Raw genomic sequence first — 55,859 nt, forward strand, 5'->3', positions numbered from 1 at the left:
AACGGCAGCCGCCTGATAGCCACACCCAGAACCCCTGGGCGACCCAACCTTACGAATGGCCCGATCAACCCGGCTCAGAAGGTAGAGCCGCCTGATGCCGGCCCTCCCGCCTTCCGAAAGAGCACCTGATGCCGGCCACCACCTCCGTCGCGCAGGACTTCGTCCCGTACGCGACCGCCGCGATCGACTTCCACCGCGCGCTCAACATCCCGACCGGCCCGCTGGTCGCCTCCCGCGCCGAACTCGACTCGCTCCACGAGCACCTGGTCGCCCTTCACGGCCTCCTCGACGCCCATGCCCAGCGCACCGCGCCGCTGCTGCCGAACGAGGGCGACCACCTCAAGGCCGCGCGCACCCGCCTGTGGCAGGCCGCCGACCACCTCCACGCCGCCTACCACGCCTCGCCCCGGCCCGGCAGCGGCGAGGTCCCCGGCCCCGACGCGTGCCGCGCCCGCCTGCCCGAGGGCGCGCCGGAGCTGAGCGTCTGCCGCCGCCACCAGGAGACCGCGCACCTGGTGCGCCGTCGCACCACTCCCGCCGACCTGCACGCCCCGTTCACCGGCCTCGTCCGCCGCTGACCCATCACCCCGGAATCCGTGATCATGCCCAGGAACCGCGCCACCGCCTCCCACCTGTTCGTCCCGAGCAAGAGCACCCGCGCCCAACAGCGCGCGGCCCGTGCCGAGTTCGCCCAGGCCCGTACCAAGGCCCGCCACGTGCAGCCCGCCGCCGAGCGTCCTCGGAACAGCGGCCCCGATGCGGATCTCCAGCCCGTCTACCCGGCTGCCGGCCGGCCGGGCCCCGCCTCCGCCCGCGGCGGCAAGCTTCGACTGCCCAAGCACCGCCTGACCACCGCCACCGCCTCGGGGGCCTACCCCTTCCTCGCGGAGGCCGGCCTCGGCGCCGAGGGCATCTTCATCGGCCGCGACCTCCACGCCGAGGGCAGTTTCTGCTACGACCCGTTCGCGCTCTACAACAGCGGCCGAATAGAGGGGTTCACGAACCCGAACGCGATCCTGTGCGGGGTCATCGGCATGGGCAAGAGCGCCCTCGCCAAGTCCATCGCCACCCGCGCCGTCGCCCACGGCTACAAGATCTACGTCCCCTCCGATCCGAAGGGTGAGTGGACCGGGCTGGCCCAGGCCCTCGGCGGGCAGACCATCGCCCTCGGACCCGGCCTCCCTGGGCGCCTCAACCCGCTGGACGCACCGCAGCGACCCGCCGAGGTGAGCGAGGAGGACTGGCGCACCGAGGTCCGCAAGCGCCGCCTCCTGCTGCTAGCCAGCCTCGCGGCGACCGTGCTCAAGCGCGACCTGCTGCCGATGGAGCACACCGGCCTCGACGTCGCACTCGACCTGGTCGTCGCCGACGCCGACGCTGCAGGCACGGTGCCGCTGCTCGGCGACATCGCCCACGTCCTCGGCCGTCCCGACCGCCTCGACGCCGCCCTCGGCGGCCAGGCCGGAAGCCTCGGCCACGCCACCGACGACCTCGCCCACGCCCTTCGCCGCCTGGTCCACGGCGACCTCAGCGGGATGTTCGACGCGCCGTCCACCGTCACGTTCGACCCGGACGCGCCGATACTCTCCATCGACCTGTCCCGCCTGGGCAGCAGCGGCGACGACACCGCCCTCGTCCTCGCGATGACCTGCGCGAGCGCGTGGATGGAGGCCGCCCTCGCCGACCCCTCCGGCGGCAGGCGGTGGGTCATCTACGACGAGGCATGGCGAATCATGCGGCACGTCGGCCTGCTGGAGCGCATGCAGCAGCAGTGGAAGCTCAGCCGCGGGCTGGGCATCGCCAACCTGCTGATCCTCCACCGGCTTTCCGACCTGCTCTCCGCCGGCGACGCCGGCTCGCGCGGGCGCGTCCTCGCCGAGGGCCTCCTGGCCGACTGCTCGACCCGGATCATCTACCGCCAGGAACCGGACCAGATCCCCGCCGCCATGGCCCTGCTCGGCCTGACCGGCGTCGAGGCGCAGGCCATCGCCGCCCTCACCCGCGGCCGGGGCCTGTGGAAGGTCGCCTCGCTCTCCTTCATCGTCCAGCACCTCCTCCACAGCCGCGAACGAGCTCTCTACGACACCGACTTCCGCATGGCCGCGTAAGCCGCTGGGTTCGAGAATCCTGAACCCGCGGGTCCACCACGGACGGCTCGCTCCTCGCACCGGACGGCGAGGAGCGGGTCGCGGCCGCCCTCATCCGCATCAGCCGCCTCCGGGGCCAGAGCGCCCCGATCCTGCGGCACCGACACTTCCGGATGCGTGATACCCGGCCCGGCGAGCATGCGCTCTACCAGCAGATTCCGGCCGGGCCAAACTCCCGGTTCTCCGCATCATCAGCTCCGCCGGAAGCCGTCCTCAGGGCCCCGGCCACCCCAGCCCGTACCAGCGAAGCGGAGCCCCACCGTGCCTGCTGCCGAACCCATCCCGCTGCCCGACGTCGCCATCGGACACCACCCGACCCACGGCGTCGTCGCCTCCCTGCCCACCCAGTCGGCCGCTGCCGAGTGGATGCTGGAACGCCTCGACTTCCAGCGTCTGCCCGGCAACCCGAAGCTCTTCACGCTCACCGACCAGCACCGCGAAGCTCCCGAGCGCGCCGCCTGGGCCGCCAAGCTGCTCACCGGCGCCGGCTACCAGGTCGACACCGACATGGCCCTGTCCGCGGGGAACACCGACCGGCAGCACCGGGTGCAAGCGCGGCAGGCGCACGCCACTCCGGACGTTGCCAAGCCACAGCGTGCCCCCGCGCCGGGCACCGGTCCGGACGTCGCCATCGCCGAGCACCCGAGCCTGGGCATCGTCGCCGCCGTCAACGACGACCTGCCCTTCAACCCGGGCATATTCCTGGAGACCGATGGCTGGCGCCATCACCGGGACCTGGACGTCTACCTGCCCCCGGCCGGCACCCGGGCCGAGACGCTCGACGCGGTGGCCCGCACCACGGTCGGGCTGCAGCGCGGCCACTTCCAGGTGGCCATGCTTCCCGGCCTCGCCGAGGAGGTCTCCGCCCGGCGCACCCCGGCCCAGCAGGCGTTCACCACGCACAAGTTCCGCGTCAACGAGGCCGCACTCAAGGCACCCGCCCCCGTGAGCCCGCCGCCGGCGGCGGTCGACCCGCGCATCGCGTTCGCCCGCGCCCGCTGACCACCCCCACCCCGAAGGAGCAGAGCGCATGGCCGTGAAGAAGGTCTGGCAGATCACCCACTCGTGCGGGCACGAGGCCGACCGCGACCTCGGCGACCGTCCGGCCGACCGCCGGGCCGGCTTCGCCGAGTGGCTGGCCAAGCAGGAGTGCACCGACTGCTGGCGCGCGGCGAAGGCCGGTGACGAGGCCGAGAAGTCGGCGTGGCTGGAGGCCAAGCGCGCCGCCGAGCAGGCCGAGTCGGACAACTGGTCCAGGCAGTACCGGATGCCGCCGCTGGAGGGCACCGAGAAGGGCATCGCCTGGGGCGTCCGGTGTCGCCACCAGGTCCTCGCCGCCGCGTACAACGCGCTCGTCCTCGACGCCGGCATGGCGGAACCCGAGTGGGAGCTGATCGAGGACCAGGCCCGCACGATCACCCGCGCCGGCTGGTGGATCGACCAGCGCGCCTGCGAACCCGGCGACCTGCCCGAGCTGCTGGAGGCGGCCGTGGACACCGACCGGCCGACCGAGAATCCCTTCGTCTGACCTGCCGGCGCCTTCCCCAGACGCGGCGCACCTCACCAACTCCCGCCCCCTTCACCACAATCCGAAAGCCCCCGCGATGTCCTCCTCCCCGCTGTCCTGCACCGTGCGGCGCACCGAGAGCACCACCGATCTGCTCGCCGTGCTGAACGGCGCCGATCCCGGTTTCGAGTCCTACCTGCTGGCGTCGTGGTCGCCCGGCCCGCCCGACCAGGAGGACATCGTCCTGCCGGACCTGGCGGCGCTGCTGGACGAGCCGCTGGCGCTGCGCAAGCCGCGCACCGGCCACACCCCGTCCCGACTCCTGACCTGGCACTGCTCGATCCGCAGCAACGGCCGGGCCGCGCTCACCGACGACCAGTGGTTCGAACTGACGTGGAAGGTGCTGGACGCCACCGGCATCGAACCGGACGACGACCCCGACGCCTGCCGGTGGGTGGCCCTGCGCAACACCGGCGACCAGCTCGACCTCGTCGCCACCGTCATCCGCCAGGACGGCCGCTGGGCCCGGCTGCACAACGACCAGCACTGGGCGCGTTTCGCCTGCGAGGACTTCGCCCGTGACCACGGGCTCACTGCTCGGCGCTGACGCTCACGGAAGCACGCGGCCGACCGCAGCTCCCAGCCTGGCCATCGGGGCCCGCCACCACCGTCCGAGAGGGGACGCCGTGATCGCCCACCTGCAGCGCGCCGCCACCACGACCGCGCTGATCCCCGCCCTCTACGGCCCGGACGACCCCCGCCACCGACTGCGTCCGAGGCTGATCGGCGCCGAGTACCGGGGCGCCGACAATCAGCTGCCCCTGGTCGGCGACCCTCAGGAGGTCCTGGGCGGCGACGTGCTGGACGCCCCCGCCCAGCGGATCGGCGCCCGCGCACCGGAGCGGCCGGTGTGGCTGTGCTCGGTGCGCTCCGACCCCCGGCACCCGGACCTGAGCGACACCCAGTGGGCCGACGTCGCCCGGCGCCTGGTCACCGCCGCCGGGCTTGCCCCCTCCGGCGACCCGAACGGCTGCCGGTGGGCCGCGATCCGCACCTTCGACCACTCGGTGCACATCGTCGCCACCGTCGTGCGGGAGGACGGCCGCATCCACAGCACCTACCGCGACGCCTTCCACGTGCAGGCCGAGTGCAACCGCATCGCCGCCGATCTCGGCCACCTACCCCGGAGCGTCCCCTCCGTCACCACCGCCAAGGACTACCGGATGCCCGCCCCGTACATCACCATCGGCACCGAACCGAGCGGCAGTGTCGTCGCCAAGGGCTCCAGCGACGACCTGTCGGCCACCCTGCTGCGCCACGCCGGGTTCAAGCAGATCCAGGACTGGCACGGGCGCCGGCACCGGCTGCCCACCACCACGACCCGTGCCGACCGAATCGCCGTCGCCACGCACGCCGCCGAGATGCTGCGTGCCGCCCGCTACAACGTCGACCTCGACCCCAGGCTCGACAGCGGCCTCCTGGCCACCCCCACCGATCCGCAGGGTCTCAAGGTCGCAGGTCGGCAGGTCCTGGAGCTGGCCGACCAGATCCGCGGCGCCTCCAGCGCCGCCGACGCCGCCATGGCACTGGGCCAACTCCTCGACCCCGACGACGGCGTCCTCACCCGGCTGCGGGAAGCACTGGAAGCGGCGGCCGAACAGGTCGCCGGCCTGGCCCCCGACAAGTACGAGCTGTCCGACCGCCTCTCCTCCGGCGCCGAACTGATCAGCACCGCCGAGGCCGAACTCGCTGACACCCTCAGCGACCTGCGGACCCTCGGCGCTGCGCCCGCACAGCCCGGACCGGGCCACCCGGTACAGCCCCCCGATCTCCTCCGCACCCGCGCCGCGCTCGCCCGCAGCGCTACCGCCCCGGCACCCAAGTCCACCGGCCCACTCGCTGTCCCCACCCGGGTGCCGTCCGTACCGGCCGCATCGGCGGGGCCCGCCGGCCGAGCCCGCTGAAACCGCCTGCCCCACAGACCGACCCGAAAGAAACACGATCATGCGCACCCTGGCCGACGCGTTCGGCACCGACGTCGAGATCGTCCGCCGCTCCGACGCGGTGGTCCGGGCCTACTGCCGCACCGACGCCCCGGAACAGATCCACGACGTCCTGCGCCAGTGCGGCTTCACCGCCTCCGACCCGCACGGGTCCTGCTGCTACCACCTGCCCCCCGGACATTCCCGGCGCTGACCAGCCCGCTGCGGCCTCCACGGCAGCCGCCATTCTGGACGACGCCGGGTACCGGGTCGGAATCGACCCTCACCTGGTCGTCGGGTACGTCGGCCAGAACTGCATCGTCCAGGCCGAGGAGCAGCGGCTCGCCGCCACCCGCCGCACCTTCCCCTCCGCCACCGCCAAGGCGGCCCCCGTCCAGGCCGGCGCACCCGCGGCGGCGCCGGTCCGGCCTGGTGCCCGCACAAGCTGAAACGTTCCGCCAGTCCCGTCTCCTGAGGTGAAGCACCGTGATCCGTACGAGAGCCGAGCGCGCCCCGCCCGCCGCCCGCTCGCACCCCTGGACGCCCTCTTGCCCACCCCGCGCACCGGCGCGCCGTCGACCACCTCCGGCTCGGACGCGCTCCTCTATCTCCTGTTTGCCGTCGTCGGCGCCGCCCTCGCCTTTGGCTCCCTCGCCTGGCTGACTGGCAACCTCACCAACTACCTCTTCGGGTCCGGCCCCTGGGTGCCGTTCCACGCCACCGAAGCCCTCCTTCACCCCGAGCAGCTGTGGCCCCACCTCGGCCCGACTGCCGTCCTGGTCGGCGCCCGCATCGTCCCCGGCGCCCTGACCCTCGCCCTGACCGGCACCGTCCTGGTGCTGTGGCTGCGCCACCGCTCCGGAACCAGGAGCGGCCTGGCGCGCAAGGCGGACATCGCTCCGCTCCTGGAGAAGGAGATCACCAAGAAGGCCCGCAGCCTGCGCCCGAGCCTGAACGGCCGGGAGTGTAAAAGAGGTCGAGCCGAACGACCGGGGCATCCTGATCGGCACGCTCTCCCCGGGCAGGGCCGAGGTCCGGGCCTCGTGGGAGGACGTGATGGTCGCCATCATGGCGCCGCGCTCCGGGAAGACCTCGGGCATCGCGATCCCCGCGATCCTCTCCGCCCCCGGCCCCGTGCTGTTGACCAGTAATAAGGCCGCTAACGACGCTTTCACGGCCTGTGTCGACGCCCGCGCGAAGGTCGGTACGGTCTGGACGCTCGACCCGCAGCAGATCGCGCACCATCCGCGCGAGATGTGGTGGGACATCCTCGCGGACGCCCGTGACCTCGCCGGCGCCAAGCGCCTGGCCGGGCACTTCGTGACCGCGAGCGTGGACGAGTCCAGCGGCTCCGACTTCTGGTCGACCGCGGCGAGCAACACCCTCGGGTCGTTGTTCCTGGCGGCTGCGAGTCATCGCCGCCCGATCACCGACGTGCTGGCCTGGCTCGCCTCGCCCTCCGACCGCACCCCCGTCGACCTGCTGACCGATGCCGGGCACCACGCGGTCGCCGCCCAGCTCCAGGGCACCGTCACCGGCGCCACCGAGACCAGGGACGGGATTTATGAAACGGCGCGGCAGTACGCCAGCTGCCTGCTGGACCCGGAGATCGCCGCCTGGGTCACCCCCACCAAGGGCCTACCGGAGTTCAAGCCGTTCGACTTCGCCTCCAGCCGGGACACCTTGTTCTTGCTCAGCAAGGACGGCGGCGGCTCCGCCAGCGCGATCATCGCGGCAGCGGCCGACGCGGTGATGCGCGCGGCCGTCATCGTCGCCGAACGCAGCGGCGGGCGGCTCGACCCGCCCGCACTGTGCGTCCTCGACGAGGCCGCCAACGTGTGCAAAATTTCGGACTTGCCGGACTTGTACTCCCATCTCGGCAGCCGGGGCGTCATCCCGATCACCATCCTGCAGAGCTACAGGCAGGGGCAGCGCTGCTGGGGCGAGGCCGGCATGGACGCCCTGTGGTCCGCCGCCACCGTCAAGATCATCGGCAGTGGCATCGACGACGCCGACTTCGCGGACAAGCTGTCGCGGCAGATCGGCGAGCACGACGTGCAGACCGTCTCCGTGTCCGACTCCGGCAGCGGCAGCGGCAGCGGCAAGTCGACTTCGGTGTCGATGCGCACCGAGCGCATCCTGCCCCCGGACGAGATCCGCGCGCTCCCCAAGGGCAAGATCCTGCTCTTCGCGACCGGCATGAAGGTGGCGATGCTCGATCTCAAGCCCTGGTACAAGGAGCGCTCCGCCAAGGAGATCGGCCCGGCCTCCGCCCGCGCGACCAAGGCCATCACCGAACGCGCCCTCGCCAAGGGCGGCGCCGGCCTCGACGACCTCACCCGCTCGGCCTGACCGGCCCCACCCGGCGGCGCCGACCAGGAGTCCGCCCTTCTTCGGTCGGCGCCGCTTCTCCTCCTCCGCTTCGCCCGGGTGTGCCACCTCCACCCGCCCACGCCAAGGACGCTTCCGTGACCACAACGACCGCTCCCGCCCTGCGAGTTCTCTCACTCGGTGCCGGAGTACAGAGCAGCGCGCTGCTGCTCCTGGCCGCCGAAGGCCATCTTCCCCGCCTCGATGCCGCCATCTTCGCTGACACCGGCTGGGAACCGCGCACGGTCTACGCGCACCTCGACCGGATCGAGCGGGAGGTCGCCGAGCCCGCCGGCATCCCGATCCTGCGGGTCTCCTCCGGCAACATCCGCGACGACGCCCTCGACCCGACGAAGCACTTCGCGTCGATGCCGCTGCACATCCTCAACCCCCAAGGCACCGAGGGGCTTTCACGTCGCCAGTGCACGGGCCAGTACAAGATCAAGCCGATCAAGGAGCAGGTCCGTGCCATGCTCGGCCACCCGTACCCGCAGCGGGTGCCGGCCGGGGTGTTCGTGGAGCAGTGGATCGGCATCTCCACGGACGAGTTCCACCGGGCGAAGGACGCGGACGTCGCCTACATGAAGAATCGTTTCCCTCTGATCGAGGAGGGGTTCTCCCGCGCGGACTGCCTGCGGCTGCTGCGCTCGCGCGGTTTCGAGTCCACACCGAAGTCGAGCTGCCTGGGGTGCCCGTTCCACGGCAACGCCCAGTGGCGGGCCCTGCGCGACGGCTCGCCCGAGGAGTGGCAGGACGTCGTCGCCTTCGACCGCGCCATCCGCAACGGCAACGCCAGGGCGACCGCCGAGGGCACCCCGCTGCTGGGACAGGCGTACCTGCACCGCAGCCGCCGGCCCCTGGACGAGGCGCCGATCGACCGGGTCACCGCGCACGAGTGGGCGGGCCGTCAGACGGACGTCTTCGACGCGCTCGCGGACGCCGAGCTGGAGGCCGGTGACGCGGACGGCTGCTCGCCCTGGGCCTGCCGCGCCGGCCAGCCAGTCAGCGTCGGCCACGACTCCTTCGGGCTGGCGGCATGAGCGTCTGGAACACCCCCGTCGCCGACCGCGTCGCCGCGCTGCGCGAGCAGGCCGAGCGCTCCGGCGAACCGTCCGCCGCGCTCTCCGACCTCGACCTGCTCAATGCCGCGTACGAGTCGGTGCTGCGCGAGCAGATCGACACCCGCGACCGCTACATGTCGTTGCTGACCTCCCTGCGCAAGCACGACGAGCAGGTCCGTACGGCGGCCGTCGCCTCCTTCAAGGGCCAGGCCGACCGCGTCGCGCAGGACGCGGTGCGCCAGCACATGCGACCCTTCCATGAACTCCTCTACCGCGTGGAGCAGTTGCCGGACCGCCCCGGCGTGCAGCAGCTGGAGGACCTGCGCTCGGTCGGGGTGCGGGTGGCCCACCAGCTGAGGGACGCGGGCCCGGCCGAGAACCTCGTCGACCCGGACGGTGCCCGCGCCACCCTGCGGTCCGTGCACAGCGTCGTCGGCGTGCTGGAGGGGCGGCCGGGCCTGGAGGGCGCCGAGGTACTGGGCCTGGTCAAGGACGTGCTCGCCGGTGAGCCGCCCAGTGCGGTGTTCGAGGTCGCCGACCGCGCCGGCCCCAGGCCCGAGGTGCCGGTATCCGCACCGTCGTTCGCCGGCCCCGGCTGGAGCGACCTGGGGCGCCTATGGGCCTTCCAGGACGCCGGTTCCGGCGCCCATGTGAAGGCGTACCCGATGGGCGGCGAGGACTGGTACCTGGACCTGTGGTCCGTGCAGGGCCAGTTGCTCGCCTTCGGCTCCGCGACCGCTGACGAGGTCGGCGCCCTCGCCCCGGCGCTCATGACCGCCGCCGGCGACTGGGTCCTGGGACCGTAGCGAGTACGCCTGGCGCCGCTTCGCTGACACCGCCCAGGCCGTGCGCGAGACGCCGGACCAGGCCCGGGTCCGGGCCGCCACCTCCTCCCCTTCCCGCACCGCAGGCCGGACCGCGTCGCTGCCGGTCCGGCCCGGTGCCGGCGCGGCGGCAGGCCCGGCCGCCGCCCGCCGAAGCCGATGACTCGCTCGACTCTCCGGAGGGTCTTCATGTCCGACACCAACTCGCCTGCTGCCCCTCGCCGTCCGGCTCCGCTGACTGGGGCGCCGGTCGTCCGCCGGGGCAGCCAGTGGTGGCTGATCACCGGCGAAGGCTCGATCCTGGCCACCGACCCGACGTTCACCGGCGAGCTGGACCGCTTCGCCGCAGCGAAGGCCGCCGCCGACCGCGCGGTGGCCCAGCTCCGCGTCGACCGTCGCCGCCGGAGCCGGTGATGGACCCGCTGCTCACCGGCGAGCAGGCCGTCCTCGGGGCGGTGCTGCTCGACCCCGGCCAGCTCGGCGGCCTCGACTGGCTGGAGCCTCGCGACTTCTACCGGCCCGGCCACCAGGCGCTGTTCGCCGCACTGCGCAAGCTCCGTGCCGAGGACCATCCGGCCCTCGGCACGCAGGGATCGGTGCCGGTGGCGTGGCTGACCGATGCCCTCGCCGAGGCCGGCCAGCAGGTGCGTGGGCTCACCGCCTCCTACCTGCACACCCTCGTCGCCGCCTGCCCGCGCCCCGCCCACGCCCCGCTGTACGGGCGGATGGTGCTGGAGGGGTCAATCCACCGCACCGTCGCCGAGCACGCCGCCCGCCTGCTCGCCGTCGCCCGGGAAGACGCCGGGCAGCACGAGGTCCACGGCACCGCCGCCCAGGCCGACGTGCTCGCGGGCGTCCTGGACGACCTCGCCAAGCGCTGGGGAACCCGCCCCCGGGCCACCGCCCCGAGGACCTCTCCACTTCCTGCCGCCGGACAGCCGCCCGCGGCGGCCCAGGCGGAGGACGAGCAGTTCCTGCTGTCCCTGCTCGTCCACCAGAACGGCGCGATCGGCGAGGTCTTCGACTGGCTGCGCCCCCAGGACTTCGCCCATCCCGGCCACGGCCAGCTCTACCGCTGCCTCGGTGCGCTCCACCACCGGGGCGAGCCGATCGACCCGGTCACCACGCTGTGGGAGGCCCAACGGCGCGGCCTGCTCTCCGAAGGCACGCTCACCGAGGAGCAGCTCACGCCGGTGCTGCGCGACGGGGCGGCGGGTTCGGCCGAGTGGCTGGGCGAGCAGCTCCTGCGCTCCTCCCTCACCCGCACCGCCGCCAGCGCCGCGCAGCAGATCGCCGCCCACGCCGACGACCAGCGCCTCGCCCCCGGGCAGCTGATCGGCCACGCGCTGCACGCCCTCGGCCCGCTGGACGAGGTACGGGCCCGCTGGCGCACCGCCACCTCACCTCCCGCACCGCCCCCGGCCGCCACCGACCAGGCCGCCCGCATCCAAGCCGCGCTCGCGCGAAGCCCCGGCCGCCCCCGTACCCGCGCGAGCCCGACACCGGATCGTGTGCCGACCGCCGCACCGGCCTCGCTCCATGTCCACGAGCGCACCAGCCCCACCCACCCCCACCGGAGCCTCCTGTGAACACCCCCATCAGCGAGGCGCTCGCCCTTCACACCCGGGCGTGCGCCCTGCAGCAGCAGGAAGCGCTGCTTCCCGCCACCGGACCGGCCGAGGTGCCAGATGCCGCGCAGGTCAGCCAGCAGATTGTCGCGCTCGGCACGCTCATCCGAGAGCTGGGCGGCGACTTCGCCGTCCGTGCCGCCAAGCAGCCCGTGCACCTCGATACGACCCGCGCCGCCATGGCGTACGCCGAAGCCGTCACCAGCCTCGGCGAAGCCTCCGCCGCCCTCGGAACGGTCGCCCGGCAGTTCGCCCTCCTCGGCCAGACGGCCGAACAGCACCAGCACCCCGTGGTTCAGAGGTCCCGCGAGGACTCGGTCCGAAGGATCGAGCGCGCCATCGAGACTGCCCGCGCCGAACTCCGCCACGGCGCTCAGATCCTGACTCAGACGGCCCAGCAGATCCCGCCACCGTCCTCCGGAGCTCGTCAGCAAGCCGCCACCAACCGATCGGTCAACGCCACCCCATCCGTTCCAGCAGATCGGAATGGCTCCGCGCCAGCCCCGCCCGCGCCTTCGGCCCACACCGCCCGGAACCGGCGGTGACGCCGAAGCACACGGCCGCCGTCCCCGGGCCGCTGATCGGGAGCCTGTGCTCTGGGTATGGGGGGCTCGACCTCGGGGTGCTGGCCGCGTTCGGCGGCTCCGTCGCCTGGCACGCCGAGGTCGACCCCGGCGCCTCCACGATCCTGGCCCGGCACTGGCCGAACGTGCCGAACCTGGGCGACGTCACCACGGTCAACTGGTCCGACGTTCCGCGGGTGTGCGTCCTCACGGCGGGCTTCCCCTGTCAAAGACGTCTCGGTCGCCGGCCGTCGCGCCGGACTCAACGCCGAAACCCGATCGGGCCTTTGGCTGCACGTGGCGCGTGCGGTCGAGGCCCTGCGCCCGCACCTCCTGGTGGTCGAGAATGTACGAGGACTGCTCACCTCCCCTGCCGTCGCCGCCCCCGCTGGCGACGTGGAACGCTGCCCGTGGTGTCTGGGAGACGACCCAGCTCAGTCTGATCTGCGGGCACTTGGCGCCGTACTCGGCACCCTGGCCCAGCTCCGGTACGACGCGCGATGGCTCGTGCTTCGCGCCTCCGACGTCGGCGCACCCCACCACCGGGCCAGGGTCTTCCTCACCGCCTGGCCCGCCGACTACGGCGCTGCTCAAGACCCCCACGTCCAACATCGCGACGAACGGCGGCTCGCAGCACCCCGAGAAGAGGAAGCGCGGGGGCCATGGTCCGAATTTGGCGGACGAGGTGGAGTGGCTCCTGCCGACCCCGAAAGCGTCGGACGGGATCAAGGGTTCACCGAACCAGCGGCACGGCGGCGGGGACCTGACCTTGCCATCGGCGGCGGCCCGGCTTCGGCCCTCCTCACCCCGGCCCCCGGCCTCGCGCGCACCTTGGCGCCCGGCCTCACCAGCCTCGGCGGCGGGCGCCCTGACCTTGTGGGCGGAGGAGGCAGCGGACGACTCGACCCCGAGCGATGGGGGCCGTACGCCGGCGCCGTCGCCCGATGGGAGACGCTCACCCGCCCGGCGCCGGCGGCCACCGACGAGGGCGGCAAGCTCCGCGCGGAGTTCGTCGAGTGGATGCAAGGGCTCGATCCGGGCTGGGTGACCGCCACCCCGGGACTCGGCCGTCCAGCCCAGCTCACCGCACTCGGCAATGGCGTCATTCCCCAACAGGCAGTCAAGGCAATGGAGTTGCTGGCACCGCCCATCCCCCGCTGCCCGCGCTGCCGTAACGGGTGAGGGGCTTCTACCTCCTTTCCCCGGCCGTACCAAATCCCGGAATCCGCAGACTCTTCTCCCCGCAGCCGCACCGACCCGAGGGGGCTGTCATGCCTGCGCATGCCCCGGTCCGGCGCGCCCGCGCGCCGCCGGCCGTACGACCGAAGGACCTTCTCCTTGAGCACCACCACCGCCTGCGACCGGGCCCAGGACAGCGGATTCCGCGCTGTCCTGGGCTCGCCGCACGTCGCCCGCCTGCTGGGCGGCACCCTGGTCGGCCGCCTGCCCACCGGCATGGCGCCGATCGCGATCCTGCTGCTGGTGCGCGCCGAGCACGGCCCGCTCGCCCTGGCCGGAGCCCTCGGCGCCCTGTACGGTCTCGCCTCCGCTCTCGGGCAGCCGCTGCTCGGGCGCCTGGTCGACCGCCACGGCCAGACCCAGGTCCTCGTCGCCGCCACGGCCACGGTGAGCACGGCGTTCCTGCTGCTGCCGTGCACCGGCCCGGTGCGCCACCCGGTGCTCGCCGCGCTCACCGTGCTGGTGGCGGGGCTGGCGACGCCGCCGCTGGAGGCAGGTCTTCGGGCGCTGTGGCCGGTGCTGCTGCCCGACGCCGAACGCCAGCGCACCGCGCTCTCGCTGGACAGCAGCACCCAGGGCCTGGTGTTCGTCGCGGGTCCGCTGCTGGCCACCGGCTTCGCGGCCGGTGCCGGAGCGACCACCGCGCTGGTGGCGACCGCGGCGCTCGGCCTGCTCGGCACCGGCCTGGTCGTCACCGCCCGCCCCTCCCGCGCCTGGACGCCGGCGGAGTTCACCGAGGCGGTGCACTGGACGGGGCCGCTGCGGGTGCCGGGTCTTCGGGTGCTGTTCGCCGCGCTGATCGGCACCGGTGTCGCGCTCGGCGCGGTCAACGTCCTGGCGCTGTCCGCCGCTGAGCGCCACCACGCCGGGTGGCTGGCCGGGGTGATGCCGGCCGCGCTGTCCATCGGCAGCATGCTCGGCGGCCTCGCCTACGGCCGCCACGCCTGGCCCGGCGCCCCCGCCAAGCACCTGGTCGCAGCCTCGACCGGCTTCGCGGCTGGCTGGCTGCCGCTGCTGCCCGACCCCGCGCCCGCCGTCGCCGTCTTGGGCGCCGTGCTGCCCGGCACCTTCCTCGCGCCGCTGCTGACCGCCGCGTTCCTCACCGTCGACCGGCTCGCCCCCGAGGGGGAAGCGACCGAGGCGTTCGCCTGGCTGATCGCCTGCATCGGCGTCGGCCAGGCCACCGGCACCGCCCTCGCCTCCCTCGCCGACACCGCCGGCCCGCTGCTCGTCGCCGCCGTCCCACTCGCCGGGGCCGGTGCCGCGCTGTGGCTGCTGCACCGCTTCAACGACCGCCTCTCCTCCTGACCCCCGCGCTCACCCCGAAGGACACTGCCGTGAACACCACCCTCTTCGCTGTCGCAACTCCCGCCACCCGCATGCACGTGGTCTGGGACTGGAACGGCACGGTCAAGGACGACCTCGACGACCATGTCGATGCCTTGAACGAGACCCTGCCCGCCCTCGGCGGCGCACCGGTCGACCGCGAGACGTACCGGGCCAAGCACACCGTGCCGATCCCCGACTTCTACGCCCGCCTGCTCGGCCGCACGATCACCGAGCAGGAGTGGGTCTCCAGCGACAGCGCCTTCCTGGAGCACCTGCGTACCCGGCCGGTGCGGGTGCGTGAGGGCGCCGTCGAGCTGATGACCGCCCTGCGCGAGGCCGGCCACACCCAGTCGCTGCTGTCCCTGTGCCCGCACGACACCCTCGTGCGCGAGGTCGAGCAGAGCGGTATCGGGCACTTCTTCACCCGCTTCGAGGGCCGCACCGGTCCCTCGGGCGGCACCAAGGCCGCCCCACTCGCCGCCCACCTCGAAGCCCTCGGCCTCGCCGGGCAGGCGCAGCGGGTGCTGCTGGTCGGCGACGCCGTCGACGACGCGGACGCCGCCCACGCCACCGGCGCGTACGCGGTGCTGCACACCGGCGGGCTGCACCACCCCGCCAAGCTCGCCGCCTCCGGCCACCCGCTCACCGCAACCCTCGCCGACGCCGTCGCCCTGGGCCTGCGCCTCGTGCAGGAGCACGGCACCCAACTGGCTTGCGCCTAGCACGAATCGGCGGCCCGACCAAACCGTCGATCCTGCGGATTCTGTCTCCCACGACCGCGCTTCACCGGAGCCCTGCCATGACCCGAAGAAGACCTTCCGGCCTCGTCTTCCCCGTCCGTCCGAATCCCCTGGATGTGCCATGTCCGAGTCCGTCCCGACGCCGGGCTCCCCCGAGCCCGCGCCGATCCGCATCGCCGACGAGGACCTCGACGACCTCGTCAGCGCCCTGACCCGCACGATGGCCGAGGTCCGCCAGCACGGCGTGATCCTCGACCGCCTCGGCTCCGAGGCCGACGACGAGACGGGGTCCGGCCCGGCCGGGCCGGACCCCGTGGCCGGGGACGAACCCGGCTCCGCCCCAGCGCTGTTCATCCTCGCCATGGGCGGCGCGGAGTACGCCGCCGAGCTGGCCGAGCTCTCGTTCTGGGTCACCCACATCCTGCTGCCCGTCTACGGCCGGGAGATCGGCTCCACCCGCCCCTGGTGCGCGAAGTGGCACGAGCACCCCGAGGCCGTCGCCCGCCTCCACGCGCTGTGGCTCGCCTGGCAGCAGCTGACCGCTGCCGAGGCCGGCCAGAGCGGCCCTTCGACCTGGCACCGCGACCACCTCGACCACGCCATCGCCCAGCTCCGCGCACCGGACGGCCCGTTCGCGGCGTGCGCCACCAGCCCGTCCCGGCCCGCCCACCGCATCCTGTCCACCCCCGACCAGCTGGGACTCGCCGCATGAGCGCCGGCCTCGACTTCGACCTCGGCGGCCTCTCGCCCGCCGACGAGCGCTCCGGCCTCCTGCGGGACATCGCCGGGGAGAGCGACCTCGACCTGCTGACGCGGCACGACGTCGGCGATCACAGCTACCTGATCGCCTTCGACAACGGGGCCGCGTGGGGCCCGGGACGGAGCCTGCCGGACCTCTTCACGTTCGACGTCCGGCGCGACCAGGCCGAGGGCACCTTCGCACTGGACGGCGCCGCGCACGCCAACGTGGCGTTCGCACAGAAGTGGCTCGCCGAACGGGGCTGCCCGCCCGCGGCGATGACCGTGGACGGCGACCTCATCGGCGCCGACGAGCTCACCTACCGGATCGAGGACCAGATCCACCGCGCCGGCGAGCGCTACGACCTGATCGACCTCACGGCCGCCCGTGAGAGTCCGGGCGAGGCGTGGACCATGGTCACGGACAGGAACGCCGCCGAACTGCCCGTCCGGCTCTTCATCGAGCACTCCGATGCCGAGCAGAACACCTACACCATCCGCGAAGGCGCCTTCCCCGACCGTGCCGGCGCCGAGGCGTGGCTGGCCGAGCGGAACACCCCGCTGCCCGAGCCTCCCGAGTACCGCAACGGAGCCGACGCGCTGCGCACCCGCGCCGCGCTCGCCCGCAGCGCCGCCCCGACCGCTCCCGGCGTCGCCGAGATCGTGGCCGCCGCACCCGCGGCAGCCGCCCTCGCGCAGCCCGATCGGGGGCGCTCGCTGTGAGCCGCGCCAAGTTCGCCTTCTCCGCCCACCCCGACGCGATCTCCGACCTGCGCCAGCTCCCTGACGCCGTCCGCGACCAGGCGCTGCTGCACCTGCAGGACCTCGTCCACGGCGAGCGGGTCGCCAAGCGCCTCGAAGGCCGGCTGGAGGGCTGCCACAAGGTCTACCTCGGCGTCGGCGACCAGTTCGCGAGCCACCGCCTGGTCGTGCAGTTCCGTGACGCCCCGCCCACCTCCCAGCACCGGCGCGAGGTCCACCTCGTCGCCGCCGGCCCCCGGCTCGACTACCAGGTGTACCGCTCCGCCCAGAACCGCCTGGGCCGTACCGGGCTCAACCTGCCGACCAGCCTCGGCCCGGCCGAGGAAGCCCGCGTGCGAGCCGCCCGCGCCCAGTCCGTCCGCCCGGCACAGGCCGGCAGCGCCAGCCCCGCCTACACCACCGCTTCCCCCGGCTTCGCCCCCAGCGCCGCCGCCCGAAGGGCCCGATGATGACCACCGCCACCCCCACGCACACCGACCTCGCCGTCTGGCTCGTCGAAGCCGCCGAGGCCGTCTCCGGCATCGCCACGGCTCAGCCCCCCGCCTCACCCTCGCGCTCCCACCTCCACCCCGTCCTCGGGCCGCTCACCGCCGGGCCGAAGGCGATCGACGCGCTCGCCGACCGGCTGGAGAACCTGCTGGAAGCACGTCTGCCGACCACCCCCGCCTCCCTGTTCACCCTCGCCTCCTACGTCTCCGCCCTGGGCTGGCTGACCGAGTCGCTCGCCGACCTCACCCAGGCCGCCGACGCCCTGATCGCCGAAGCCGACCACCCGGCCGACGACGACGGCGGCGCTTCCGACATCGACCTGTCGGCCTTCGCACCGCAGGACCGGGAGACCATCGCCGCTGTCGCCGCCGAGGCCGCCCTGCCGCCCGGCCTCTACCTCCAGCTCCTGGACCGGGCCCTGCTCGCCCGCGCGGAGTTCACGGAAGCGTGCACGGAGATCATCGGCGCGCTGACCGAGGACGCCCACCGCCTCCTGGACGAGTCGGTCAGCGCCGTACGCCTCGACGGCGACGGCCCCGACAGCCTGCCCACCCTGGTCCGCTCCCTCCTCACCCGGATGGAGGAGACCCGGTGAACCCGCACGACCCCCACACCCACCCGGGCGCCCACCTCGTCTACGAGCGGCTCGGTGCCGGCGATGCCCAGGACCTCCCCGGTCGGCACCCGTACCAGAGCCCGCTGGCCCACCTCGCCTCGGTGGTCGCCTCGTGCGCCCGGGACGTCGACCGGCTCCACCAGGACCTCACCGAGCGGGCGAAGACGGTGATCGAGCGCCTGCAGCCGATCGCCCGTGGCGACCACGCGAGCATGCGCGGCGTCAACGGCATCATCCAGTCCGCGGGGCTCCAGGTCGAGTTGCTCACCGCCCGCAGGGGAGCCGCCTACGGGCAGCTCGACAAGGTCCTCGGTGTCTACGAGCGCGGCACCGAGGCCGAGCGGCCGACCTCCGCGCCGCAGGTCCGTCGCGACTCCGCGCACACCACCGGCGCCACGGCCCCGGCCAACCGGCAAGCACGACCCGCCACCACCGTATGGGACGACGAACAGGGCCTCGCCCGGACGGCGTTGCGGCAGATGGAGCACGGGGACCTGTGGCTGCGCGAGAGCGCTCACGGCGACAAGCACGTCATCTGGGGCTCCGGTCTCGGCGCCCCGATCGAGGCCGAGACGGTAGAGCGGCTGATCGGCGCCGGCCTTGTCGCCGTCAACACCAACACCTCCGCCTCCCGGATGGGGCACATGCTCTCGCTCACCCCCGAAGGCATAGCGGCCGGCGCCGCCGCCCGCACGGAGCGGCTGCGCCAGGTCGCCGCCCTCTACCGCACCATCACCCCCGCTGCGGCCGGTCCCGCCCAGGCCGTGCCCTCGCCAGGAGCGGCCCAGCCCTCCGTCTCCACCCGTACCCGTTGAGCAAGGAACTCCCGGCCATGTCCGCCCAGACCACTCCCATGAGCACCGCCGACGCGCAGCGCGTCGAGGCCGTCCTGCACCGGATCGCGCCGAAGTGGACCACCCACGTCGTCCACACGGTCGCCAAGTACGGCCCGGAGATGCGGGTTGCCGACGTCGCCCAGCACCTCACCGCGCTGTCCCCGTCGTACGTCAGCAAGAGGCTGGCGTCGATGTCCGAGGCCGGCCTGGTGACCCGCGACGGCGCGTTCGACCGGGCGGCGCCCTACCGGCTCTCGTCCGCCGCCCGCACGCTCGGCCCGGTCTACCGCGCGCTCGCCCAGTGGTCGTCCGACCACATCGATCACACCCCGCAGGGCCGGTACGACCGGATCGAGGACGCCCTGCAGCGCCTGCAGCTGCCCGGTACCACCGAGACGGTCCGCCTGTTCGCGGAGCACGGGAGCATGCGCCTGCCCCAGCTGGCCGAACGCCTCGGCACCTCCGAGCAGTTCGCCGCAACCCGGCTGAACCGCATGCAGGCGGACGGGCTCGTCGCCCGCACCGGCGACCGGCACGGCGCCCCGTACGTCCTCACCGACGCCGCAGAGGCTCTCGGCCCGGTCCACACCGCCCTCCAGCAGTGGGACAACCGGCACACCACCGCCCTGGCCCCGGTGGTGCGGGCCGCCGAGCGCACCCTCAACTCCCCCGCGCAGTCCGCACGGACCGCGGCGGCGCTGCGGCGCAGCGCCGCCCCCTCCTCCCTGTTCAGCCACCCTCCGGTGCCGCCGCCGCGTGTCCCCTCCGCTGTCACGGCGGCCTCCCACCCCTCGCGCGGCCGGTGACCTTCGCGAGCTGCAGAACCGGAACGGCTTCCGTCCCCGAACCGCCGGGCCGGGCCGAAGGCGCTCTGACGGCTCCCGTACCGGTCGCCCGTACCGCCCGCTGACGCCCCACCAGCACACCGGAGAACACCGTGCCCGACGCCACCGCCCTCGACTGCGCGGACGCGATGATCGAGAAAGCCTGGGGGCGGCCGATCGCCGACCTGGAGAAGTCCGCATCCCGTTTGGTCGCCACGGACCCGATGCTGCGGTCGGCCATGCACCACCGGGCCCACCTCGTCGTCGTGTCCAACTCCATCGCCGTGCACCAGGAGCGGCTTCACACCCTCACCCGGCCCGGCCACGTCCCGGCCTTCTACGACCTAGACCGGATCACCGCCTCGGCGAGCGCCCTGCGTGTGGCCCACGCCGAGAGCAACACGGCCGGCCAGATGATCCGCCACGTGGTCGATGCCCGCGAGCACGCATTCAACGCCGAAGGCAGCCCGGACGCCGAACGGGTCCGGGCCGCCACCGCTCGCACCTCGCGGGCGCCTGCCCCCCTCGGGCCATCCGTCGACCGGCCCGCCCCGCCGGCCGCCACCCCGGCCCAGCTGGTGGCGAACCGGCGGTAGGCGGCGGTCAGTCCTCGGCCCTGTCGTGGTGGGCGCCGGGGTCGGTGCCCACCACGCGGGCCAGTTCCTCCAGGGTCAGCTCCACCCGCCGGCCGTCCGCCAGCCGCTCCTCGACCGCCACGGCCTGCTCGCGCTCGACCCGGCCCGCGGCGACGGCCCACTGGCCGTCGGCGATCATCGCGACGTCGCCCATCGTCCACGCCCGACCCGCACTGCGGATCTTGCGCTCCAGCACCGCCATGTCCCGGCCTCTGCTCGGCACCAATGCCTTCGTCCCCCTCCGACCCCGTACGACCCCGCGCCGCAACCTCGTTTCAGCACTCCGAGACTCCGATCCATTCCCTTCCGGTTCGCCCACGGCAGATCACCGGTCCCGAAAAGGACTACCAACTTCGGGACGCAACATGTCAAAGTACGGGTCCGCCGAAACCGCAGGCCAACGAAGGGACACCTCCGCGAACACCCACCACATCGCCCTGCACCCACTCGTCATCACCGCCGCCACCGAACACCGCGCCGTCCTCCGCGTCCTCGCCAGCCCAGCCATGCGGGTCGTCCGCGCGGACGAGATCCGCCCCGGTGACCTGGTCGTCTCCGCCTTCGTACCCACTGGTCCGGTGTGGTCGGGTAGCCGGGTCACGTTGCCGTGACCCGGCCCCCTCAGAACCGGACGTGCAGCGTTAACTGCATCCGGCTCAAGCAAGCCCCAAGGGCTTCGCAGGCCAGCAGGGTTATGTGGTCCGTTTGCCGTCGCCTGCGTGGTGCTGGCGGTGGCATTCGGAGTGCACGAGGCGGAGGTTGTTCCGCTCGTCCGTGCCGCCGTCTCGCCGGTAGGTGAAGTGGTGCTTGTGAAGCATCTTCTTCGAGGCCGCGAACCAGTTGATCCACTCGCGTGGGCTGTCCGGTTCGTACTCGGCCCCGGCGATCAGCGCCTGCTTGCAGAGGGGACACAGCCCCTGCTGCCGAGCCGCCAGAACAAGACTGGTCTTGTCCATTGGCGGCGGCGCCTTCCGTCGACGGCGATCCCGCCAGTACTCGATCAGGGCCGGGTCGTCCGGGGACGCTCCGCCCTTGACGAGCTGGTGGCGGACGATGCCGGTCCAGGCGAACTTGGGCAGGAAGGCGCCGCTGTCGCGGTCGCCGAAGACCCACCGGTCCCGCCTGGACGGGTGGAACTGGCCGAAGTACCGGGCCACGACCCAGTAACCCGGCTTGTTGCGGTGACGACGTCTGGCCCACTTGAAGGTCAGCCGCCACATGTAGTTGTCCAGCGACGAGAACGTTGTCGTGGACGCCACCGCCCGGTAGTAGGCCGCCCAACCGCGAACGATCGGGATCAGCCTGCGCAGTACGGCCTCGGCGTTGGTCCCGTGCAGGGCCTTCACCTCGGTCCGCAACCGCGCCCGGAGCCTCTTGCAGGCCGCCGTGCTCGGCTTGATGATCAGCTTGCCGCCCGTGCGGCGGACGGTGAACCCGAGGAAGTCGAACCCATCTTCGAGATGGACGACCCTGGTCTTCTCCTCGTTGAAGCGAAGGCCCCTCGGCTCCAGCCAGTCCTCCAGCCGGGCTCTGACCTGGTGCACCTCGGCTTCTTCGTGGCAGAGCACGATGAAGTCGTCGGCATACCTCACCAGCACCGGAGTGCCCGGTGCCGCGCCGGGCTCGCGCCCGGACCGCACCGCGTATCGGCACCCGGCGGCCTGTTCCAGTCCGTGCAGAGCAACGTTCATCAGCAGCGGGCTGATCACACCGCCTTGGGGAGTTCCCTCCTCGGTCGGTGCGAACCGGCCGCGGTCGATCACGCCCGCCTTCAACCACCCGCGGATCAGGTCCCTGGCGGGGAACTGCCCGATGGAGGTCATCAGGTGGTCGTGGTCGATGCGGTCGAACGCCGCCGCCAGGTCCGCGTCCAGGACCCACGGACGCTTCGGGGCCTTGCCCTTCACCGTCCAGAAGATCGCTCCGATCGCGTCCTGACAGCTGCGGCCGGGCCGGAAGCCGTACGACCTCGGCTCGAACCGCGCCTCCCACTCGGGCTCCAGCGCGTTCTTCACGCGGGCCTGGAGCACTCGGTCACGGATGACCGGGATGCCGAGCGGTCGCTGCTTGCCGTTGCTCTTCGGGATGAACACTCGCTTGACCGGCCTGGCTTTCCAGGGCTGGGAGGACCGATGGATCTCGGTCGCCAGCTTGCCTCTCGCCGCTGGGGTGAGGGCTCGCTCCCCGTCGATGCCGGCGGTCTTGCGACCACTGCTCTGCTGCGTCACCCGCTTCACGCTGACCAGCGTGTTGCTGCGGCTTCGCAGTATGAGCTTCTGCAAGTTGCGGACCTTCTTCAGGTCCCCGTCCTGCGTCGCCTTGAAGATCCGCTGCCTCAGTCGCCGTACGTTCTCCTCGCACTCGGCCCAGTCGATGCCGTGCCAGTCGAGGCTGTCGTCCTCCGGTCCGTTCACCGCAGACGCTGAGGACTCGGCCAAGGGCCTTCCTCTCATGTTGCGCCTCCAGTACCTAACTTGTCCTTCGGTTCTGACGTCCTTGCAGTGGTGACCTCAAAGGCTCACCCGATCCACGTGGGCGCCCTTTCGGGCCAGGCCACCAGGGCCCGTATCCGGCGAGTTATGCGGTGGGCGGGTGAAGGCCCCGCTCACTGGTTTCCTCTGGCCTTTCGGCCCACCGGCTTTCGCTTCTTGGATCATCCTTCTCCCGCCGGGGAGTTCGGCTCTCCTTGCGGTCGGCCTACCAGGCTTCTCGCCTGGACCCCGACGGGGTTTCCACGTTCCGCACCAGTAAGACGCGGCCGGGGTGGGCGCCCCCTCTACCTCGGGACCAGCGGTGCCCACCCACCGGGTCCAGTTGCCCGGAGGTCGCTTGGTGCCTCGCAGCACCGGGTCCTGTGACCGCCGTTTGCTTGCCATCGCGCGGCCTTATCGATCACGGGGCATCATCAGGGGTTCACTCTCGTTCGCCCGTCCGGCCTTCCCCTCGCCTGTGGCTCCTCGATGGCCGAGGTGCTCTTGGACTTGAACGCTCCGCTTCACACCCCGCCGTTGCCAGCGACGCATGGGAGCGCGGGGACGGGCCTTGGACACTGGCCCGAAGTTCAGCCGATCGATACCTCCTTCACGTGACTGTCCTTACTTACTTGGTGCGACCTCGTGTCGCACACCGGAATCGATAGTTGGCCTTGGGAAGAGGTAGATGGCCACAGAGCGGGTTCCGACTACAGGGGGTGACCGTGCGATTTGGCACGCGACTTGTCGCGAGCGACGGTCCACCTGCCTCTCTAGGCCGGATCGGCACGACAGCCGTCACCGAAGTGTGAACCGAGTGACGCGTGCACTCGATCGGGTGAGTCCGACCGAAGGCACGCATGAATCCGTGGCGATCAATAAAGGATCGAGACGCAGACCTCTGAGCCTGCACGACCGCGTCTCGTAGCGGCTGGGCAGGCAGCCCGGTCGCTACGGGTTGAATCTGCCGACGAAGGAGCCATGATGGCCGAACCGACAGTTACCGTGAGCGGCAACAAAGCCGAGATCACCATTCCCAAGGCGGACCAATTCGGTGACCTCAGCGAGATCGAGATCAGGGTGGAAGCCGGCAAGGGGCACACGGAACAGCGAGTGCGCGTTCAGGCCGACAAGCTGGATCTTCAACTCGCCGGCTTCCGCGGCAGCCTGGTGGAGTTCAAACAGGGGCGCGCCGGTACGCAGGTGGGCTACAGCCGACCCGAGAGCGGCAACCTGCAGCTCGGGTTCGACGACGTGCTTTTCACGGTCACCGGGGAAAGCCAGGTGGGGACCGAGCGCTGGTCCATCATCAGGCCATGCACACTGACCGTCACCTTCGATCACGCTATCGGGCATGCCGTGAAGCCGAACACGGTCGAGGGAGGAGACCCGCGGAAGCGCGACGACGGCGGGTATCTCGGTTACTCGATCCAGCTTGAGAGCAAGGACAACTACGACAACGAAGACGCCGGCGGGACCTCAGGGTCCACGTTCTACATCAGGTGGAAGGATCTGGGCCCGGGCTGGACTGTCGATGGCTATGTGCCCAATGAGAGCAGGCTGTAGGGCCTCACCGCTCGAACGGATTCGCGTCTGCCAGGCGCGCACGGCCTGCGGGTAGGCATGCGCGAAGCCGACAGCCCCGCACCCGGCCCGCAGGCGCTGCTGCAGCCGCCGGGGTGCTCCGGCCCGGCCGGAGCACCCCGGCGGCTGGCACCACCGTTCCGGTCACCCCTGGCCGCCGTCAACCGAGTGGTCGACCCAAAGTCACCCGCACGGTCAGGGGCTCCTTTGGATGGTTCCCGGACCTGGCCGCGCTCCTTCTGACAGCGGCGGTCGAGGGGGTTGCCTGACAGCGGCCAGGAGGATTTCCCCAGGGACGGCCAGATACCAATCCCCGCTGGCGGCCACCTGCGGCTGCTGGCCGCCGCAGCCGTTTGCTCTGCGTAGTCGAGCTCAGGCTGCCGATCTTGTACCTGCCGGCCCCCAACCCGACCATGGGACAACGTGGTCGTTGTGAAGCAGTTGGGGCCTGGGAGCTCCTGGCCGAGCAATCTGGCCAAGAGCTCCCAGACCGCAACGTCGCTGCCTGCAGCCTGGCGAGTCGCTGCTCAGACGGTGATGACCGTCTTCCCCTGGGCATGTCCTGTACGGCTGGCTGCGAGGGCCTCGGGGGCCTTCTCCAAGGGAACTTCGAGCTGGATGAGGACTGTCAGACGGCCCGCGTCCACATGGCCAGCGACCATCTCCAGGATCTGCGGGGATGGCCGGTTGACGAAGTGGAAGCCGCGCACGTCGTCCTTGGTGAGGACATCGTTGTCGGCCGAACCGATGACCGACACGGCGACACCGCCGTCGCGGACCGCCCGGGTCATGTCCGCGAAGGCCTTCGCGTCGCTAGCCAGGTCGATGAGTACGTCCACTCCCTCGGGGTGGGACGCGAGTACCTGTTCGGCGACCGAGCCCGCCGTGTGGTCCACAGTCTCGGCGGCGCCCAGATTCCTCATCAGCTCGGCCGCGGCCGGCCGGGCGGTGGCGATCACCTCCGCACCCGTGCCGGCCGCGAGCTGGGTAGCGAATGTCCCGACGCCCCCGGTCGCGCCGACGATCAGCACCCGCTGTCCTTCGCTGATCCGGGTCTCTTCGACCAGGTTAAAGGCGGTCATTCCGGCGGTGGGAACGGCGGCAGTGGTGGCGGAGGTGACCGAGCGCGGGGCCGGGGCGATGTCGCCCTCCCGGGCCACCGCGAACTCGTCACCGACACCCTCGGCCTGCTGCTGGCCGTGCTGGTCACCGCCGCGAGCGTGCACGATGGCACCGCCGGCCGACAGCTGCTGACCTGGGTGGCGGCCGACCACCCCACCATCCGCAAGGCCTGGGCCGACATGGGCTACAAGAACGCCGTCATCGAACACGGCGCCACCCTCGGCATCGACCTCGAGATCGTCCTTCGCGACCCCGCAACCAAAGGGTTCGCCGTCCAGCCCCACCGCTGGATCGTCGAACGCACCCTGGGCTGGCTGATGAACCACCGCCGCCTCGCCCGCGACTACGAAGCCCTCCCCGCCAGATCCGAAGCCATGATCCACGTCGCGATGATCAGCCTCATGACCCGCCGCCTCACCGGCGAAACCACCCCCACCTGGCGCGGAACTTGACCTCGACAACCAGGAACGAAACGCCCACTAAGAGGGCGTTTGCTCCTCACACGGGCTGAGGTGTGGGGATTTCGGTCCCCGATCGGCCGGTTCCCGGAGTGGCTGACGAGGCGTGTGTGAGGGTCGGGCGTGCTGGTGTGACCAGCACGCCCGACCTATCCGTGTTGCTCCTGTCTCATCCCAAGGCGCCCGGTTCCCGTCGTCGCACGCCGGCCTCCGGCCAGAGCTCTGGCCCAAGACCGCCCGCAGCGGTACGCCATAGACATGACGCCGCGGAAGCCGTACCCGAGCGACCTGTCCGACGCCCGGTGGGCACTGGTCGAGCCCGTCCTGACCGCCTGGCGGGCCGAACGCCGGGGCAGGGCACTGGACATCGGGCGCCCACCCGAGCACGACTTGCGGGACATCCTCGACGCGATCCTGTACGTCGACCGGACCGGGATTCCGTGGCGCTACCTCCCGCACGAGTACCCGCCCTGGGCCACCGTCTACGGCTACTTCGCCAAGTGGCAGCGCGACGGCGTGTTCGAGCAGCTCAGCGGCCTGCTGCGGCGACGAGTTCGCACCGCCGGCGGACGGACCGCCGAGCCGAGCGCGTGCGTGATCGACGCCCAGAGCGTGAAGACCGCGCCCACCGTGCCCGCCGCCACCCAGGGCACCGACGCCGCCAAGAAGATCGTCGGCAGGAAACGCAGCATCATCACCGACACCCTCGGCCTTCTGCTCGCCGTACTCGTCACGGCCGCCAGCGTGCAGGACTCCGTCGCCGGCACCCAACTGCTGAACCGGGCCGCCGCCGACCACCCCACGATCAGCAAGGCCTGGGTCGACGGCGGCTACCGCCAGTACCTCGTCGAGCACGCCGCCGCCCTCGGCATCGACATGGAAATCGTCCACCGCGACCCCACGACCAGGGGATTCGCCGTCCTGCCTCGACGTTGGTGCGTGGAGCGAACCTTCGGCTGGCTCATGCTCCACCGGCGCCTGGTCCGTGACTATGAAGCCCTGCCCGCCCGCTCCGAGGCGATGATCCACCTCGCGATGATCGACAACATGACCCGCCGTCTCACCGGCGAATCAACACCCACCTGGCGAGGCACCTGAACCGGACATCATGGAACTCGCGAGATCAAACGCCCTCTAAGGATGCTGACCAGAACGAGAAGGACCGCCACCGATGTCGGTGGCGGTCCTTCTCGCTGCACGCTCTAAGCCAGGTAGATGCCGGCGAAGGTACCGTCGAAGCCGAGGGCCACCCGCGCGGCGTCGGTGCCGGGGTGGTGGGTCCAGGTCGGGTTGGCGATCATCGCGTCGAAGTCCTTGCGGGTGATCTCCGGCTCCAGCCACTCGTTCCCGCAGCGGCACCGCACCCAGACGTTGCCGCGGTGGTTGAGCAGCAGCCAGTCGCGGCGGGCCCGGCAGGCGGAGCACGTCACCGGCATGCCGAGCAGCGCGAGTTCGGCCGGGTGCAGCAGACCGCGGACGGCCGCCGGACCGCTGGGGATCTGGGTCTCGTACTCCAGCTGCAGGAGCGGGTCGGAGCCGACCGGGACCGGGGTGGTGATCGAGGCCGGGGCGGTGTTGGTGTGCTCGGTGGTTCTGGTCACGGGCTCTCCGTTCGTGGTGCTCGGGTACTTCCGTAACACCTGGTGGAAGCAGGTGTCGAGGGGTTCCGGGAAGGCTGCGGGCTGTCGGCTCAGCGGCGCGGTGCCGGGCGGTGCGGGTCGGTCACGGGCTGGGGCGCGGTGCGCGCCTGTGCTGCTCCGGTCCGTGTCTGGGTGCCGGGGGACGTGCGGGTGCGAGGGTGCTCGGGGTTGGCGGGCAGGTCGGCGAGGCGGCGGATGCGCCAGACGAGGACGTCGGCGGTGTTGCGGGCGGTCTCCAGCTCCCGCCAGTCGGCGGCCTTCTCCAAGAGGGCCCTGGGGTCGTGGCCGGCCGCCTCGGCTTCCGCGAGGACGGCCGCCAGGGCGTCGTGCTCGCGGGACGGCCCCTTCGGGGTGGCCGTGTCGCCGAGCACGGTGCGGATGGTCGTGTCGTGGCGGCGGCGCTCGCCCTCCGGGAGGGCGCGGCCGATCTCGCGCATCGTTCGCATGGGGGTGGCTGCGGCCTGCCGGTAGGCGGAGCGCAGGTGGTCGGCGGCCTGGCGGGAGGCGGCGGCCTGCTGGGCGTGACCCCTCGCGGAGTGCCAGCGGGCGGCTGCAAGGGTGACCAGGACGAAGGTGGACAGGACCATGGCCGTGGCGCCGCCGTCCTCGCCCCGGCCGAGGGCGCTGCCGGCGTGGACGATTCCGCGGGCGGCCGAGCGCAGGGCCCGGATGTCGGCGTTCTCGGCGCGGACGTGGCTGCGGGTGGCGCGCTCGAAGGCGCGGGCGGCTTCCCGCAGTTCGGCGCGGGTGGCGGCCGGGGAGGTTTGCGCGAGGGCGTCGAGGATCTCTCCGGCACCGACGAGGTGGGCGGCGGCGGCATCGTCGTCGTCCTGGTCGAGAACGGCGGCGGCGTGCTCGGCGGCGCCGACGGCGTCCCGGCGGCTCCGCGCGGGAGTGGAGCGTCCGGTGCGGGCCGGGTGGCTGCCCGGTTTCGTGGTGCCGGCGGTGGATGCGCTGTCGAGGCGAAGGCGGATGCGGGGCAGGGAGAGATCGGGTGCGAGTTTGGACCCGGAGAACCAGATGGGCTCACCGGCGCGGTTGCGGTCGCCGGGCAAGGCGACGTTGTAGCCGGTGAGGTCACCGGACGGCAGATGGCGGAGCTTCACCCGCAGGCCGGCCTCGCGCAGGCGGGTGAAGAACTCCTCCTCGTTGTCGGCTCCGGCGACGGCCTGGCGGACGGCTTCGCGCAGGGTTTCGCGCGGGGTCTCGGTGCGGCCGGAGCGTTCGGCCTTGAAGCGCTCGGCGCTGGTGGGGTTCTTGGCGGCGGTGCCGTCGCCGGGGTTGAGCTGGCGCAGGCCGTACTCCTTCTCGATGAGGCGGGCTTCGGCCTGGGCCTTGCGGCGGTCGAAGGAGAGGTTGGCGAGTCGGCCGTCCTGGCGGACGAGGGTGGCGGCGATGTGGATGTGGTCGTCGGCGTGGCGGACGGCGACCCAGCGGCAGCCGGTGGTGTCGCCTTCGGGGGCGATGCCGGTGGCGTGGACGACGCGGCGGGCGATGTTCGCCCAGTCGTTGTCGTCGAGGTGGCGGTCGCCGGGGTCGGCGCGAACCGAGCAGTGCCAGATGGTGTCGGCGGGGGCACGGCCTGCGATGGCTTTGACGGGCTGGTCGAGTTGGGCGGCGAGCTGGGCGATGGTGTGGTGGGGGTTGCGGCCGGGGTCGGGGGCGAAGTCGTTCCAGCTCGCCACGAGGTGCTGGTCGGTGTGTTCGTCGCGGCGGCCCGGTCCGTAGAGGTAATGGATGAGGCCGTAGGTGCCGCCGGTGCCGGTGCGGATCTTGGGGATCACCGGCGGACCATCCAGGCGACGGCTTCGTCGACCGCTGCGATGGAGGCTTCGACGCGGTGCAGGAGCTGGCGGAGGTCGGTGGCCGGTTGGCCGCCGGCGTTGAGGAAGTGGGCCACCTGGTTGACGTTGTTGCCGATGGCGGCGAGCTGGCGGTTGGACTCCATGAGTTCCTGGATTCCGCGGCGGTAGTCGGCGATGGCGGCGCCCGGGTCGGTGCTGGTGGCGGCGGCCAGGGTGGCGGCGGCGCAGAAGCCGCCGGGGGCGAGGTCGGCGTGGTCGGCGGCCTTCCGGACGGCGGCCCACTCCGGTTCGCTGAAACGCAGGCTCACACAGGTGCGGCGCTGGGTGGCGTGGCGGGGGCGGCGGCGTCGGGAGGCGGCGCGCTCGGGAGCGGGAGCGGTCGGTGTGTCTGTCCCGGTCGGCTCCCCCGAGTCGACTCCCCGGTTGTCGGCAGGCCCCCCTGGGTCTGCCGACGATCGGGGTGCCCGTGCCCCCTTCGGGGCGCGGGCGGGGTAAGCATCGCTTACCCCACAACTTGCTCCGCCAGGGGCGGTGTTGGGGTCGCTCTCCCGTACCTGTGTGGTGCTGTCGTGGCCGGGTGCGGTCATCGGCTGGCCTCGGTGTCGCGCTGGCGGATGTCGAGGAGGAGTTCTTCGATGAAGTCGAGGGCGAGGACGGGGTGGTGAAGGGTCCAGGGGCGGGAGTGCCGGCCGCGCTGGATGCTGCGGGTACCGTCCGGGCCGGTTTCGACGCGGTGGAGGTGGCCGTGCTGGGTGAGGACGGCGAGCCAGGAGTCCGCCTCGGCCCAGGTGGCGGGGGTGGTGCGCATGGTGGGGTGCTCCCGTTCGGCGGTGGTGCGGGTGGGTGACCGGCCGGGGTGATCTGGTCGGTCACCCCGGCGCTCGGGTGTCGGTCAGTTCCGGTCGGCGGTGACCGGCTGACCGGGCTGCGGTCGGAGCTGGGCCATCAGTTCGGTCAGCGTGGCGCTGGACAGGGGGATCTTCTGACCTCGGATCGCCTCGGCGACCACCTTGCGGGTCAGCCTGCCGTTCTCCGGCGCGGCCTGCCGGGCGATGGCCAGCAGGTCGTCGGTGTCCAGGTCAGGACGGCGGTCAGTGTCCCGGTCAGTGACCGGCGGGTCGGTGACCGGGGTCCTGACCGGCGGGTCGGTGGCCTCGGCGGGGCTGACCGTCGCGGTGGTGACCGGCCTGTTGTTCGCCGGTCGGTCAGTGACCTGTCGGCCGTTGACCGGGTGACCGCTCAGGTCAGAGGGCTTGGTCAGACTGACCGCGCTGACCGGGGTCAGCAGCGGCTGATCGCCTGATGCGGTGACCGGGCGGCTGACCGGCAGCTCCGCACCGGGGCGACCTCCGCTGTCCTGACCGCCGGTCAGCGCTGCCAGCCGCTCGGTCAGTCCGGCCTCGACGCTGACCTGACCTCGGCCAAGGGTGACCTCGGTCAGGTCAGGAGTGACCTGACCTCGGTCGGCCTCGGCCCCTCGGTCAACGGGGCTAACCGGTCCGCGGGCGATGAGGATGTAGAGGTGGACGGCGCCAGCCAGGGCGAGCGGGGCGATCGTGGAGAGCACCGCGACCACCGAGTCGCCGAGCCGCAGGCCGGCGGTGGCGCTCTGCTCGTTGAGCCGCACGGCGTGCAGGGCGTTGGCCCACAGGCTCGCCCCGGTGGCCGTGCCGAAGAGCAGCCACACGTAGGCGCGGGCCCGCAGCGGAGCGTCCCGCATCACGAGCAGAGCGCGCACCCCGTAGGCGATGAAACCGTCGATCACGAACGGGAACACGAAGGTGAGCAGGCCCCGCACGTGGATGGCCACGGCCATCTGCTGCAGCGCGTCGTAGCTGAGCGCGCAGCCCGCGCCGCCGAGGGCGATGACGACGGCCCGGTCCCAGCCGGTGACGTGCGCGGAGTTCGGGGTGGTCGCGGTGGTGGTGCTCATGCGGCCGTCCCGAAGTCGTCGCGGTCCAGTTGGTCGGCGGCGCCCTGGTCGGCCGAGACCGTGCGGGTGGCCTGTTCGGCGATCTGGCGGTGACGGATCGCGCGGCGGGTCTCGCGGTAGAGCTTGAGGGCGTGCTCCGGGCTGATCTTGAGGAGCCAGGCGAGGCGCTCGACCGGCACGTCCTGCCGGTATCCGGCGAGGACGACGGCGCGGCGCTCCGCCTTGGTGACGTGGATGTCCCGTCCGGCCAGCACGGCGTTGACCCGGCTGTAGTCGAGGCGGTCGTTGAGCCTGGTGTGCAGGGGTTCGCGCTCCTCCTCGGTGAGGCCGCCCCGGATGCCGTGGGTGTCGCCCGTCTCCAGCGCGGCGTCCAGGCAGGCGCGGGCGACCGGGCACTGGGCGCACAGCGCCTTGGCGGTGGTGATCGCGGCCGTGTCCTCCGGACCGGGGAAGAACACCTCGGGGTCGACGGGGGTGTACTCGGTCGGGGTGCAGACGGCCTGGTCCTGCCAGGTCTGGTCGCCGAGTGCGCGGTGGCGGACAGGGCGGGTCGTGGTGGTCATGCGGGGTTGCTCCGATCGCTCTCCGCGCGCAGGGCGGCGTCAGCGGAGAGGTGCGCTGGGTCGGTGAAGGGTGGGCGGCTCGCCGTGGGCGGCCGGGCGCGGCGGCGGCTCAGGCGGCGCGCTGGAGGCGTCTGCGGTCGACCGGCTCGAAGGCGACCCGGGTGGTCATCTGGGCGAGCCGGGAGGTGACGCGGTCACCGAGGCAGGTGCGCAGGTCCTTGATCGGCAGGTTGCTGGTGATCAAGGTCGGAAGCAGGCTGTTGTAGCGGCGGTTGATCAGCCGGTAGGTCTGCTCTTCGACGAACTCGGAGCTCTTGGCGGCGCCGAGGTCGTCGAGGATCAGCAGCGGAACCCGGCTGTAGGCGGCAAGGACCCGCTCGGCATCCGTGTCCGAACTCGGTCGCAGTTCGGCGTAGAGGTCCGCGGCGGTGGTGGCGCGCCACCGCACACCGATGCCGGCCTCGACCAGGCGGCGCACGGCGCCGTACGCCTCGTGGGTCTTCCCGGCGCCGACGACTCCGGCCATCAGCAGGCTGGGGCCGGTGGCGACCTGGCGGCGGGCACCGAGGCTCGGGGCGGTGGCCTCGGCGGCCACCTGCCGAACCCAGGCCAGGACCTGCGGGTTCGTGGCGACCGCGTCGCGGTAGCGCGGCGGCAGCCCTGCAGACAGCGCCTCCTCCGCCGAGTACGGCTCCACCTCGTCCGGGAGGGAGTCGACCACGTGCGGCTCGATGCCCCGGGACGCAAGGATGCGGGCCATCCGGTCGAGCACCGAGGGCGCCTCGGCGAGGGTCTGCGGGTCACGGCGGGTGCGCATCACAGCTCCTCGGCGTAGGCGGCGACGGCGTCGACCGGGTTGGTCCACGCCTGGTGAGCGGGCTCAGTAGGCCGGAATCCCGGCCGCGCCAAATCGGTGCCTCGTGCGTTCATGGCGTCGTTGACCAGGCTCGGCAGCCGGGACGGGTGACCCTGGATCTCGGCGAACCGCTGCAGCCCGGAACGGACGTGCTCGGCGGCGATGCCCTCGCCCAGCAGGGTCTTGACGACCTTGCCGAGGTGGCCGAGCACGCTGCCCGGCGGACGCTGGCTGCACGCGGCGACGTACTCGCCGATCAGCTGGCCGGCCGAGACGGTGTCCGCGTCGGGCGCCTGTCGCCCCGTAGGGAAAGATCCAGGATCCAAGATCCTAGATCCAGGCGCCGAGGACTCCGGGAGGGTTCGACGAACCTTCGGGGAGGCTTCGACGATTGCCGTCTGACCTGCGGTTTTCCGGGGAGCCGGAACCGGCTTGCGCTCCGCCTCGATCACCGGGGCGACTGCTTCGGCGGCACCCGCAGCCGTCTGCCCGGCGGGCGCCGGGAGGTGCTCGTGCGGGTGCTGGACGGCTGCCGGAGTGTTCGCCGAGGTTTCGCCGAACACTCGGGGAGCACTCACCGCGGCCTCAGCTCCGGACCCCGGGGTGCCGGCGAGGGCGGCCTGCTGGATGCAGGGGCCCTTGCAGACGCCGCACCGCTCCGGCTCGCAGTGCGGGCACGCGGGAAGGCGGCTGAGTGACGGCTTGTCGATCTTCTGGTGCTTGCGCCACGTCGGGTAGTGGAAGTACCGGCGGCCGTCGCAGCCGGTGTAGCGGCAGATCGCGCCAGCGGAGGCGAGCTGCTGGAGGTGGTCCTCGACGTCAGCGCGGGTGATCTCCTCGCGCATTGGCCAGACGAGGCCGTAGACGATCGCCGCGTTGTCGCGGTGGCGACCGTGGTCGTCGGCGTGGTTCGCCATGCCGAGAAACGTGATCACGGCGGGGATGGCCACCTCGGCGAGCGTCTCGCTCACCCAGGTCTCGGGCTTGATCGCTCGTATTCGCGCCATGTCAGCAGCCCCGAACCGTGTCGTCCGCACGGACTCCGTCGGCGAGGTGCAGGCGGGGCCAGGCGGCGCCCGGGATCATGTCCCCGAGCCTGGTGCCAAGGCGAGGCATCACGCCGGCATCCGGGCGGCAGGCTGGGGTTCCGCTGCGTGCGGCAGGCATGCGATACTCCGTGCTTCGTAGGAGCACGCGCGGCGGTCCTCGTGCGAAGAAGTCCCGCCGCGCGCGTGGTAGTGAACCGACGCCCTTCGGGGTGTCGGACCCGGCGTCCGGAGTTGGTAGCTCCAGGACGCCGGTCTCATTTCAGGGCTCGGACGGCACCCTTGGTGTCGTCGCCCTCTCATCCATCTGCGCACTGTGCGGCGGGAGCAGCACCATAGGGCCACTCTGGCCCACAGGTCCACCCTGTTCTCAGACCACCGGGTGTCACAGTCAGGAAGAGAGACTCACCTCACTCATGGTGATCACCCGGTCGCCCATCAGGCGGGCCACACTCACTCCCCCGGCCGCCGATGGAGTCCTGATTCATCTGAATCCTCATTATGTGATTCCCTATCAAGCGATCTCTGGAAGTCGATACCGCCAAGGCGACATTAAGGATCGACCAGGATAGGGGTCAATAAATTACAGATATCTACGCGAGTAGATATGCTGCCTTTTCGGAGACTGAGAAACGATCTTCCGACACCACCTCGGCGACGCTCCGCAAGCGATCACCCAGGCACCACATGCCCTACGACCATGACTCCTCACGGTAAGCGAGCAGTCGATTTCGGCAACCCAGAGTCACGTGACGGATACCACTCGCTGTCGTCCGTCAACCTTCACCCCTATATGCACCATCGAGAATCGCATTCCTGCGGCAGGTATATTCGCTGTCCGAGGCAGCCGGAGAAGGCGCCTCGTCGAGAAGCGGACATACAACATTTAGGGTTGAACAAGATGCGCGCAATAGCCGTGCGGGAGTTCGGCGGCCCCGAGGTTCTGGAGCTGACCGAGATGCCCGAGCCGGGCGACCGCCCCGGCCACCTTCGACTCCGCACCCGGCTGGCCGGCGTCAACTACGCCGACGTCCACCTGCGCGAAGGCACGTACCCGGCCCCCATGCCCGCCCCGTTCATCCCGGGCAACGAAGTCCTGGGCAGCACCGAGGACGGGCGCCGCTACGTCGCGCTCAGCCGCGGCGGCGGCTACGCCGAGACCGCGGTCGTCCACCGCAAGCTCGCCTTCGAGGTGCCGGACGGCGTGGCCGACCACGACGCCGTCGCCCTTACGCTCCAGGGCAACACCGCGTGGCACCTGCTCTTCACCGACCTGCGGGTGACCGCCGAGGACACCCTCTTGGTCCCGGCCGCCGCCGGCGGTGTCGGCTGCCTCGCCGTACAGCTCGCCAAGCACGCGGGTGCGAAGGTCGTCGCCATGGCCTCCAGCGAAGCCAAGCGGCGCACCGCCGTCGAGCTGGGTGCGGACACCGTCGTCGACTCCTCGACCGCGGAGGGCCTCACTGAGCGGATCCTCGACGCGGCGGGCGGCCCCGTTTCCGCCGCCCTGGAGATGACCGGCGGCGACGTCTTCCACGCCACCCTCGCCGCGCTCACCCCGCGCGGCAGGATGTCCGTCTTCGGTGCCGTCACCGGGGTTGAGGGCCTCGTGCCCATCACCAGCCTGCTTGCCGGGTCCAAGGCCGTCAGTGGCTTCTGGCTCCCGAACCTCTACCCCTCGCGCACCCACCTCAAGGACTCGATGTCCGCGCTGTTCGCGGCCGTCGCCGACGGCTGGCTCAAGCCGCTCAACGGACCGGTCTACAAGCTCGGACAGGCCCGCCAGGCCCACCACGACCTCGCCACCCGCCTCACCGCGGGCAAGGTCGTCCTCGACATCGACCGCTGATCAGCCGGCCTCTGCCCGCTTCGCGTACCCGCTCCTGACGGGTTGTCGCGGGACGCAGCCCCTCGCGCCGCCGAGCGGCGCGACAACCCCCCGGAACCCTCAATGAAGATCACCACCTCGTCGGCGACCGACACCGTGCCCGGGCAACGCCAGGACGCCACGCCGAACAAACCACCCTCCTCCCTCGCAGCCCGCGCCTTCGCCGTCCAGCAGGCCTTCACCCGGCTCCCCGGCGACGTGCACGCGCTCCGAACCATCGCGACCGCCGCCGGCCTCGACGACGCCACCACCCACCGCATCCTCCAGACCGGCGTCGGCGACGGCGTCTTCGAGCAGGTCGGCCGCGGCCGCTACCGCCTCGGTACCGGCACCGCCCGCGCCGGCGTCCAGGCCATGGCGCACTCGCCGGGCGCCGCCTCGACCCACGGCATCCTCGAACGCCTGCACCAGGCAACCGGCGGCCTCGCCCTGCTCTACGTCCTCTCCCCGTTCGGTGGCGCGAAGCGGCTCTGCACCGACTACGTCATCGGCGACATGGACCCGGCCGAAGTCGGGATGTCTGCGGCGGACGTCGTCTCCGTGTCGCGCTCCCTGCGTACCGGGGCCTCCGGGCGCGTCATTCTCGCCTACCTGCCTCAGCCCATCCAGGACCTCGTCCTCGCCGAAGACGTTCCGCCCACCGCCGGCCCCGGGGTCATCCGCGACAACGACGCGCTCAGCGCGACCCTCGACGAGATCCGCCGGCTCGGCTTCGGCGTCGGCCGCCAGGAGTGCATGCCCGGCTGGGACTCCGTCGCCGCGCCGGTCCACTGGCACGACTCCATCATGGGCGCCGTCCTGCTGCTCAGACGCTCCGTCGGGATGCCCACCGACCTCCGTCCGCTGATCTACCACACCCGCAAGGCCGCCGAGAGCATCAGCGAGCTGACCACGACCCCGCTCGCCGCCGCCATGTGACCTTCAGCAGCCGGACGCGTCCCGGCGCTGCCACCTGTGAACGGCCCCGGGCCGCAGCGCTGAGGTGTCCGGGACACGTCCTGACCTCTCGCCGAACTCGGACCGGCGCCCGAACGTCGGCGTGTGCCGGCCACCTTGCGGCGGTGCATGGGCCCAGAGGGCCGAATCCTTCATCGTCGAGCGGTTTGCACCAGCGCGCGCGAACCGGTGCCCCGCGTCGCCTAGCCTTGAGCGATGAACCTGAGCCTCGCGTACCGGACCGCCGAATCGCTGCTCTCGGACATCCCCCTGCGCTGGGCGCACTCCTGCCGGGTCTTCGAACAGGCCGGAGTACTCGCGCCGGTACTCGGGGCCGACGAGGAGGTGGTGCGCATCGCCGCGATCCTTCACGACGTCGGGTACGCGCCCTCGGCAGTCGACACCGGCCAGCACATGATCGACGGCGCCCGGTATCTGCGCCGGATCGGCGTCGATGCCGAGGTCTGCTCGCTCGTCGCCTACCACTCCTCGTCGGAGTGGGAGGCAGCCGAGCTGGGCCTGTCGGCCGCGCTCGCGGACTTTCGCCGGCCGGCGCCAGACCTGCTGGACGCGATCACGTACTGCGACCTCACCAGCGGCCCCGACGGCGCCCTGGTCGACCCGGTGTCCAGGCTCGACGAAGTCCTTCGCCGGTACGGCACCGGTCACGTCGTCCACCGCGCCGTCTCCGCGTCCCGCCCGGCGTTGCTCGCCATGGTCGACCGGGTCGCGAAGCGGCTGGCCGAGTCCGGCGACGCCTGAGTCAACCGAGGTGCGGGGCTTCCTCGTTGCGAAAGCCGTGGTCCAGTCGAAGTCTGGTCGTCGGGGCGATGTCCAGCCCTTCGAGTTCCGCTCGTGGTACCCATCGGACGTCGAAGGACTCGGAGCTTGCGGCGAGCCGGCCGCCGACCGGCCTTGCCCGGAAGCACAAGGAGAACTCCTGGCGCACTTCCCCGTCGGAGAACTCGACCACGTGTCCGGGGTCGCTGTACGTGCCGACAAGGCCGGTGACTTCGACCTCGATGCCGGTCTCCTCCCGCACCTCGCGCACGACAGCCCCCGGAAGGTTCTCGCCGATCTCAAGGACCCCACCGGGCATTCCCCAACGGCCGTTGTCGGAGCGCCGCTCCAACAGGAGTTCGCCGCGCTCGTTCACCACGAACGCGGTGACCGCGGGCACGATCCGCTGGGCCTTCGGGGCCTTCGGATCATCGAAGTAGTCGGTACGGCTCACGATTCCTGCCTCAGTAGCGGAACGGCACCGGCCCAGACCTTCTCGAAGCTCTGCCGGTAGGTCGAGACCAGCTGGGCGCCGGCAACACGGCGCAGGTGGAGCACCGGGGTGAGCGGCGCGCTCACCCCGTAGATCTGGGTGTTCACCAGCATCTCGTCGTCGAACCAGTACAGGGAGTTGTGCAGAGTCGATCGGTGCGTCCGGAACTCGATGCCGGGCGCTCCGTAGAGCGGCCGGTAGAGCTTGATGACCTCGCGTACCTTGTACGCAACGCCCTCGCCAAGCTCCTCCTCCTCGCCCCGACGCGCGACCTCTGAGCTCTCCGGATCACCGAGCAGCAGACGGACCCGGACTCCCGCCTGGGCCCGTCCGGTGAGGATCCGGTGCCAGCGCGGGTTCTCGGCGAGGTGGACGCCGGCATGGACGAGCACGCCGATGTCGGTCGAGGCACGCTGGGCGAACTGTAGCCACAACTCCGGCGGTACGGAGGAACGGTGAGGATAGACGTGGACGATCTCGGCGTCGGCCTCGTCCAGGCGCTGTGTCTCGGACTTCGCGTCCGGCCACAGGTAGTCCTCGTCGGTCTGCAACTTGGCCGCCGCCGCCTGGCGGTGCCGCCGGTACGGTTCGCGGCTCTTGAGGATCCAGCGCTCCACCGTCTTGGCATCGACACCGCAGTGCTCTGCCAGTTCCTGCTCGGTGACCCCACGGACGACCAGCGCCGACCGAAGGCGTTCGTTCGCCATGGCACTCCCGGATGGGACGTCTTGGGACGTAATGAGATCTCAGGACGATACCGAGGACGTCCCAAGACGTCCAGCCAGGGTCTGATCATGTCCCGCCCCTCGCAGGCATTCTGAGCTCCCGTCGCCCGACCGCATCAAGTCGGCCGGGCCCGAATCCACCCGCTCATCTGCGGAGACCTGCCATGAACCCGCGCATCCTCAGCACCGTCGTCAACGACCTCGTCAGCACCGCCGACGTCCTGGCCGCCATCCACGTCAGCCCCGAGGGGCTTGTGCTCGGTGCCTCCCCCGGCGTCGACCGCGATGAAGCGGACCATTGGGCCGCCGTGATGGCGGCCCTCAACGCCGTGAGCAACCACGGCACCGAGATCATCGGCCGCCACGACGCCGAGTCCAGCCCCTGGGGGCACAGCGTGATCGAGGACCGCTCCGGCCGGACCCTGCTCCTGGTCGGCGCCGCCGACGGCTCGATGCTCGCCGTGGTGTGCGCGAGGACGGACCACCTGGGCGAGATCGCCTTCCGCCTCGTCCAACTGGCCGACGACGAACTCGCTCTGACGGAGGCGGCGTGAAGACGACCGCCACCGCCAAGAGCGCAGGGGCACCCCGACTTCCCCTGCCGCTGCCCGACCTCCTCTCGGCCGTCCACCTCCTCGACCCCCACACCCCCGGCGTGGCAGGCCTGGCCTCCTACCTGGCCCGGAGACACGCTCGGGTGACGGTCTCGCCGTCGCACCCCGTTTCCCACCCCGACCTGCTCCAGCGGCTCGAACGGTGCGGTGTCGGCCTCCGGGCGGTCAACTCCGGCACGGCTTCGCTGATCTGGGGCGGGGACAACACCGTCGTCCACGAGGCCGTGGACCACGCCGTCGGCCGAGGCCTTCCCATCCTGGGCTACGCGCGGGCCGTCGAACTGCTGGCCGCAACGGCTCCGACCACGGTCGCTGTCGCCGGCAGTCACTCCACCACCATGGCCGCCGCCGCGCTCACCTGCACGCTCGCCAGCCGCGACCCCGGGTGGATCCTCGCGGAGGCGCCCAAGGGGGACTCCGCCGGCTACGACGGCGGCGGAGAACTCCTGGTGGTGGACCTCTGCCCGGACAGCTCCAGCCACGACGTCTCGCCTCCCGGCTGGCGCTTCCGCTCCCTGGGTGAGGGACTCAACCCGACCGTCACGCTGGTCACCGCTGCGGACGCTGCACCGCCGTACTGGTGGAACCAGCAGGAGGCGCTGGACCACATGGAAGCACTCGCCCGGCGGAGCGAAACGGTGGTGGTGTGGGCCGCCCAGCCCGGATGCCAGGAGCTCGCGGACCGGCTGCGCCGACGCCGCCCGGGCCCGAAGGTGGTGACCGTCGGTCGCGGCGCCGACATGGACGTGCAGGTCCTCGGGAGGTTCTGGACCGGAGAGGACCATCGCGTCACCGTCCGGGCGGCCGGCGAGCAGCACACCTTCACCGTGCCGGTCGCCGGTACGCACTCCGCCATGGCGGTGGCGGCGGCCTGGGCCGCGGGCTGGGCGCTCGGCGTCCCCGGCCACGAACTCGTCGACGGGCTCGGCGCGTTCGCCGGCGTCGAGCGGTCGCTCACCCGGCTCGGCACGAGCGGCGGCATCGACGTTCTGGAATCCAGGGCCGTACACCCGAAGGAGATCGAGGCCGACCTCCAGGGCGCCCGGATGCTCACCGAGGGAGCGGTCGTCGCCGTGTACGAGCCCTCTGGTCACCTGCTCTCGAACGCCCTCGCCGGTCTGATCGCCGACGCCCTGACCGCCGCCGACCGGACGGTACTGCTGCCGGTCCACTCGACGTTCCCCGGTCACCACCACCGCGCCGACGGCGCCGAGAGCATCCTCAACACCGGTTCCACCGACACGGTGATTCGCCACGAGCCCGGTCTGGGCCAACCGCGTCCCGAGGCCCTGGTCGCCTCCCTCGTCCAGCGGGGAGACCTGGTCCTGACCATCGGCCCCCACGCCGCCCGACGGATCGGGCCCTCGCTGCTGGCCGCCCTCGACCGGCCGTAGCCTCCCCTCCTCCCACGCTTCTCCCGGAGATCCGCCATGCCCACCTCCCTTCCCGCCAAGCCCGACCTGTCCGAGGCCGATGTCCTCCTCCTGCAACAGCTGGCCTGCGGCGCCCTGCACGGGACGATCAGCCGGGCCACCGGAATCGAGCAGGCCAGGGTCGGCGCTGCCATCCTCACCCTGCTGACGAAGGTCGACGCGAAGTCGCGCTTCCACGCCACCGCTCTGGGCGCGGGGTGGGGCCTGGTGCAGGACGCGCACGTGATGAACCCCACCGGCAACCCACTGTCCGCTCAGCACGTCGCGGTTCTTGCCGGGCTGGTGGGCGGCGAGGACGCGGCCGTCACCGCGGAGCGCCTGGGCCTGACCGTGAACACGGCGAAGACCTACACCCAGACCGTCCTGAGGACGCTCGGGGTCCGGTCGAGGGAGCAGGCGACCGCGGCGGCCGTTCTCAGCGACCTGGTGCCGCTGCGAGCCCTCGGCGTCGGTTGGCCGGCCGTGCAGCTCAGCCGAGTTCGGCAGCAGGCGAAGGCGGTCTGATGCAGACGGAAACGGCCTCCATGGCGCCGGCCGCGGAGCTCGTCGCGGTGTTGGACAGGGTCGGTCTCGGGATGACGAACGCGGCGATCAGCGCGGCGATGAAACGGAGTGTCGACACCGTCAAGAACCACTTGCGCCAGGCGTACGACCGGTTGGAGACGGCGAACCGGATCCAGGTCTTCGCTCGGGCGTGGCAGTCCGGCCTGCTCACCCGCTCGGCCCCGGTGGGCGCTACGCCTGCCCTCACGGACGAGCAGACGCTGATCCTGCGGATCTGGGCGGCGGGCGGGCACCGGACCGATGTCGCCCGCGCGCTTGAGGTCCGGGAGAGCGCGGCAGAGCTCTACGAGGACGCCGTTCTGGGTGTCTTCGGCACGCGCAAGCCCGTTGTCGCCGTCCGCCGAGCACTGGAGCACCAGCTTGTCGATCCGGCCGGGGACACCCTGGCCGAGCTCATCACACCCATGGCGGCCGATTCGGGTCAGGGCCGCACCAGGCACCACCGGACGAAGGGAGTAGCCGGTGTATCGGGACCCCTGACAGCGCCCCCGGCAGAACCGGACCACCGCTCCGACCCGCTGGTGCGCGCCGTCGCGATGCTGCGGTCCGCCCGCGGTCTGGTCGTCCACCTCGGCGCGCTGGCCGGCCTCCCGGAAGTGCCGTCGCTGGTGGAGGTTCTGGCCGGGGCCACGCCTCCCAGGGCGGCGCCGACCGTCGTGCGTCTGGTGCACCAAGCGCTGGCCCTCGGCGTCCCGTGCGCTCTGGTGCTTCCTGCCATGGCGGTCGATCCGGACCATGCCGTCGCAGCGGTCGGGCTGGGAACGACCTGGTCCTGCGCCGTACGCCAGGACGCGTACAACGGCTCCGCCGCCTACGTGCTCGCAGCCCACCGACTCGGAGCGACTGCCGATGACCTCCTGGTCGTGTGCACCGCCGATCAGGCACCCGCAGCAGCGGACGCCGGGTTCCGGCGGGTCCTGACGACCACGAGCATCATTCCGAAGACGGAGCCTCGACCTGCTCCCGCGCTCGAGCTGAACGCGCTGGAGCGGCGGATCGCCGAGCTCGTCGCCGAGGGGCTGGCCATCGCCGAAATCAGCGGCCGGGTCCATGCCGGGGAGTACCTGGTCCGACACCGTCTGGCCGACCTGCGCCGACGCGCCCGCGCCGTGGACGACGCACACCTGGTCGTCCGCCTGATCACGACGAAGCTGATCGGCACCGAGCGGCTGCGAGCCGAGCTGCCCGACCGCGTGCCCGAGCTGGACCAGGCGGGAAGAGCCGTGATCACGCTGATCTGCACCGGGACGATGAGCGAGGCCGGGGCGAGCAGCGTCGGGCTGAGCCTGCACGAGGCCCGCACCATCGAGGCCAGGATCGTTCGTGCGCTCTCGCGGCGTCACAGCCGCGCCCATGCCGCCGCCGTCGCCCTCCTCACCGGCATCGTCACCCTTCCTCCGACGAAGTCCGTCCCCGTCATGGCGCCGATGGGTCCGGCGCCGTGAGCCCGACGCCGAGGAAGGGGCGGTGACCACCGCTCACCGGACTCGCAGTCCAGCTACCTACCTACCACTCAAGGGATGTGGTCCGTCGTGTTGATCGTTGTCCCGTCGTCGGGCTGGAGATCAGGCCGCTATCTCGGCTCGCAGCCGCTCCAGGGCGCCGTCCGCCTGTTCCTTGACCTCGGGCAGACGGCGGCCGGCCCGGACGACGCGCTGGAGCTGGTGCGGCAAGCGGTGGAGGGTCGCCTCACCGACCGCCGCGCTGAGCTGTTGCGCCGCGCCCGTCGGGTCTCCTTTCCGCAGCAGCACCTCGCCGGCGGTGATCGCCGCGATGATCCGCCACTGGGGGGTCGCTCCGAGACTGGCGGCCGGTGCTCCGTCGAGCTGCCGGACCGCTTCGGCAACCCTGCCGGTGCCCATGAGGCCCCGGAGGTGGACCTCGTGGAGGGTGAACTCGGAGAACAGGGCCGTGGGTGCCACGTCGTGCAGAAGCCGACGGCCGTCATCGATCGCGGCGTCGAAGACGGCGGCGTTCCCAGCGGCTCCGGCGGCGCGGGCGAGCAGCACGACGGCCTCGGAGCGTTCGGTGGCGGTGCGGGCGAAGTCGCGTGCCTGGCCGAGCCGGTCCAGCGCTCGCAGGTGCAGGCCGGCCTTGCGCAGTTCGTTGCCGTGATGACGCAGTGCGTGTGCGTGCAGCGCCGGATCGCCCACCCTCCGGGCGACGCTGAGTCCCTTGCCGGTCCAGCGGGCGGCGGTGGCCAAGCGCTCCTCAGGGAGCACGTGGCCGAGCGCGACGCCGAGGCCGACGCGGGCCCGGGCGAGCAGGCGCACGGTGTCGAGGTCGGCATCGCCGTCCGCAGTTCGGGCCTCCAGGCGGGCGACCAGCGGCCACAGCTCGGCGACGGCAGTGGTGGCCTGGCCGGCCTGGCGGGCGATCTCGGCCAGGTGCAGCACGGAGTCGGCGAGCTGGATCACGAGTTGGTGGTCTGCGTCGGTGTCGTCGGTGATGCCCAGGCAGTGCGGTGGGAGGCCGAGGCGTTCGGCGATGTGGCGAAGTGCGCCGATGTCGGTGATGGTGCGCGAGCCCGTCTCGATGCGGGAGACGTAGCTGGTGGAGTAGCCGAGGAGGTCCGCGAGTTCCTGTTGCGGCAGGGCGTGGAGTTCGCGGTAGAGCTGGAGGATCTCTGGCAGGGCGCGGCGGCGCAGGATGTCCTGGGCCCTGGGCGTGGTCCAGTGCCACCGGATTCCGCCGTGGGGGTCGATCCCGGCCACGGGTCAGGCCCGGTCGCGCAGTTCGTACCAGCGGGCGATGGAGTCCTTGTAGCCCTGCGGCATGACCAGGCCGGGCACCTCGTCGCGGTGGAAGAGGCCGGCTTCCTTGTGCTCGTGGCTGACGACCGGGGCCTGGTGCGCGTCGGTGGGAGTGCAGCCGTAGGTGACGATGAAGACCTTGCGGCCGGGGATCGGCTCGTACATCCACACGTCGAGCAGTGGTCCGGCGGTCGCCGTCCAGCCGCTCTCCTCGTGGATCTCGGTGACCACCCGCTCCTCGGGTGTCTCCGTGCCCTCCAGTTTGCCGCCGGGCAGCTCCCACTCCTGGCGCTCGTTCTTCAGCAGCAGCACTCGCTTCTGCGGGTCGAGCACGACCCCCTTGATGGAGATCGGGAAAGTCGTTGGCACGTACGGCTGTTCGGTCTGTCCGGTCATCGCTTCTTCCGGGGCGCGCAGGCGGTCACGGGCCCGTCGAAGGTAGCAGTTGCGCGGTCGCGCGGCGCCCCGCCGCCCGGTGATCCCGCTTTGACAATCTGTCACTTTCCATCGGGGCGGTGGGACATGGAGAGTGTGTCGCCTCCCAGCCACTCGGTCCCATGAGGGGGATCCACCATGCCGTCTTCCGACAGCAACGGCACCAACGACACCAGCGGCGAGGAGTTCACCGCACGCATGCTGGACGGAGCAGCGCGCGAGCACGCGGGAGCAGTGCTGCGCGAGCACGGGATGCTGCGGCTCGCCAGGCTGGGCGGGCGCGACGACGTGCTCCTCGCGGCCGGCCGGCTGATGTCCTCGCTGTGGAAGCACCGGGACGCCGACCCGGACTCGCTGACGGTCATCCGCGACACCGGCCGCCACGACGGACGGCCGGGCTTCGCCGGGCTGGGCCGCGGAGCGCTGGACCTGCACACCGAGTGCGCACAGCACCCGTCCCCGCCCCGGCTGCTCCTGCTTGCGTGCGCACGGGCCAGCGACGCGGGCGGCGAGAGCCTGTTGGTGGACGGCCGGGCTGTCCTGGCCGACCTGGCTGTGCACCACCCGGCCGTCATCGAGGTGCTCGCCGCGGAGCGGGCTGCCTACTTCGGCGGATCGAGCGGCCTCTTCGCGCCGGTCCTTCAGCAACTGCCGAACGACCGCTGGCGGTTGCGGCTGCGGCAGGACGCCCTCGCCCGTTTCTCGCCCGACGCCGAGGTGCACCTGCCCGCCCTGCGCCAGGCCATCGACCGGAACACCCACCGGTTGCGCCTCGCCCCCGGGCAGGGCGTCGTGGTGGACAACCACCGCCTGCTGCACGGCCGCACCGCCTTCTCGGGCGAGCGGCTGATACTACGCGCGCTGGGCGAACCGCACCCCGCGCTGGGCCTCGACCCCGGCTTCCCCGCGCCGTGGTCCGCGGCGCGCCCCGTCGGCCTGGGCAACCAGCCCTTCACCGCAGAACAGTCGAACACCGACACGCGGCACTGCCGCCCCACCATCTCCTGGTGACGCGGGGCGCATCCCGCGCCCCGCCTCCAGGTCCTGCAAGGGAAACCCTCAAGGAGGAGCCACCATGGCTCAGAAGATCACGGCCGAGTCCAAGGCCACCATGCCCGGAGCCGTCGGCAGCGATTTCGACCTCGACGTCCGCACCGTCGAGACCGCCGACTCGGCCAGCCTGGAGGTGCTCACCGACGACGGCTGCGGCAGCACCTGCGGCGCCTGCACCACCGGCTTCCACTGATCCACCCGGTGGTGCCGCCGGAAGGACGGCTGTCCTTCCGGCGGCACCACCGCCCGGCCACCGTCCCGTCTATCAGCGAGGTCCTCGATGCGCCGCTCCGCCCGTTCGGCTTCTTACCGCGCCGCAGACGTGGCGCTCGTGCGCGCTGTCGCCCGTCCCGATCTGCTGGTCCCCACCTGGCCAGACCTCACCAGCCCCGAACCGGCCGCCGAGCAGGCCGCGTGGCTGCGCGAGGTGTGGTCCGACAAGGGCACCGCCGAGGCGCTCACGCTGGCGAGCCCCGTCCTGGCCCGCCAGGTCGCACAGCTGCTCTCCACCGAACAACCGTCGCCCCGGGAGGTCAGGCGCGCCGCCCTGTCCACCGCCCGCTACCTGCTGCGGGCCACCGCCCGCCCAACCCCGTTCGGACACTTCGCCGGCGTCCAGGCAGCGACCTTCGCCCCCGTCGCCGACCTGCGGTGGGGCGAGGAGCACCACGCCATCGCCCGGGCCTCGTTCGCCTGGCTCGCGCGGCTGACCGGCGAGTTGGAGCGCATGCCGACGCTGCTCGTCCGACTGGAGGTGGCGGCGAACGACACCAGCCACGTTCGCGGCGACCGGCTGGTGATCCCGCACCAGCCGCTCGACCGGCCTGGCGGCGGCACGGGCGCGGCGGAGGTGAGCCTGCGCCACACCCGCCCCGTCGCCGTCGCGCTCGACGCCGCCCGCCGTCCGATCCCGTTCGCCGTGCTGGCCGAGGAGCTCTCGGCCGAGTTCCCCGCGGCAACGGCGCGGATCGAGGGCATGCTGGCCGAGCTGGTCGCCCACGGCGCGCTGATCACCAGCCTCCACGCCCCGGCCACCGAACCGGACCCGCTGAGCCACCTGCTGGCCGCGCTGGAGAAGGCCGGCGCCGACCAGGTCCGGGAGGCCGCCGCCCTGCTGGCCGACCTGCGCGCCGCCGATGAGGGGATCGCCGCCCACGCCCAGGCGCCAAGTCGTGCTGCCCGTGCGGAGATCACCCGGGCAATGACCGCCACCGCCCGGCCCGGCGCGGCCGACCGGCCGGTGCTGGCCGTGGACGTACGCCTGGACGCCGACCTCGTCCTGCCCCAGGCCGTCGCCGACGAGGCCGCGAAAGCCGCCGGGCTGCTCGCCCGCCTCAGCGCCCTCCCCTACGGGAATTCGGCGTGGCGCTCCTACCACCAGCGGTTCTACGAGCGCTACGGCCGGGGCGCGCTGGTGCCGCTGCTGGACATGGTCGCGGACAGCGGGATCGGCTGGCCGGACGGCTACCCGGGTGCCCGGCCTGCCGAGCCTGCCCGGTTCGACGAGCGCGACGAGGTCCTGGCCTCCCTCGCCCAGCGGGCCGCGCTCGACGGGCAGCGCGAGGTCGTCCTCGACGAGCACCTGCTGAGCGCGCTCGACCTCGGCCCCGCCGAGGGGCCGCGACTGCCCCCGCATCTGGAGCTCGTCTTCGGCCTCCACGCCGCCACCCAGCAGGGCCTGGACCGGGGCGAGTTCTGGCTTGAGGTCGTCTCCGTCGCCCGGTCGGCTGGCGTGTCAGTCGGCCGCTTCCTCCACCTCCTCGCCCCGGAGTACCGTGCGGCCTTCACCTGCGTGCTGACGAACCTGCCGGCCATGGACGACCAGTCGGTCGCCGCGCAGCTGTCCTGCCCGCCGCTGGACCCGGCGACCGGGCACGTGGCCCGCAGCACGGCGAGCGGGCAGCTGGTCGTCAGCCTCGCCGAGCACCGCCCGAGCACCGACGGCGTCCTGCGGCTGGAGGATCTTGCGGTCGGCTGCGACGGACGGCGGATGTACCTGGCCGCGCCCGCGCACGGCAGGCGGATCGAGGCGAGCGCCACCCACGCCCTGAACCTGCGCACCCACACCGCGCCGATGGCCAGGCTGATCTCCGAACTCTCCCGCGCCCAGGGCGCGCAGGTCACCCGCTTCTCCTGGGGCGCACTCGCCGCCCTGCCGTTCCGGCCCCGGCTACGGCACGGTCGCATCATCCTCTCCCCGGCCGCTTGGCGGCTGTCCGCCGCCGAACTGCCGAACCTGCGGGCGCCGTGGGAGCAGTGGGAGAGCGAACTGCTCGGCCTGCTGGACAGGCGCCGGGCCCCGCGCCGGGTGCTGCTGGCCGCCGCTGGCCAGGGCCTGCCGCTCGACCTGGACCACCCCGGTCACCGCGTCCTGCTGCGCTCCCACCTCACCTCCGCGCCGCACGCCGTCCTCGTGGAGACCCCGGCCCCGACCGACCTGGGCTGGGCGGGCGGCCGGGCGCACGAGATCGTCGTCCCGGTCACCGCTACCGAGGCACCGGCCTGGCCGGTGCTGCCCAAGCCGACCACCGCACGGCTCCTACGGCGCGGGCACGGCGACGCCCCGGGCACCTCCCGGGTGCTGCTCGCCTCGCTGTACGGCGACCTCCACCGCCAGGACGTCATCCTCACACGGCACCTGCCCGGACTCCTGGAACAACTCGGCAGCCCGCCCTGGTGGTTCGTGCGCTTCCGCGACCCGCGCCAACACCTGCGGCTGCGCATCGCGTTGCCCCGCCCCGAAGGCTTCGGGCCCGCCACCGCCGTGATCAGCACCTGGGCCGCCGAACTCCACCAGGCCGGGCTACTGTCCGAAGTCGTCTACCCCACGTCCTATACGGAGTACGGCCGCTGGGGCGAGGGCTCCGCCTGGGCTGCCGCCGAGCAGGTCTTCCGTACAGATTCCGCCGCCGTCCTCACCCAGCTGTCCCAACCCGCCCGGCCCGGGAGGCTGGCGCTGCTGACCGCCCACGCCGTCGCCATCGCCTCCGCCTTCACCGGCTCCCCCTCCACCGGGCTGCACTGGCTGATCCGCAACGTCCCCGCCATGCCCACCGCGACCATCCCCAGGCCGGTCTTCCGCGAGGCCGTCCGCCTGGCCGACCCCACCGGAGACTTCGCAGCGCTGCGCGAACAACCGGGCGGTGCCGCGATCGTGGACGCCTGGGCCGACCGCCACCAGGCCCTCGACGCCTACCGCCGGCACTTCCCCGGCCCGCACACCCAGGGCGTCTCGCCGGACGACGTCCTCGGCTCACTGCTGCACTGCTCCTACGGCCGCGCCCACCGCATCGACTTCGACGACGAGGCCCAGGTCCTTTACCTGGCCCGCGCCGCCGCCTACGCCCGCCTCTCCCGGGACGGTGACCTGTGACCCCGCACCCCGCCCTCGACCTGTCCGACCGGATCGCCGACCTGCTCGCCGACCCCAACCGGGTTCCCGCCGGATGGGCTTCGCGCCCGCAGTGGCGCCAGTCCCTGGCCACCGGCGCCCCCGGCATCGCCCTGCTCCACATCGAGCGGGCCGCCGCAGGCCGGGGCCCGTGGGAACGAGCACGGGCCTGGCTGGAGGTGGCGGCCGACAACCAGATCACCAGCGGCCCGGACAGCCACCTCTACTACGGCGCCCCCGCCCTGGCCCATGCCCTCGGCTGCGCGGCCCAGGCGCGGTCCGGCTCCTACCCGCGCGCCCTCGACCACCTCTGCCAGGCCGTCGCCGCCGACGCGCAGCGCCGCTGCAAGGCGGCTCTCGCCCGGATCGGCGCTGGCGAACTCCCGGCCCTCGCGGAGTTCGACACGATCCGCGGGCTGGCTGGCATCGGCTCCGTCCTGCTGCACCGCTCGCCGCGTGGCGAGGCGATCCGCACCGTGCTCACCTACCTGGTCCGCCTGACTGACGACGTCAAGCACAACGGCCAGGCGGTGCCGGGCTGGTGGACCCTCAGCGGACCGTCCGGGAAACCCGACGACCGGTTCCTGGGCGGGCACGCCAACAATGGCCTCGCGCACGGGATCGCCGGTCCGCTCGCCCTGCTCGCCCTGGCCCTGCGCCACGGAGTCGAGGTCGACGGCCAACGGGCGGCGATCGGCACGATCCTGGCCTGGCTGGAGCACTGGCGCGACCACCCCGCCTGGCCGTACTGGGTCACCCCCGCGCACCTGACCGGGGCCGTCCGCGGACCGCTGGCCCCGCAGCGGCCGAGCTGGTGCTACGGCACCGCCGGAGTCGCCCGAGCCCAGCAGCTCGCCGCCCTCGCCCTCGGCGACCAACGCCTGCGCCAGGACGCCGAGGACGCCCTCGCCGCCGCTCTGCTGGACCCGCCGTCGCTGGCCGCGACCACCGACATCTCGCTCTGTCACGGCTACGCCGGGCTCGCCCACGTCGCGCACCGCGCCGCCGCCGACGCCTCCCCGCGCAACGCCGCCCGTCTGCGCTCAGCCGCCGCCCTGCTCCTGGACACCACGCACCCGCCCCGCACCGACCCCGACTCCCAGGCTCGGCGGCTTCTCGCCCAGACCGGGCCCGCCTTCCTGGACGGCGCCGCCGGCACCGCCCTCGCACTGCTCGCCCCCGCCGCCGGCCCCGCACCGGTGACCCGCTGGGACGCCTGTCTCCTGACCGCCTGACCCGAGGACCCCTTCGATGACCACCGGCTGGATCCAGCACGATCTCACCTTCGCCGACCCTGCCACCGTCGAACCCATCGCCGCCCACCAGCTGACCCCCGCGCTGACCTTCGCCGAGAAGTCCGGTGCGCTGGAGGACTGGTGGTACATGCGCAAGCGCGGGCTACTGCTGCGCTACCGCGCCGACGCCCCCGCCCCCACCGTCACCTCACTCCTGGACACGCTCGTCGAGGAAGGACTCCTCACCCGCTGGCGGCCCGTCGTCTACGAGCCCGAGACCGGCGCGTTCGGCGGCGACGAGGCCATGGAGATCGCCCACCGGCTCTTCCGTACCGACAGCCGTCACCTGATGGCCCGCGCCGCCAAGCCCGGCCCGCCCGTCCTCGGCCGTACCGAGACCTTCGTCGTCCTCGTCTCCGCCATGCTCCGCGCCGCCGGCCTCGACTGGTACGAACAGGGCGACGTCTGGAGCAGGTTCGCCGACCTGCGGCCCGAGCCTCCCGCCCTCGCACCCGAGCGGGTGGCCACCCTGACCGCCGCGATGCACCGGCTGATGACGCTCGACACCCGCCAGCTCATCCGACCCGGTGAACCGCTCGCCGCCCACGCCGACTGGGTCGACGCCTTCGAGAGGACCGGGCAGGACCTCGTCCGCCTGGCCCGGGACGGCCGCCTCGCCCGCGGACTGCGTGCCGTCCTCGCCCACCACGCGCTCTTCCACGCCAACCGTGCCGGCGTGCCCGTCGAGCACCAATCCGCCACCGCTGCAAGGGCGGTGGCCGCAGTCTTCCACTCCGGCGACGGCACTGCGCCCTCGCAGCCAACCATCCGCACAACCACTAGGGTCGCCCACGTGACTACTCTCAGCGACAGCGCCGCTCCGACCGCCGACCAGCTGCGCGACGCCCTCACCGATCGCCTGCTCGCTGGCAAGCACATCACCAGCACCCCGGTCGAAGGCGCCTTCCGCGCCATCCGGCGCGAGCCGTTTCTGCCCGGCTTCCCGCTCGACGTCGTGTACGCCGACAACCCGACCTACACCAAGACCGACGCGTCCGGTACCCAGCTCAGCGCGGCCTCCCAGCCCACGATCGTCGCGATGATGCTGGAGCAGCTCGGTGCCCGCCCCGGTGAGCGGATCTTCGAGGCCGGTGCCGGGACGGGCGTCAACGCCGCCTACATGGGCCACATCGTCGGCCCCAACGGGCACGTGGTCGCCGTGGACGTGGACGACGACCTCGTCGACGGCGCTCGCAAGCACCTCGCGGACGCCGGGGTCGACAACGTCACCGTGGTCCTCGGCGACGGCGCCCTCGGTCACCCCGAGGGCGCGCCGTACGACCGGATCATCGCCACCGTGAGCACCAGCGAGATGCCCACCGCCTGGCCCCAGCAGGTCAAGCCGGGTGGCCGGATCGTCCTGCCGCTACGCCTGCGCGGCACCGCCTCCCGCGTCATCGCCTTCGAGCACGGCGAGAACGGCTGGGTGTCCGTCAACGACCGACTCGCCGTCTTCATGCCGCTGCGCGGCAGCATGGACGACGAGCGCCGCACCGTCACCCTCACGAGCCAGGGCGACGTCACGCTCCAGGTCCACAAGGACCAGAACGACGCGGTCGACGCCTCCAAGCTGCTCGGGGTCCTCGACACCGAGCGTCATGAGCGCTGGACCGGCGTGACCATCCCGGCCGGCACCACCTACGAGTACCACGACCTCTGGCTCGCCCTTACCCTCCCCAACTCGACCATGCGGATGAGCGTGGCCAAGACCGCCCACGACCGCGGCGTCACCCCGATGCTCCCCTGGGGCGCCATGGCCACCGTCCGGGATGGCTCCCTGGCCTACCTCACCCTGCGCGAAGGCGAACCCGGCAGCGACGGCCGCAAGGTGTACGAGACCGGCGTTGTCGGCCACGGCCCTGCCGGTGCCGCCCTCGCCGACCTCGTGTCCGGACAGCTCCGCACCTGGAACGCAAGCTTCCGCGACCGGACCCTCCGCTTCGAGCTCCCGGACACCCTCGATGCCCCTGCCGACCCGTCCGCCGGCCGATTCGTCCTGGACCGCCCCCACCACCCGATCACCGTCTTTTGGGAGTAACCGCGTGCACCCGACCGGGCCCGTAGCCCAGCGCTTCCCGCTGGTCGCCCGAGTCCGGCCCGCGTGCCTGCCCCTCGAAGTCCGTGTCGGCCGGCTCCAGCAGCTGGCCGACGCGGCCTCCCGGCAGACCGACCCGGGCCTGGCCTCCGCGGTGTTCAACCAGGCGGCCCTCCTCGCCTCCGACGTCGGTCTCCCCGACTACGCCCGCGAGCTGTGCCACCGCCACGCCGCCCTCTACATCACCCGCGGACCGCTCCCGGCGATGAGCGCCATCCGCGGCCTCGAACCCCTCGTCAACCTCGCCCGTCTCAAAATCCGAGCGGGCCAACATCAGCAAGGCCACCAGCTCCTGCTCGACCTCTACCAGGCCATCACCAGGGCCACCGAGACGGTCCTGGACGCCATCACCGTCCCGGCCCAGCTCACCGAGACTGCCAGGGATCGCCACGAAGTCCGCCGGTGGCTATGGCGCGTCGTCATCGCCGACGGCGCCCGTGCCCTCACCTCCGCCGGCTGCTGGACGGACGCCCTGCACCACATCGAGGAGCACCGTGGCATCGGCCGTCGCATCCTCGACGGCCGCCAGGTCGCCGTCCTCGCCTCAATGACCAGCAACGAGCTGCCCGGCGCCCTCGCCCTGCTGGCCGCCACCGAGCCGGGCGAGCCGTGGGAGGACGCCATCACAGCTGTGCTCACCGCGCTGTGCCGCCCCGGCGACCGGCACGCCGCCCAGACCGCGATCGACCATTGCCTCGCCTTCGAACCGGCCGAAGGCCTGGCCGTCTTCACCACCCGCCTCGCCCTGACCGCCATCGACGCCGCCGACCCGGACACCCCCGCCGCCCGAAACCTGATCAAACAGCTGTCCAGCCGAGCCTGTAGGACGGGCGACGGCTACGCACTACGCGACCTTCTCACCCACCCTGGTGTCCGCGACCGCCTGGACCCCAGCCGAACAGCCGAACTCAAACAGGCGCTCGCCACCTGCGCACTGGGCTCCGCCGCCCTGCCCAAGCCCATCCATGACCGATTGGAGGCCGCCCTCGCGACCGGCCGGGAGGTGCTCGAAAGCTCCGCAGTGGACCCGGGCTCATCCGAAGTCTCCCCCTCGGGACGCGATACCTCGCATGCACCCACCCCCTGAACCACGCCCGCCGCAGCTACGGCCGCTCTGCCCGCGATACCCCATCGTCGCCACGGTCGCCCCGCCCATACCGGAGCTCCGCGAGCAGCTACGCCACACCGGCCCGGTGCGCGTACTCACGCGACTCTGACCGGAGAGAGGCATGCTCCACCTGCCGAACGTCGTACGGTTCGCCTTCTTCGCCGTGCTGCGCGCGGCGATCCGCGACGATATCGACGTCGCGCAGCCCGAGGTCCTGTTCGTGTTCGACGGCGAGCACGGTACGACTGAGCGCTTGGCCACCGACCAGGAAGGCAACTCCCGAACATATATGGAGGATCAGGACACAGAACTCAGCAGGCGAAGCCTCGGACGCTGGCCCACGACTTCGATACCGGCCGGCGTAATGAACGACCGTCGATCGATGCTCAGGCCTGCGGTCACCGGCCCGTTCATTCCGTCCAGGCGCCCAAGCACTGCATCGATGTCCTCCGTCAGCACCCAGGAGGACGAGAGCACGCCGAACAGTCCGGCCTCTGGTGCCTCGACCAGGCGGAACCGCAAGGTGATCTCTGGTTTCGGCCCGCGGCCGGCCCTGGATGCCGCACGACGCTGACTCCAGGTGGGCGGGCAGCCACAAGCTTCTCCTGCGATCGTGGCCGGCCGCAGGTGTCGGACTCCGTCACAGACGTGCTCCCCGCGCCGCCCCCGCGTGACCATCCTGAAGTCCAGGGACTGCGGCCCGTCAAGCGTGATCTCGAAACGGTCCCGGCGGGTGATCCACTCACTCCCGGACCGCCCCGTCCTCACATCGCCGCCGAGCAACCCTGCCAACGCCGCCGCGTCTTCCCGTGACGACACGGAGACTCGCCAACCGTGGTCCAGTGCCACCGGTTCACCGGCAGGCCCACTCGCGTGGAATCGCCCCACGAAACGGCCCGAACTTCGGTTTCCACAAGCACCCCTGGAACGGACGGGAGAAGCGCCGGCCGACACCGCGAAGAACAACGAGACCTCCGATAGTCCGTGGAGCAGGAGCACCGGATGATCCACGGAAACAGCAGCTTGGTGAGGCCGCGCTTCTCTGGTAGGTCGGCTCTGCGTTCCTCACGGCTGTGAGGTCCGACAGCGAAAATGTCGCCAATCCTCCTGGCCCGAGCCAAGTTCGTCGCCCCTTGATTACTTGACCCATCGGGCTCCGGCTAGAACCAGGACTTCAGCCTGGGACGCTCAGGAGACTGGCTCGTCCAGCCATTGAAGTACAGGCGAAAGGCAGCACGCCCAGCGGACCTTGATCCGTTGAACGTGCGCCTTGGTCACGCCATGGGATGCCCTGTCAGGCTGCAGACGAAGAAGGCTCCGCAGGTGCCCACGGGTCCGGCTGATCAAGCCAGTGGATCTCCACCCGGGCCGGGTCGAAGCGATTGTCTCCCCGTGCGCCCCTGGCGACGACCAGGCGCCGGATGACCAATCGGAGCAGATCCCGCCGCAGCGCGTGGTCCGCGCTCTCCCACGCCTCGCTGATCTGCTCGTGTTCCAGTAGCCAGCCGATGTCGAGCTTCTTCGGAGCCAGCGCGGCCACCCGGTCCAGGGCCGTCTGCAGGGCTCCGCGCGCCTCCGCCTGGATGCGGGGCAGGTGGACATCGAACGGTGGGTCGTACATGCCCGCCGCCTGCTGCTCCGCGATGCGCTGTACACGCTGCTCGGCAGTCTTCTGAGCAGCCAGGGCGTCGGACAGCTCCTCAGCCGTCTCCGGGTTCTGCAGGCCCGCGTAACGCTCCGCGGCGATCCACAGAAGAGGGTCGGTCTCGTCTCCGGCGTTCATGCGGTCGAACCACGCCGACGTCACGTGTTTCTCCAGCGTCGTCCGCGTGACGCTCACCGGGTCCGGGCAGAACTTCCCCGCCCCATGCCTCGCGCACACGTGACTCCGCCCCCCGCTCGCCGCGCCCTTACAGCCCCGGCACCGGGTGAGGTCGGTCAGGAGGTGGTACTTCTTGCTGCTCGGCTGCTCCTCGTACCTCAGGTGCCCTCGCAGCGCGGCGCGGGCCTTCCGGACGATCTCCGGCGGTATCGGCTTGGCGCCCTCGGCAAGCACGCTGATGCACTCGCCGGTCACGGGGTGGCGGTAAACCGCGTCCTCGCCCGTGACAGCCCCCTGCGCCACGCTCACCTGCCACCCCTCGTATACCGGGTGCCAGATCATCTTCGAGATGGTGGACGCCTGCCACTCCCCGCCGCCAGGCGACGGGATCGGAGACCGCCCCGAGTTGAGTGCGCGCCCCAGCATGCGGGCAGGCACCCCCAGGGCGACGGACTCGAAGACGTGCTCCACGTAGCGCCAGGTGTCCGCGCTGTTCTTGAGCTTTCGCGTGTCCGGTCCGTCGAGCTCAAAGCCGTAGGGCAGCCTGCCGAGCCACCTCCCCGCGTTGCGTTGCGTGGCCTTGGTGGCGGTCAGGTTGAAGCTCAGACGCTGCGAGAACTCGCGCGCCTGCTCGGCCCGGTCGATGATCCACCGCCGGTCGCGCTCGATCGAGCTGTCCAGGCCTTCGTAGTCGAAGATGACCCTG

The 55,859-nt window shown here is 72.0% G+C and carries 55 protein-coding genes and 4 pseudogenes (1 of these 59 running past the window's edge); 41 read left to right on the forward strand and 18 right to left on the reverse strand.

Annotated features, from left to right (window positions below):
- The first annotated feature begins 128 nt into the window (after positions 1 to 128).
- From ACZ7KX_RS30255 to ACZ7KX_RS30370, 24 genes and pseudogenes are all read left to right on the forward strand, one after another.
- A complete protein-coding gene (locus ACZ7KX_RS30255) occupies positions 129 to 578 on the forward strand; it encodes a DUF6238 family protein (RefSeq protein ID WP_470329235.1) in 450 nt (149 codons plus the stop codon).
- A gap of 24 nt (positions 579 to 602) precedes the next feature.
- On the forward strand, positions 603 to 2,108 hold the full coding sequence (locus ACZ7KX_RS30260; RefSeq protein WP_470329236.1) for an ATP-binding protein: 1,506 nt from the start codon (positions 603 to 605) through the stop codon (positions 2,106 to 2,108).
- Between the two features lie 300 nt (positions 2,109 to 2,408).
- Positions 2,409 to 3,149: a hypothetical protein gene (locus ACZ7KX_RS30265; protein WP_470329237.1), complete on the forward strand. Its 741-nt coding sequence runs from the start codon at positions 2,409 to 2,411 to the stop codon at positions 3,147 to 3,149.
- Between the two features lie 28 nt (positions 3,150 to 3,177).
- Positions 3,178 to 3,675 carry a hypothetical protein gene (locus ACZ7KX_RS30270; RefSeq protein ID WP_470329238.1) on the forward strand — a complete coding sequence of 166 codons (498 nt, stop codon included), beginning with the start codon at positions 3,178 to 3,180 and terminating at the stop codon, positions 3,673 to 3,675.
- A gap of 76 nt (positions 3,676 to 3,751) precedes the next feature.
- The gene (locus ACZ7KX_RS30275; protein WP_470329239.1) at positions 3,752 to 4,261 is read left to right on the forward strand and encodes a hypothetical protein; all 510 of its coding nucleotides are present in this window, start codon (positions 3,752 to 3,754) and stop codon (positions 4,259 to 4,261) included.
- Positions 4,262 to 4,340: 79 nt separating this feature from the next.
- Complete coding sequence (locus ACZ7KX_RS30280; RefSeq protein WP_470329240.1) at positions 4,341 to 5,618, forward strand: hypothetical protein; 1,278 nt, start codon at positions 4,341 to 4,343, stop codon at positions 5,616 to 5,618.
- A 40-nt stretch (positions 5,619 to 5,658) separates the two neighbouring features.
- Positions 5,659 to 5,850: a hypothetical protein gene (locus ACZ7KX_RS30285; RefSeq protein WP_470329241.1), complete on the forward strand. Its 192-nt coding sequence runs from the start codon at positions 5,659 to 5,661 to the stop codon at positions 5,848 to 5,850.
- Between the two features lie 334 nt (positions 5,851 to 6,184).
- A pseudogene (locus ACZ7KX_RS30290) lies at positions 6,185 to 7,988 on the forward strand (type IV secretory system conjugative DNA transfer family protein).
- Positions 7,989 to 8,170: 182 nt separating this feature from the next.
- Positions 8,171 to 9,046: an adenine nucleotide alpha hydrolase family protein gene (locus ACZ7KX_RS30295; RefSeq protein WP_470329351.1), complete on the forward strand. Its 876-nt coding sequence runs from the start codon at positions 8,171 to 8,173 to the stop codon at positions 9,044 to 9,046.
- Entirely contained in the window at positions 9,043 to 9,873 is an 831-nt protein-coding gene (locus tag ACZ7KX_RS30300) for a hypothetical protein (RefSeq protein WP_470329242.1), read from the forward strand. The genes ACZ7KX_RS30295 and ACZ7KX_RS30300 overlap by 4 nt, the downstream gene beginning before the upstream one ends.
- A gap of 207 nt (positions 9,874 to 10,080) precedes the next feature.
- Entirely contained in the window at positions 10,081 to 10,305 is a 225-nt protein-coding gene (locus tag ACZ7KX_RS30305; RefSeq protein WP_470329243.1) for a hypothetical protein, read from the forward strand.
- On the forward strand, positions 10,305 to 11,480 hold the full coding sequence (locus ACZ7KX_RS30310) for a DnaB-like helicase N-terminal domain-containing protein (protein WP_470329244.1): 1,176 nt from the start codon (positions 10,305 to 10,307) through the stop codon (positions 11,478 to 11,480). The genes ACZ7KX_RS30305 and ACZ7KX_RS30310 overlap by 1 nt, the downstream gene beginning before the upstream one ends.
- The gene (locus ACZ7KX_RS30315; RefSeq protein WP_470329245.1) at positions 11,477 to 12,064 is read left to right on the forward strand and encodes a hypothetical protein; all 588 of its coding nucleotides are present in this window, start codon (positions 11,477 to 11,479) and stop codon (positions 12,062 to 12,064) included. Before ACZ7KX_RS30310 ends, ACZ7KX_RS30315 begins: the two co-directional genes overlap by 4 nt.
- 77 nt (positions 12,065 to 12,141) lie before the next feature.
- Positions 12,142 to 12,243, forward strand: a pseudogene (locus ACZ7KX_RS30320) (DNA cytosine methyltransferase); the annotation flags it as partial.
- Positions 12,244 to 12,364: 121 nt separating this feature from the next.
- Positions 12,365 to 13,264, forward strand: a pseudogene (locus ACZ7KX_RS30325) (DNA cytosine methyltransferase); the annotation flags it as partial.
- A 156-nt stretch (positions 13,265 to 13,420) separates the two neighbouring features.
- Positions 13,421 to 14,629, forward strand: a complete 1,209-nt coding sequence (locus tag ACZ7KX_RS30330; RefSeq protein WP_470329246.1) for an MFS transporter — start codon at positions 13,421 to 13,423, stop codon at positions 14,627 to 14,629.
- A gap of 29 nt (positions 14,630 to 14,658) precedes the next feature.
- Positions 14,659 to 15,372 (forward strand): HAD family hydrolase, encoded by a 714-nt coding sequence (locus tag ACZ7KX_RS30335; protein WP_470329247.1) that lies wholly within the window; start codon positions 14,659 to 14,661, stop codon positions 15,370 to 15,372.
- Between the two features lie 139 nt (positions 15,373 to 15,511).
- Positions 15,512 to 16,102, forward strand: coding sequence for a DUF4913 domain-containing protein (locus ACZ7KX_RS30340; protein ID WP_470329248.1), 591 nt, complete (start codon positions 15,512 to 15,514; stop codon positions 16,100 to 16,102).
- Positions 16,099 to 16,851, forward strand: a complete 753-nt coding sequence (locus ACZ7KX_RS30345) for a glycosyl hydrolase (protein ID WP_470329249.1) — start codon at positions 16,099 to 16,101, stop codon at positions 16,849 to 16,851. The genes ACZ7KX_RS30340 and ACZ7KX_RS30345 overlap by 4 nt, the downstream gene beginning before the upstream one ends.
- Positions 16,848 to 17,339, forward strand: a complete 492-nt coding sequence (locus ACZ7KX_RS30350; RefSeq protein WP_470329250.1) for a hypothetical protein — start codon at positions 16,848 to 16,850, stop codon at positions 17,337 to 17,339. The genes ACZ7KX_RS30345 and ACZ7KX_RS30350 overlap by 4 nt, the downstream gene beginning before the upstream one ends.
- Positions 17,336 to 17,974 carry a hypothetical protein gene (locus ACZ7KX_RS30355; protein WP_470329251.1) on the forward strand — a complete coding sequence of 213 codons (639 nt, stop codon included), beginning with the start codon at positions 17,336 to 17,338 and terminating at the stop codon, positions 17,972 to 17,974. The genes ACZ7KX_RS30350 and ACZ7KX_RS30355 overlap by 4 nt, the downstream gene beginning before the upstream one ends.
- Positions 17,971 to 18,810 carry a hypothetical protein gene (locus tag ACZ7KX_RS30360; RefSeq protein WP_470329252.1) on the forward strand — a complete coding sequence of 280 codons (840 nt, stop codon included), beginning with the start codon at positions 17,971 to 17,973 and terminating at the stop codon, positions 18,808 to 18,810. Before ACZ7KX_RS30355 ends, ACZ7KX_RS30360 begins: the two co-directional genes overlap by 4 nt.
- Before the next feature lie 17 nt (positions 18,811 to 18,827).
- Positions 18,828 to 19,637, forward strand: coding sequence for a winged helix-turn-helix transcriptional regulator (locus tag ACZ7KX_RS30365; RefSeq protein WP_470329253.1), 810 nt, complete (start codon positions 18,828 to 18,830; stop codon positions 19,635 to 19,637).
- Between the two features lie 131 nt (positions 19,638 to 19,768).
- Positions 19,769 to 20,251 (forward strand): hypothetical protein, encoded by a 483-nt coding sequence (locus ACZ7KX_RS30370; RefSeq protein ID WP_470329254.1) that lies wholly within the window; start codon positions 19,769 to 19,771, stop codon positions 20,249 to 20,251.
- Between the two features lie 7 nt (positions 20,252 to 20,258).
- Here the strand turns inward: ACZ7KX_RS30370 and ACZ7KX_RS30375 are convergent, their stop codons facing one another.
- Positions 20,259 to 20,513: a hypothetical protein gene (locus tag ACZ7KX_RS30375; protein ID WP_470329255.1), complete on the reverse strand. Its 255-nt coding sequence runs from the start codon at positions 20,511 to 20,513 to the stop codon at positions 20,259 to 20,261.
- 142 nt (positions 20,514 to 20,655) lie between these two features.
- Here ACZ7KX_RS30375 and ACZ7KX_RS30380 point away from each other — a divergent pair, with 142 nt between their 5' ends.
- The gene (locus ACZ7KX_RS30380; RefSeq protein WP_470329256.1) at positions 20,656 to 20,901 is read left to right on the forward strand and encodes a hypothetical protein; all 246 of its coding nucleotides are present in this window, start codon (positions 20,656 to 20,658) and stop codon (positions 20,899 to 20,901) included.
- Between the two features lie 81 nt (positions 20,902 to 20,982).
- On the opposite strand, the gene ltrA is transcribed toward ACZ7KX_RS30380, so the two are convergent.
- Positions 20,983 to 22,743, reverse strand: coding sequence for a group II intron reverse transcriptase/maturase (gene ltrA / locus ACZ7KX_RS30385; RefSeq protein ID WP_470329257.1), 1,761 nt, complete (start codon positions 22,741 to 22,743; stop codon positions 20,983 to 20,985).
- A gap of 999 nt (positions 22,744 to 23,742) precedes the next feature.
- Here ltrA and ACZ7KX_RS30390 point away from each other — a divergent pair.
- Positions 23,743 to 24,327, forward strand: a complete 585-nt coding sequence (locus ACZ7KX_RS30390) for a hypothetical protein (RefSeq protein ID WP_470329258.1) — start codon at positions 23,743 to 23,745, stop codon at positions 24,325 to 24,327.
- Positions 24,328 to 24,872: 545 nt separating this feature from the next.
- On the opposite strand, the gene ACZ7KX_RS30395 is transcribed toward ACZ7KX_RS30390, so the two are convergent.
- Entirely contained in the window at positions 24,873 to 25,619 is a 747-nt protein-coding gene (locus tag ACZ7KX_RS30395; RefSeq protein WP_470329352.1) for a zinc-binding dehydrogenase, read from the reverse strand.
- On the opposite strand from ACZ7KX_RS30395, the pseudogene ACZ7KX_RS30400 reads away from it, so the two are divergent.
- Together ACZ7KX_RS30400 and ACZ7KX_RS30405 are read left to right on the forward strand one after the other, a co-directional pair.
- Positions 25,506 to 25,919: pseudogene (locus ACZ7KX_RS30400) on the forward strand (transposase); the annotation flags it as partial. The gene ACZ7KX_RS30395 and the pseudogene ACZ7KX_RS30400 sit on opposite strands and share 114 nt — an antisense overlap.
- Before the next feature lie 264 nt (positions 25,920 to 26,183).
- On the forward strand, positions 26,184 to 27,023 hold the full coding sequence (locus ACZ7KX_RS30405; RefSeq protein WP_470329259.1) for an IS5 family transposase: 840 nt from the start codon (positions 26,184 to 26,186) through the stop codon (positions 27,021 to 27,023).
- A 104-nt stretch (positions 27,024 to 27,127) separates the two neighbouring features.
- Here ACZ7KX_RS30405 and ACZ7KX_RS30410 read toward each other — a convergent pair whose 3' ends face one another.
- The 8 genes from ACZ7KX_RS30410 to ACZ7KX_RS30445 all read right to left on the reverse strand — a co-directional run bounded on the left by ACZ7KX_RS30410 (position 27,128) and on the right by ACZ7KX_RS30445 (position 33,729).
- Positions 27,128 to 27,526, reverse strand: a complete 399-nt coding sequence (locus ACZ7KX_RS30410; RefSeq protein ID WP_470329260.1) for a hypothetical protein — start codon at positions 27,524 to 27,526, stop codon at positions 27,128 to 27,130.
- 89 nt (positions 27,527 to 27,615) lie between these two features.
- Complete coding sequence (locus ACZ7KX_RS30415) at positions 27,616 to 29,349, reverse strand: relaxase/mobilization nuclease domain-containing protein (RefSeq protein WP_470329261.1); 1,734 nt, start codon at positions 29,347 to 29,349, stop codon at positions 27,616 to 27,618.
- Entirely contained in the window at positions 29,346 to 29,678 is a 333-nt protein-coding gene (locus ACZ7KX_RS30420) for a MobC family plasmid mobilization relaxosome protein (RefSeq protein ID WP_470329262.1), read from the reverse strand. Before ACZ7KX_RS30420 ends, ACZ7KX_RS30415 begins: the two co-directional genes overlap by 4 nt.
- Positions 29,679 to 29,953: 275 nt before the next feature.
- Entirely contained in the window at positions 29,954 to 30,178 is a 225-nt protein-coding gene (locus tag ACZ7KX_RS30425) for a hypothetical protein (protein ID WP_470329263.1), read from the reverse strand.
- Between the two features lie 84 nt (positions 30,179 to 30,262).
- The gene (locus tag ACZ7KX_RS30430; RefSeq protein WP_470329264.1) at positions 30,263 to 31,303 is read right to left on the reverse strand and encodes a DUF2637 domain-containing protein; all 1,041 of its coding nucleotides are present in this window, start codon (positions 31,301 to 31,303) and stop codon (positions 30,263 to 30,265) included.
- On the reverse strand, positions 31,300 to 31,866 hold the full coding sequence (locus ACZ7KX_RS30435) for a WhiB family transcriptional regulator (protein ID WP_470329265.1): 567 nt from the start codon (positions 31,864 to 31,866) through the stop codon (positions 31,300 to 31,302). The genes ACZ7KX_RS30430 and ACZ7KX_RS30435 overlap by 4 nt, the downstream gene beginning before the upstream one ends.
- Positions 31,867 to 31,975: 109 nt before the next feature.
- A complete protein-coding gene (locus tag ACZ7KX_RS30440) occupies positions 31,976 to 32,683 on the reverse strand; it encodes an ATP-binding protein (RefSeq protein WP_470329266.1) in 708 nt (235 codons plus the stop codon).
- Positions 32,683 to 33,729, reverse strand: a complete 1,047-nt coding sequence (locus tag ACZ7KX_RS30445; RefSeq protein ID WP_470329267.1) for a hypothetical protein — start codon at positions 33,727 to 33,729, stop codon at positions 32,683 to 32,685. Before ACZ7KX_RS30445 ends, ACZ7KX_RS30440 begins: the two co-directional genes overlap by 1 nt.
- Positions 33,730 to 34,669: 940 nt before the next feature.
- Between ACZ7KX_RS30445 and ACZ7KX_RS30450 the strand changes: the two genes are divergently transcribed.
- From ACZ7KX_RS30450 to ACZ7KX_RS30460, 3 genes are all read left to right on the forward strand, one after another.
- The gene (locus ACZ7KX_RS30450) at positions 34,670 to 35,617 is read left to right on the forward strand and encodes a quinone oxidoreductase family protein (protein ID WP_470329268.1); all 948 of its coding nucleotides are present in this window, start codon (positions 34,670 to 34,672) and stop codon (positions 35,615 to 35,617) included.
- A gap of 102 nt (positions 35,618 to 35,719) precedes the next feature.
- On the forward strand, positions 35,720 to 36,574 hold the full coding sequence (locus tag ACZ7KX_RS30455) for an IclR family transcriptional regulator (RefSeq protein ID WP_470329269.1): 855 nt from the start codon (positions 35,720 to 35,722) through the stop codon (positions 36,572 to 36,574).
- Between the two features lie 234 nt (positions 36,575 to 36,808).
- Positions 36,809 to 37,354 carry an HD domain-containing protein gene (locus ACZ7KX_RS30460; protein ID WP_470329270.1) on the forward strand — a complete coding sequence of 182 codons (546 nt, stop codon included), beginning with the start codon at positions 36,809 to 36,811 and terminating at the stop codon, positions 37,352 to 37,354.
- Position 37,355: 1 nt separating this feature from the next.
- Here the strand turns inward: ACZ7KX_RS30460 and ACZ7KX_RS30465 are convergent, their stop codons facing one another.
- Both ACZ7KX_RS30465 and ACZ7KX_RS30470 read right to left on the reverse strand, forming a co-directional pair.
- Positions 37,356 to 37,826, reverse strand: coding sequence for an NUDIX domain-containing protein (locus tag ACZ7KX_RS30465; RefSeq protein WP_470329271.1), 471 nt, complete (start codon positions 37,824 to 37,826; stop codon positions 37,356 to 37,358).
- Positions 37,823 to 38,572 carry a helix-turn-helix domain-containing protein gene (locus tag ACZ7KX_RS30470; protein ID WP_470329272.1) on the reverse strand — a complete coding sequence of 250 codons (750 nt, stop codon included), beginning with the start codon at positions 38,570 to 38,572 and terminating at the stop codon, positions 37,823 to 37,825. The genes ACZ7KX_RS30465 and ACZ7KX_RS30470 overlap by 4 nt, the downstream gene beginning before the upstream one ends.
- A gap of 182 nt (positions 38,573 to 38,754) precedes the next feature.
- On the opposite strand from ACZ7KX_RS30470, the gene ACZ7KX_RS30475 reads away from it, so the two are divergent.
- The 4 genes from ACZ7KX_RS30475 to ACZ7KX_RS30490 are packed head-to-tail and all read left to right on the forward strand — an operon-like array spanning position 38,755 to position 42,646.
- The gene (locus ACZ7KX_RS30475) at positions 38,755 to 39,144 is read left to right on the forward strand and encodes a roadblock/LC7 domain-containing protein (protein WP_470329273.1); all 390 of its coding nucleotides are present in this window, start codon (positions 38,755 to 38,757) and stop codon (positions 39,142 to 39,144) included.
- Entirely contained in the window at positions 39,141 to 40,598 is a 1,458-nt protein-coding gene (locus tag ACZ7KX_RS30480; protein WP_470329274.1) for a Mur ligase domain-containing protein, read from the forward strand. Before ACZ7KX_RS30475 ends, ACZ7KX_RS30480 begins: the two co-directional genes overlap by 4 nt.
- A 36-nt stretch (positions 40,599 to 40,634) precedes the next feature.
- Positions 40,635 to 41,141 carry a helix-turn-helix transcriptional regulator gene (locus ACZ7KX_RS30485; protein ID WP_470329275.1) on the forward strand — a complete coding sequence of 169 codons (507 nt, stop codon included), beginning with the start codon at positions 40,635 to 40,637 and terminating at the stop codon, positions 41,139 to 41,141.
- Complete coding sequence (locus ACZ7KX_RS30490; RefSeq protein ID WP_470329276.1) at positions 41,141 to 42,646, forward strand: response regulator transcription factor; 1,506 nt, start codon at positions 41,141 to 41,143, stop codon at positions 42,644 to 42,646. The genes ACZ7KX_RS30485 and ACZ7KX_RS30490 overlap by 1 nt, the downstream gene beginning before the upstream one ends.
- 120 nt (positions 42,647 to 42,766) lie before the next feature.
- Here the strand turns inward: ACZ7KX_RS30490 and ACZ7KX_RS30495 are convergent, their stop codons facing one another.
- Entirely contained in the window at positions 42,767 to 43,915 is a 1,149-nt protein-coding gene (locus tag ACZ7KX_RS30495; RefSeq protein WP_470329277.1) for a helix-turn-helix domain-containing protein, read from the reverse strand.
- 3 nt (positions 43,916 to 43,918) lie between these two features.
- Positions 43,919 to 44,350: an NUDIX hydrolase gene (locus ACZ7KX_RS30500; RefSeq protein WP_470329278.1), complete on the reverse strand. Its 432-nt coding sequence runs from the start codon at positions 44,348 to 44,350 to the stop codon at positions 43,919 to 43,921.
- A 177-nt stretch (positions 44,351 to 44,527) separates the two neighbouring features.
- On the opposite strand from ACZ7KX_RS30500, the gene ACZ7KX_RS30505 reads away from it, so the two are divergent.
- From ACZ7KX_RS30505 to ACZ7KX_RS30530, 6 genes are all read left to right on the forward strand, one after another.
- Complete coding sequence (locus ACZ7KX_RS30505; RefSeq protein ID WP_470329279.1) at positions 44,528 to 45,400, forward strand: TauD/TfdA family dioxygenase; 873 nt, start codon at positions 44,528 to 44,530, stop codon at positions 45,398 to 45,400.
- 64 nt (positions 45,401 to 45,464) lie between these two features.
- Positions 45,465 to 45,635 (forward strand): FxLD family lanthipeptide, encoded by a 171-nt coding sequence (locus tag ACZ7KX_RS30510; RefSeq protein WP_470329280.1) that lies wholly within the window; start codon positions 45,465 to 45,467, stop codon positions 45,633 to 45,635.
- A gap of 138 nt (positions 45,636 to 45,773) precedes the next feature.
- Positions 45,774 to 48,815, forward strand: a complete 3,042-nt coding sequence (locus ACZ7KX_RS30515) for a lantibiotic dehydratase (RefSeq protein ID WP_470329281.1) — start codon at positions 45,774 to 45,776, stop codon at positions 48,813 to 48,815.
- Positions 48,812 to 50,068 (forward strand): lanthionine synthetase C family protein, encoded by a 1,257-nt coding sequence (locus ACZ7KX_RS30520; RefSeq protein ID WP_470329282.1) that lies wholly within the window; start codon positions 48,812 to 48,814, stop codon positions 50,066 to 50,068. The genes ACZ7KX_RS30515 and ACZ7KX_RS30520 overlap by 4 nt, the downstream gene beginning before the upstream one ends.
- A 16-nt stretch (positions 50,069 to 50,084) precedes the next feature.
- On the forward strand, positions 50,085 to 52,166 hold the full coding sequence (gene fxlM / locus ACZ7KX_RS30525; protein ID WP_470329283.1) for a methyltransferase, FxLD system: 2,082 nt from the start codon (positions 50,085 to 50,087) through the stop codon (positions 52,164 to 52,166).
- A gap of 4 nt (positions 52,167 to 52,170) precedes the next feature.
- Positions 52,171 to 53,310, forward strand: a complete 1,140-nt coding sequence (locus ACZ7KX_RS30530; RefSeq protein ID WP_470329284.1) for a hypothetical protein — start codon at positions 52,171 to 52,173, stop codon at positions 53,308 to 53,310.
- A gap of 88 nt (positions 53,311 to 53,398) precedes the next feature.
- Here ACZ7KX_RS30530 and ACZ7KX_RS30535 read toward each other — a convergent pair whose 3' ends face one another.
- The 3 genes from ACZ7KX_RS30535 to ACZ7KX_RS30545 form a co-directional block, all read right to left on the reverse strand.
- Positions 53,399 to 53,569, reverse strand: coding sequence for a hypothetical protein (locus ACZ7KX_RS30535; protein WP_470329285.1), 171 nt, complete (start codon positions 53,567 to 53,569; stop codon positions 53,399 to 53,401).
- Between the two features lie 59 nt (positions 53,570 to 53,628).
- Positions 53,629 to 54,342 carry a recombination directionality factor gene (locus ACZ7KX_RS30540; protein WP_470329286.1) on the reverse strand — a complete coding sequence of 238 codons (714 nt, stop codon included), beginning with the start codon at positions 54,340 to 54,342 and terminating at the stop codon, positions 53,629 to 53,631.
- Positions 54,343 to 54,625: 283 nt separating this feature from the next.
- A protein-coding gene (locus ACZ7KX_RS30545) for a recombinase family protein (protein WP_470329287.1) crosses the window boundary here: on the reverse strand, positions 54,626 to 55,859 show its 3' portion. The gene runs 326 nt beyond the window's last position; only the last 1,234 of its 1,560 coding nucleotides appear in the window; its start codon lies off the right edge, out of view; it ends in the stop codon at positions 54,626 to 54,628.

The sequence above is a fragment of the Kitasatospora sp. NPDC038210 genome, assembly GCF_055600605.1.

Bases quoted from the DNA above. Each gene is read 5' to 3' on its own strand.
- ACZ7KX_RS30440 (WP_470329266.1), bottom strand. From the start codon at position 32,683: ATGCGCACCCGCCGTGACCCGCAGACCCTCGCCGAGGCGCCCTCGGTG.
- ACZ7KX_RS30255 (WP_470329235.1), top strand. From the start codon at position 129: ATGCCGGCCACCACCTCCGTCGCGCAGGACTTCGTCCCGTACGCGACC.
- ACZ7KX_RS30285 (WP_470329241.1), top strand. From the start codon at position 5,659: ATGCGCACCCTGGCCGACGCGTTCGGCACCGACGTCGAGATCGTCCGC.
- ACZ7KX_RS30485 (WP_470329275.1), top strand. From the start codon at position 40,635: ATGCCCACCTCCCTTCCCGCCAAGCCCGACCTGTCCGAGGCCGATGTC.
- ACZ7KX_RS30260 (WP_470329236.1), top strand. From the start codon at position 603: ATGCCCAGGAACCGCGCCACCGCCTCCCACCTGTTCGTCCCGAGCAAG.
- ACZ7KX_RS30355 (WP_470329251.1), top strand. From the start codon at position 17,336: ATGATGACCACCGCCACCCCCACGCACACCGACCTCGCCGTCTGGCTC.
- ACZ7KX_RS30475 (WP_470329273.1), top strand. From the start codon at position 38,755: ATGAACCCGCGCATCCTCAGCACCGTCGTCAACGACCTCGTCAGCACC.
- ACZ7KX_RS30380 (WP_470329256.1), top strand. From the start codon at position 20,656: ATGTCAAAGTACGGGTCCGCCGAAACCGCAGGCCAACGAAGGGACACC.
- ACZ7KX_RS30300 (WP_470329242.1), top strand. From the start codon at position 9,043: ATGAGCGTCTGGAACACCCCCGTCGCCGACCGCGTCGCCGCGCTGCGC.
- ACZ7KX_RS30470 (WP_470329272.1), bottom strand. From the start codon at position 38,572: ATGGCGAACGAACGCCTTCGGTCGGCGCTGGTCGTCCGTGGGGTCACC.
- ACZ7KX_RS30445 (WP_470329267.1), bottom strand. From the start codon at position 33,729: ATGGCGCGAATACGAGCGATCAAGCCCGAGACCTGGGTGAGCGAGACG.
- ACZ7KX_RS30500 (WP_470329278.1), bottom strand. From the start codon at position 44,350: ATGACCGGACAGACCGAACAGCCGTACGTGCCAACGACTTTCCCGATC.
- ACZ7KX_RS30435 (WP_470329265.1), bottom strand. From the start codon at position 31,866: ATGACCACCACGACCCGCCCTGTCCGCCACCGCGCACTCGGCGACCAG.
- ACZ7KX_RS30430 (WP_470329264.1), bottom strand. From the start codon at position 31,303: ATGAGCACCACCACCGCGACCACCCCGAACTCCGCGCACGTCACCGGC.
- ACZ7KX_RS30455 (WP_470329269.1), top strand. From the start codon at position 35,720: ATGAAGATCACCACCTCGTCGGCGACCGACACCGTGCCCGGGCAACGC.
- ACZ7KX_RS30460 (WP_470329270.1), top strand. From the start codon at position 36,809: ATGAACCTGAGCCTCGCGTACCGGACCGCCGAATCGCTGCTCTCGGAC.
- ACZ7KX_RS30425 (WP_470329263.1), bottom strand. From the start codon at position 30,178: ATGCGCACCACCCCCGCCACCTGGGCCGAGGCGGACTCCTGGCTCGCC.
- ACZ7KX_RS30340 (WP_470329248.1), top strand. From the start codon at position 15,512: ATGTCCGAGTCCGTCCCGACGCCGGGCTCCCCCGAGCCCGCGCCGATC.
- ACZ7KX_RS30405 (WP_470329259.1), top strand. From the start codon at position 26,184: ATGACGCCGCGGAAGCCGTACCCGAGCGACCTGTCCGACGCCCGGTGG.
- ltrA (WP_470329257.1), bottom strand. From the start codon at position 22,743: ATGAGAGGAAGGCCCTTGGCCGAGTCCTCAGCGTCTGCGGTGAACGGA.
- ACZ7KX_RS30305 (WP_470329243.1), top strand. From the start codon at position 10,081: ATGTCCGACACCAACTCGCCTGCTGCCCCTCGCCGTCCGGCTCCGCTG.
- ACZ7KX_RS30365 (WP_470329253.1), top strand. From the start codon at position 18,828: ATGTCCGCCCAGACCACTCCCATGAGCACCGCCGACGCGCAGCGCGTC.
- ACZ7KX_RS30490 (WP_470329276.1), top strand. From the start codon at position 41,141: ATGCAGACGGAAACGGCCTCCATGGCGCCGGCCGCGGAGCTCGTCGCG.
- ACZ7KX_RS30505 (WP_470329279.1), top strand. From the start codon at position 44,528: ATGCCGTCTTCCGACAGCAACGGCACCAACGACACCAGCGGCGAGGAG.
- ACZ7KX_RS30510 (WP_470329280.1), top strand. From the start codon at position 45,465: ATGGCTCAGAAGATCACGGCCGAGTCCAAGGCCACCATGCCCGGAGCC.
- ACZ7KX_RS30275 (WP_470329239.1), top strand. From the start codon at position 3,752: ATGTCCTCCTCCCCGCTGTCCTGCACCGTGCGGCGCACCGAGAGCACC.
- ACZ7KX_RS30310 (WP_470329244.1), top strand. From the start codon at position 10,305: ATGGACCCGCTGCTCACCGGCGAGCAGGCCGTCCTCGGGGCGGTGCTG.
- ACZ7KX_RS30270 (WP_470329238.1), top strand. From the start codon at position 3,178: ATGGCCGTGAAGAAGGTCTGGCAGATCACCCACTCGTGCGGGCACGAG.
- ACZ7KX_RS30450 (WP_470329268.1), top strand. From the start codon at position 34,670: ATGCGCGCAATAGCCGTGCGGGAGTTCGGCGGCCCCGAGGTTCTGGAG.
- fxlM (WP_470329283.1), top strand. From the start codon at position 50,085: ATGACCACCGGCTGGATCCAGCACGATCTCACCTTCGCCGACCCTGCC.
- ACZ7KX_RS30390 (WP_470329258.1), top strand. From the start codon at position 23,743: ATGATGGCCGAACCGACAGTTACCGTGAGCGGCAACAAAGCCGAGATC.
- ACZ7KX_RS30345 (WP_470329249.1), top strand. From the start codon at position 16,099: ATGAGCGCCGGCCTCGACTTCGACCTCGGCGGCCTCTCGCCCGCCGAC.